Origin of the sequence: Pseudomonas sp. R19M, assembly GCF_050312585.1 — a bacterium.
GTDB lineage: Bacteria > Pseudomonadota > Gammaproteobacteria > Pseudomonadales > Pseudomonadaceae > Aquipseudomonas > Aquipseudomonas palleroniana.
Window position 1 is genome coordinate 55,874 of sequence record NZ_JBNPJV010000016.1, and the last position, 57,671, is coordinate 113,544.

At 60.6% G+C, this 57,671-nt stretch carries 53 protein-coding genes (2 of these 53 running past the window's edge); 30 read left to right on the plus strand and 23 right to left on the minus strand.

Annotated features, from left to right (window positions below; translation table 11 throughout):
- Nucleotides 1–178 carry the final stretch of a beta-glucosidase BglX gene (gene bglX / locus ACQRBT_RS02295; RefSeq protein ID WP_412046642.1) on the plus strand. It extends 2,114 nt beyond the left edge of the window, so only the last 178 of its 2,292 coding nucleotides appear in the window; its start codon lies beyond the left edge, outside the window; it ends in the stop codon at nt 176–178.
- Nucleotides 179–299: 121 nt separating this feature from the next.
- On the opposite strand, the gene ACQRBT_RS02300 is transcribed toward bglX, so the two are convergent.
- The 5 genes from ACQRBT_RS02300 to ACQRBT_RS02320 form a co-directional block, all read right to left on the minus strand.
- Nucleotides 300–1,457, minus strand: coding sequence for a phospholipase D-like domain-containing protein (locus ACQRBT_RS02300; RefSeq protein ID WP_412046643.1), 1,158 nt, complete (start codon nt 1,455–1,457; stop codon nt 300–302).
- A gap of 1 nt (nt 1,458) precedes the next feature.
- Nucleotides 1,459–2,037, minus strand: a complete 579-nt coding sequence (locus ACQRBT_RS02305) for a YceI family protein (RefSeq protein ID WP_161549730.1) — start codon at nt 2,035–2,037, stop codon at nt 1,459–1,461.
- Nucleotides 2,038–2,154: 117 nt separating this feature from the next.
- Nucleotides 2,155–3,591, minus strand: coding sequence for an amidase (locus ACQRBT_RS02310; RefSeq protein ID WP_412046644.1), 1,437 nt, complete (start codon nt 3,589–3,591; stop codon nt 2,155–2,157).
- A 125-nt stretch (nt 3,592–3,716) separates the two neighbouring features.
- Complete coding sequence (locus tag ACQRBT_RS02315; protein WP_104995753.1) at nt 3,717–4,031, minus strand: amidase; 315 nt, start codon at nt 4,029–4,031, stop codon at nt 3,717–3,719.
- Nucleotides 4,028–5,101, minus strand: a complete 1,074-nt coding sequence (locus tag ACQRBT_RS02320) for a serine hydrolase domain-containing protein (RefSeq protein WP_205344798.1) — start codon at nt 5,099–5,101, stop codon at nt 4,028–4,030. Before ACQRBT_RS02320 ends, ACQRBT_RS02315 begins: the two co-directional genes overlap by 4 nt.
- Nucleotides 5,102–5,289: 188 nt before the next feature.
- Here ACQRBT_RS02320 and olsB point away from each other — a divergent pair, with 188 nt between their 5' ends.
- On the plus strand, nt 5,290–6,045 hold the full coding sequence (gene olsB, locus ACQRBT_RS02325) for an L-ornithine N(alpha)-acyltransferase (protein WP_060753765.1): 756 nt from the start codon (nt 5,290–5,292) through the stop codon (nt 6,043–6,045).
- Complete coding sequence (locus ACQRBT_RS02330) at nt 6,045–6,836, plus strand: lysophospholipid acyltransferase family protein (RefSeq protein ID WP_060753766.1); 792 nt, start codon at nt 6,045–6,047, stop codon at nt 6,834–6,836. Before olsB ends, ACQRBT_RS02330 begins: the two co-directional genes overlap by 1 nt.
- 5 nt (nt 6,837–6,841) lie before the next feature.
- Here ACQRBT_RS02330 and ACQRBT_RS02335 read toward each other — a convergent pair whose 3' ends face one another.
- A complete protein-coding gene (locus ACQRBT_RS02335) occupies nt 6,842–7,459 on the minus strand; it encodes an ACP phosphodiesterase (RefSeq protein WP_412046645.1) in 618 nt (205 codons plus the stop codon).
- A gap of 153 nt (nt 7,460–7,612) precedes the next feature.
- On the opposite strand from ACQRBT_RS02335, the gene ACQRBT_RS02340 reads away from it, so the two are divergent.
- Genes ACQRBT_RS02340 through ACQRBT_RS02350 form a run of 3 tightly spaced genes read left to right on the plus strand, consistent with a single transcriptional unit; the run spans nt 7,613 to nt 10,202 of the window.
- Nucleotides 7,613–7,939: an ArsR/SmtB family transcription factor gene (locus tag ACQRBT_RS02340; RefSeq protein WP_060753768.1), complete on the plus strand. Its 327-nt coding sequence runs from the start codon at nt 7,613–7,615 to the stop codon at nt 7,937–7,939.
- A gap of 13 nt (nt 7,940–7,952) precedes the next feature.
- On the plus strand, nt 7,953–9,119 hold the full coding sequence (locus ACQRBT_RS02345) for an MFS transporter (protein ID WP_161549734.1): 1,167 nt from the start codon (nt 7,953–7,955) through the stop codon (nt 9,117–9,119).
- 27 nt (nt 9,120–9,146) lie between these two features.
- The gene (locus ACQRBT_RS02350) at nt 9,147–10,202 is read left to right on the plus strand and encodes an alkene reductase (RefSeq protein ID WP_104995748.1); all 1,056 of its coding nucleotides are present in this window, start codon (nt 9,147–9,149) and stop codon (nt 10,200–10,202) included.
- A gap of 317 nt (nt 10,203–10,519) precedes the next feature.
- Here ACQRBT_RS02350 and ACQRBT_RS02355 read toward each other — a convergent pair whose 3' ends face one another.
- Nucleotides 10,520–11,152 carry a TetR family transcriptional regulator gene (locus ACQRBT_RS02355; RefSeq protein ID WP_060753771.1) on the minus strand — a complete coding sequence of 211 codons (633 nt, stop codon included), beginning with the start codon at nt 11,150–11,152 and terminating at the stop codon, nt 10,520–10,522.
- Between the two features lie 265 nt (nt 11,153–11,417).
- Here ACQRBT_RS02355 and ACQRBT_RS02360 point away from each other — a divergent pair, with 265 nt between their 5' ends.
- The 7 genes from ACQRBT_RS02360 (at nt 11,418) to ACQRBT_RS02390 (ending at nt 22,806) form a co-directional block, all read left to right on the plus strand.
- A complete protein-coding gene (locus tag ACQRBT_RS02360) occupies nt 11,418–12,566 on the plus strand; it encodes an efflux RND transporter periplasmic adaptor subunit (RefSeq protein WP_244384085.1) in 1,149 nt (382 codons plus the stop codon).
- A gap of 3 nt (nt 12,567–12,569) precedes the next feature.
- Nucleotides 12,570–15,731, plus strand: coding sequence for an efflux RND transporter permease subunit (locus tag ACQRBT_RS02365; protein ID WP_198762032.1), 3,162 nt, complete (start codon nt 12,570–12,572; stop codon nt 15,729–15,731).
- Entirely contained in the window at nt 15,728–17,185 is a 1,458-nt protein-coding gene (gene adeC, locus ACQRBT_RS02370; protein ID WP_412046646.1) for an AdeC/AdeK/OprM family multidrug efflux complex outer membrane factor, read from the plus strand. Before ACQRBT_RS02365 ends, adeC begins: the two co-directional genes overlap by 4 nt.
- 173 nt (nt 17,186–17,358) lie before the next feature.
- A complete protein-coding gene (locus ACQRBT_RS02375; protein WP_104995745.1) occupies nt 17,359–18,609 on the plus strand; it encodes an OprD family porin in 1,251 nt (416 codons plus the stop codon).
- Between the two features lie 86 nt (nt 18,610–18,695).
- A complete protein-coding gene (locus ACQRBT_RS02380) occupies nt 18,696–20,198 on the plus strand; it encodes a M91 family zinc metallopeptidase (protein ID WP_412046647.1) in 1,503 nt (500 codons plus the stop codon).
- A 117-nt stretch (nt 20,199–20,315) separates the two neighbouring features.
- Entirely contained in the window at nt 20,316–21,215 is a 900-nt protein-coding gene (locus tag ACQRBT_RS02385) for a polysaccharide deacetylase family protein (protein WP_060753776.1), read from the plus strand.
- Between the two features lie 118 nt (nt 21,216–21,333).
- On the plus strand, nt 21,334–22,806 hold the full coding sequence (locus ACQRBT_RS02390) for a M91 family zinc metallopeptidase (RefSeq protein WP_412046648.1): 1,473 nt from the start codon (nt 21,334–21,336) through the stop codon (nt 22,804–22,806).
- 30 nt (nt 22,807–22,836) lie between these two features.
- Here the strand turns inward: ACQRBT_RS02390 and pcaC are convergent, their stop codons facing one another.
- The 11 genes from pcaC to pcaR form a co-directional block, all read right to left on the minus strand.
- Complete coding sequence (gene pcaC / locus ACQRBT_RS02395; RefSeq protein ID WP_149413070.1) at nt 22,837–23,232, minus strand: 4-carboxymuconolactone decarboxylase; 396 nt, start codon at nt 23,230–23,232, stop codon at nt 22,837–22,839.
- Nucleotides 23,233–23,451: 219 nt separating this feature from the next.
- Nucleotides 23,452–24,243, minus strand: a complete 792-nt coding sequence (pcaD, locus tag ACQRBT_RS02400; protein ID WP_161549738.1) for a 3-oxoadipate enol-lactonase — start codon at nt 24,241–24,243, stop codon at nt 23,452–23,454.
- 10 nt (nt 24,244–24,253) lie between these two features.
- Complete coding sequence (locus tag ACQRBT_RS02405) at nt 24,254–25,618, minus strand: 3-carboxy-cis,cis-muconate cycloisomerase (RefSeq protein WP_060753779.1); 1,365 nt, start codon at nt 25,616–25,618, stop codon at nt 24,254–24,256.
- Nucleotides 25,619–25,627: 9 nt separating this feature from the next.
- Nucleotides 25,628–26,923, minus strand: a complete 1,296-nt coding sequence (locus tag ACQRBT_RS02410; RefSeq protein WP_060753780.1) for an MFS family transporter — start codon at nt 26,921–26,923, stop codon at nt 25,628–25,630.
- Nucleotides 26,924–27,109: 186 nt separating this feature from the next.
- Entirely contained in the window at nt 27,110–27,676 is a 567-nt protein-coding gene (gene pcaG, locus ACQRBT_RS02415; RefSeq protein ID WP_060753781.1) for a protocatechuate 3,4-dioxygenase subunit alpha, read from the minus strand.
- A 1-nt stretch (nt 27,677) separates the two neighbouring features.
- Nucleotides 27,678–28,382 (minus strand): protocatechuate 3,4-dioxygenase subunit beta, encoded by a 705-nt coding sequence (pcaH, locus tag ACQRBT_RS02420; RefSeq protein ID WP_060753782.1) that lies wholly within the window; start codon nt 28,380–28,382, stop codon nt 27,678–27,680.
- A gap of 18 nt (nt 28,383–28,400) precedes the next feature.
- Entirely contained in the window at nt 28,401–29,606 is a 1,206-nt protein-coding gene (pcaF, locus tag ACQRBT_RS02425) for a 3-oxoadipyl-CoA thiolase (RefSeq protein WP_412046704.1), read from the minus strand.
- Entirely contained in the window at nt 29,603–30,382 is a 780-nt protein-coding gene (locus tag ACQRBT_RS02430) for a CoA-transferase subunit beta (RefSeq protein WP_090366317.1), read from the minus strand. The genes pcaF and ACQRBT_RS02430 overlap by 4 nt, the downstream gene beginning before the upstream one ends.
- Nucleotides 30,382–31,239, minus strand: a complete 858-nt coding sequence (locus tag ACQRBT_RS02435) for a CoA transferase subunit A (RefSeq protein ID WP_412046649.1) — start codon at nt 31,237–31,239, stop codon at nt 30,382–30,384. Before ACQRBT_RS02435 ends, ACQRBT_RS02430 begins: the two co-directional genes overlap by 1 nt.
- Nucleotides 31,240–31,411: 172 nt before the next feature.
- Nucleotides 31,412–32,752 (minus strand): MFS transporter, encoded by a 1,341-nt coding sequence (locus ACQRBT_RS02440; protein ID WP_060753786.1) that lies wholly within the window; start codon nt 32,750–32,752, stop codon nt 31,412–31,414.
- 144 nt (nt 32,753–32,896) lie between these two features.
- Entirely contained in the window at nt 32,897–33,739 is an 843-nt protein-coding gene (gene pcaR / locus ACQRBT_RS02445) for a pca regulon transcriptional regulator PcaR (protein ID WP_060753787.1), read from the minus strand.
- Nucleotides 33,740–34,297: 558 nt separating this feature from the next.
- Here pcaR and ACQRBT_RS02450 point away from each other — a divergent pair.
- Together ACQRBT_RS02450 and ACQRBT_RS02455 are read left to right on the plus strand one after the other, a co-directional pair.
- Nucleotides 34,298–34,498, plus strand: coding sequence for a hypothetical protein (locus ACQRBT_RS02450; RefSeq protein ID WP_003172389.1), 201 nt, complete (start codon nt 34,298–34,300; stop codon nt 34,496–34,498).
- Between the two features lie 329 nt (nt 34,499–34,827).
- On the plus strand, nt 34,828–36,303 hold the full coding sequence (locus ACQRBT_RS02455) for an inorganic phosphate transporter (RefSeq protein WP_060753788.1): 1,476 nt from the start codon (nt 34,828–34,830) through the stop codon (nt 36,301–36,303).
- Nucleotides 36,304–36,479: 176 nt separating this feature from the next.
- Here ACQRBT_RS02455 and ccoM read toward each other — a convergent pair whose 3' ends face one another.
- Both ccoM and ACQRBT_RS02465 read right to left on the minus strand, forming a co-directional pair.
- Entirely contained in the window at nt 36,480–36,596 is a 117-nt protein-coding gene (gene ccoM / locus ACQRBT_RS02460; RefSeq protein ID WP_017137226.1) for a cytochrome c oxidase subunit CcoM, read from the minus strand.
- A 143-nt stretch (nt 36,597–36,739) separates the two neighbouring features.
- On the minus strand, nt 36,740–36,946 hold the full coding sequence (locus ACQRBT_RS02465; RefSeq protein ID WP_143038184.1) for a hypothetical protein: 207 nt from the start codon (nt 36,944–36,946) through the stop codon (nt 36,740–36,742).
- Nucleotides 36,947–37,045: 99 nt separating this feature from the next.
- On the opposite strand from ACQRBT_RS02465, the gene ACQRBT_RS02470 reads away from it, so the two are divergent.
- The 3 genes from ACQRBT_RS02470 (at nt 37,046) to ACQRBT_RS02480 (ending at nt 39,657) form a co-directional block, all read left to right on the plus strand.
- Nucleotides 37,046–37,918: a LysR substrate-binding domain-containing protein gene (locus tag ACQRBT_RS02470; RefSeq protein WP_104995740.1), complete on the plus strand. Its 873-nt coding sequence runs from the start codon at nt 37,046–37,048 to the stop codon at nt 37,916–37,918.
- A 90-nt stretch (nt 37,919–38,008) separates the two neighbouring features.
- On the plus strand, nt 38,009–38,479 hold the full coding sequence (locus ACQRBT_RS02475; RefSeq protein ID WP_412046650.1) for a RidA family protein: 471 nt from the start codon (nt 38,009–38,011) through the stop codon (nt 38,477–38,479).
- Nucleotides 38,476–39,657, plus strand: coding sequence for an aminotransferase class V-fold PLP-dependent enzyme (locus ACQRBT_RS02480; protein WP_412046651.1), 1,182 nt, complete (start codon nt 38,476–38,478; stop codon nt 39,655–39,657). The genes ACQRBT_RS02475 and ACQRBT_RS02480 overlap by 4 nt, the downstream gene beginning before the upstream one ends.
- Here the strand turns inward: ACQRBT_RS02480 and ACQRBT_RS02485 are convergent.
- Nucleotides 39,654–39,995, minus strand: coding sequence for a hypothetical protein (locus ACQRBT_RS02485; protein WP_060753792.1), 342 nt, complete (start codon nt 39,993–39,995; stop codon nt 39,654–39,656). The two genes, ACQRBT_RS02480 and ACQRBT_RS02485, sit on opposite strands and share 4 nt — an antisense overlap.
- Nucleotides 39,996–40,214: 219 nt before the next feature.
- On the opposite strand from ACQRBT_RS02485, the gene rapA reads away from it, so the two are divergent.
- Nucleotides 40,215–43,061: an RNA polymerase-associated protein RapA gene (rapA, locus tag ACQRBT_RS02490; protein WP_060753793.1), complete on the plus strand. Its 2,847-nt coding sequence runs from the start codon at nt 40,215–40,217 to the stop codon at nt 43,059–43,061.
- A 107-nt stretch (nt 43,062–43,168) separates the two neighbouring features.
- On the opposite strand, the gene ACQRBT_RS02495 is transcribed toward rapA, so the two are convergent.
- Nucleotides 43,169–44,515, minus strand: a complete 1,347-nt coding sequence (locus ACQRBT_RS02495; protein ID WP_412046652.1) for a spinster family MFS transporter — start codon at nt 44,513–44,515, stop codon at nt 43,169–43,171.
- A gap of 253 nt (nt 44,516–44,768) precedes the next feature.
- Here ACQRBT_RS02495 and ACQRBT_RS02500 point away from each other — a divergent pair, with 253 nt between their 5' ends.
- The 3 genes from ACQRBT_RS02500 to ACQRBT_RS02510 all read left to right on the plus strand — a co-directional run bounded on the left by ACQRBT_RS02500 (nt 44,769) and on the right by ACQRBT_RS02510 (nt 49,936).
- Nucleotides 44,769–45,134, plus strand: coding sequence for a YkgJ family cysteine cluster protein (locus ACQRBT_RS02500; protein ID WP_060753795.1), 366 nt, complete (start codon nt 44,769–44,771; stop codon nt 45,132–45,134).
- 138 nt (nt 45,135–45,272) lie between these two features.
- Nucleotides 45,273–47,537 carry a putative bifunctional diguanylate cyclase/phosphodiesterase gene (locus ACQRBT_RS02505; protein ID WP_412046653.1) on the plus strand — a complete coding sequence of 755 codons (2,265 nt, stop codon included), beginning with the start codon at nt 45,273–45,275 and terminating at the stop codon, nt 47,535–47,537.
- Between the two features lie 203 nt (nt 47,538–47,740).
- Nucleotides 47,741–49,936, plus strand: coding sequence for a hypothetical protein (locus ACQRBT_RS02510; RefSeq protein ID WP_412046654.1), 2,196 nt, complete (start codon nt 47,741–47,743; stop codon nt 49,934–49,936).
- Nucleotides 49,937–50,157: 221 nt separating this feature from the next.
- On the opposite strand, the gene ACQRBT_RS02515 is transcribed toward ACQRBT_RS02510, so the two are convergent.
- On the minus strand, nt 50,158–50,460 hold the full coding sequence (locus tag ACQRBT_RS02515) for a DUF2288 domain-containing protein (RefSeq protein WP_060753798.1): 303 nt from the start codon (nt 50,458–50,460) through the stop codon (nt 50,158–50,160).
- A 354-nt stretch (nt 50,461–50,814) separates the two neighbouring features.
- On the opposite strand from ACQRBT_RS02515, the gene ACQRBT_RS02520 reads away from it, so the two are divergent.
- The 8 genes from ACQRBT_RS02520 to ACQRBT_RS02555 all read left to right on the plus strand — a co-directional run.
- A complete protein-coding gene (locus ACQRBT_RS02520) occupies nt 50,815–51,942 on the plus strand; it encodes a branched-chain amino acid ABC transporter substrate-binding protein (protein WP_412046655.1) in 1,128 nt (375 codons plus the stop codon).
- A gap of 228 nt (nt 51,943–52,170) precedes the next feature.
- Complete coding sequence (gene livH, locus ACQRBT_RS02525; protein WP_060753800.1) at nt 52,171–53,094, plus strand: high-affinity branched-chain amino acid ABC transporter permease LivH; 924 nt, start codon at nt 52,171–52,173, stop codon at nt 53,092–53,094.
- Nucleotides 53,091–54,344, plus strand: a complete 1,254-nt coding sequence (locus ACQRBT_RS02530; protein WP_198762047.1) for a high-affinity branched-chain amino acid ABC transporter permease LivM — start codon at nt 53,091–53,093, stop codon at nt 54,342–54,344. The genes livH and ACQRBT_RS02530 overlap by 4 nt, the downstream gene beginning before the upstream one ends.
- On the plus strand, nt 54,341–55,108 hold the full coding sequence (gene livG, locus ACQRBT_RS02535) for a high-affinity branched-chain amino acid ABC transporter ATP-binding protein LivG (protein ID WP_060753802.1): 768 nt from the start codon (nt 54,341–54,343) through the stop codon (nt 55,106–55,108). Before ACQRBT_RS02530 ends, livG begins: the two co-directional genes overlap by 4 nt.
- 1 nt (nt 55,109) lies before the next feature.
- Nucleotides 55,110–55,811 carry an ABC transporter ATP-binding protein gene (locus ACQRBT_RS02540; RefSeq protein ID WP_161549746.1) on the plus strand — a complete coding sequence of 234 codons (702 nt, stop codon included), beginning with the start codon at nt 55,110–55,112 and terminating at the stop codon, nt 55,809–55,811.
- Nucleotides 55,812–56,032: 221 nt separating this feature from the next.
- Nucleotides 56,033–56,338 carry a BufA1 family periplasmic bufferin-type metallophore gene (locus ACQRBT_RS02545; protein WP_060753804.1) on the plus strand — a complete coding sequence of 102 codons (306 nt, stop codon included), beginning with the start codon at nt 56,033–56,035 and terminating at the stop codon, nt 56,336–56,338.
- A 23-nt stretch (nt 56,339–56,361) separates the two neighbouring features.
- Entirely contained in the window at nt 56,362–57,240 is an 879-nt protein-coding gene (locus ACQRBT_RS02550; protein ID WP_244385660.1) for a DUF692 domain-containing protein, read from the plus strand.
- Nucleotides 57,237–57,671 carry the 5' portion of a DNA-binding domain-containing protein gene (locus ACQRBT_RS02555; protein WP_244384093.1) on the plus strand. 342 nt of this gene lie beyond the right edge of the window, so the window shows 435 of its 777 coding nt (coding positions 1–435); it begins with the start codon at nt 57,237–57,239; its stop codon lies off the right edge, out of view. Before ACQRBT_RS02550 ends, ACQRBT_RS02555 begins: the two co-directional genes overlap by 4 nt.

A 57,671-nucleotide genomic window follows, 5' to 3' on the forward strand; every position in this document is an offset into this window, starting at 1 on the left:
TTTCCAGAAAGTCATGCTCAAGGCGGGTGAGGAACGCACCTTGCACTTCACCATCACCGAGGACGACTTGAAGTTCTACAACACCCAGCTCAAATACGCTGCGGAACCGGGTGTATTCAACGTGCAGATCGGGCTCGACTCCCAGGATGTGCAACAGCAGACGTTCGAACTGCTCTAATCAGGATTTTGTAGGAGCGAGCTTGCTCGCGAAAAACTCAAAGGCGCCGCGTTCATTCAGACAACACGCGTTATCGTTGAGGTTTTTCGCGAGCAAGCTCGCTCCTACAGAGGGCGACTTACTAGCCGCGCCTATCCAGCAAGTTCACCACCAACCGATCAATCCACCCCCACACCCGCTGTTTCACCCGTCGCCACAACGGCCGAGCCTTCCAGGCCTCCAGGCTCACCGCCTGGCTCTGCGCAAAGTCACGCTCGAAACTGCCCGCCACCGCCTGCGTCAATGCCGGGTCCAGCGCTTCGAGGTTGGCTTCCAGGTTGAAGCGCAGATTCCAGTGATCGAAATTGCACGAGCCCACGCTCACCCAGTCATCTACCAGCACCATTTTCAGGTGCAGGAAGCACGGTTGGTATTCGAAGATCTGCACACCCGAGCGCAGCAGGCGCGGGTAATAGCGGTGCCCGGCGTAACGCACGGACGGGTGATCGGTGCGCGGGCCTGTGAGCAACAAGCGCACATCCACGCCCCGCGCCGCCGCTCGACGCAGGGCACGACGCACGCCCCAGGTCGGCAAAAAGTACGGAGTGGCCAGCCAGATGCGTTGCTGGCTACGGTTCAGTGAGCGCAGCAGTGATTGCAAGATATCGCGGTGCTGACGGGCATCGGCATATGCCACCCGGCCAAGGCCCGGGCCTGTCGCCGGCACCTTGGGCAGGCGCGGCAAACCGAAATGGCGGGAGGCTTTCCACTCCCGGCGCGCCGCATTGGCCTGCCATTGGCGGTCGAACAACGCCTGCCAGTCCTGCACCAGTGGACCACTGATTTGCACCATCACCTCGTGCCAATCGGCGGTGTCGTTGCCCGGCGTCCAGAACTCATCCGTGGCCCCGGTGCCGCCCACAAACGCGTTGTGCCGGTCGATCAACAGGAGCTTGCGATGATCGCGGTACAAGTTGCCCATCCACCGGCGCCAGTTAAGGCGATTGTAAAACCGCAGCTCGACACCGGCGTCGATCAAGCGCTTACGCAGCCCAAGGGTAAATGCCAGGCTGCCGTAATCATCGAACAGACAACGCACCTGCACGCCACGTTCGGCGGCCACGACCAGCGCCTGCACCATGGCTTCGGCACACGCCCCGGCTTCCACCAGATAGAGTTCAAGGTCCACCTGCCGCTCAGCTCGGGCAATGCCCACCAGCATCTGCGGGAAAAAACTCGGCCCGTCGATCAGCAACTCGAAACGGTTGGCGCTGCGCCAAGGAAACACTGCGCCGCCCATGTCAGCGCGCCGAAAAGATCAGTACCGCACCCACCGGCACCGACAAGCTGATAGACGTGAGCCCGGCCGCCTTACGCAAGGCCGCAACACCCGGCATCAGCTCGAAATCCTCGGCGTGCACCACCACAGGTTGCAGGGTCACGACCTGGAACCGGCGATCATCCAGGCGCGTGGCGAGCAGCTCGGCACTGTAAGTCTGGGTCTTGCCATGCAGCGTGACCGCCAACGGCAGACGCAACTCCAACTGTGCGCCCGGCGCCAGATCGTTGATCGGTTGCAGGTTGATCTGCGCGTTGATCCGGGCTTCGGGGAAAGTCTTGATTTCAAACAGGTCATTACGCATGCGCTCATCGCGCAGGGGGATGCCACTGTTGATCGACTCCAGCTCCACCTCCAACTGCGCCGCGCCGTTGCCATCCACCTTGCCATGCAACACCAGGAAGCGATGCACTTCGGCAATTTCAGTGTTTTTGGTGGTCACGAACGACAGGCGCGAGGACTCGTTATCCAGGTACCAATCGGCATGGGCAGGTAAGGCGGTGGCGGCCAGGAGGGCGAAGGCCAAGGGTTTGATTGACATTAACGACTCGCGGGGGAAAACCTGAGCGAACCTTAAGCGCAATGTCATGAACGGTGCAAATCCATTGTGGGGGGAGGCGCGCCAGGCCAACGCCAGGTCCTACGTCAACCAATCAACCTATCCCCCTAGACACGCAGGCGGTCGCCTCTGCACCCATTGCGTCAGTTGCTCATGGGCATACGCCAATTGCAGGACCGCGCGGTCGGCCTGGGCCGGGCCGATGATCTGCAGGCCCATGGGCAGGCCCTGGGGGTTGAAGCCCACCGGGATGCTCATGCTTGGCAGGCAGGCCAGGGTGGGGCCGATCACCACCTCCATCCAGCGATGGTAAGTGTCCATGTCACGCCCTGCCACCTGGCGCGGCCAGGGCTGTCGGGCATCGAAAGGGAATACTTGGGCCGTGGGCAACAACAGGAAATCGTAACGTTCGAACAGCTTGGCCAACGCGCGATACCACTCGCTGCGATCCACCGAGGCCTGATACACCTGCTGGGCACTCAAGCCCAGGCCACCCTCCACTTCCCATTGCGCCTCGGGCTTGAGCAAGGCGCGTTTTTTCGGGTTGGCGTAAGCCCCAGCCAGGTTGCCATGCACCAACCAGTGGCGATGTACCAGCCAACTACGCCACAGGCGCGCCATGGAAAAGTCCGGCAGGCAGCGTTCGACGTTGCAACCCAGCGTGGCGAAATCCCCGAGGGCCGATTCGCACAGGCTCATGATCCCGTCTTCCATCGGCAGGTAGCCGTTATAGTCGCCCAACCAGCCCAGGCGCGTGCCCTTGAAGTCACGCGCCAAGGGTTGGCCCAGGACGCGCGGATCGTCCTTGGATGACAACGGTACCCGAGGGTCATAACCCGCCTGGATGCTCAGCAGTTGCGCCACATCCGTCACGCTGCGGCCCATCGGGCCTTCGGTGCTCAATTGCTGCACGAACAGTTCCGGCACCGGCCCGTGGGGCACCCGGCCCTGGGACGGGCGCAAGCCGAACACATTGTTGAATGCCGCCGGGTTGCGCAACGAACCCATCATGTCGCTGCCATCGGCCACCGGCAGCATGCGCAGCGCCAGGGCCACGGCCGCCCCGCCGCTGCTGCCGCCTGCGACGCGGCTGGGGTCGTACGCGTTGCCGGTGGTGCCGAACAGCGTGTTGTAGGTCTGTGAGCCGAGGCCGAACTCCGGCACGTTGCTCTTGCCGATGATGATCGCGCCGCTGGCACGCACGCGTGCCACGCTGATCGCGTCTTCCATCGACACATGGTCGGCGAACAATGGCGAGCCGAGGGTCGTGCGTAACCCCTGGGTGGCCGCCAGGTCCTTGATCGCCTGGGGCATGCCATGCATCCAGCCACGGGACCGGCCCTGGGCCAATTCGCGATCACAGGCCCGCGCCTCGGCCAGCACCTCATCGGCTTCGCGCAGCGACACCAGCGCATTCACGCTCGGGTTGAAACGCTGGATCTGCGCCAGAAATGCCAGCATCACTTCTTCGCAGGAGACCTGCCGGGCGTGGATCGCCCGTGACAGTTGCGCGGCATCCCAATCAACAATACTCAAGGCCTCACCTCACTCGCAAACGATAGCGGCTACCTGGCAAACGCTACCTCATGCGTACAGTAAGCACACCGGCAACGTCAGCGTGCAAGCTGACAACAACGGCGTGTGCATACAGGTGTGAAACTTTAAGGCAACAGGCGGCAGCCCTGGCGGTCCCCCATCCACCGCGCAGTATGGGTGCGCCCCAACCCACTGGCGGTGACTTCACTGCGCTGCGGGTTATCGCTCAACGCATTGATCGGCACGTACTGCTTCACATACCCGCGGCAATAATCGGCCGGGTTGTTCTCCACATACCGGCACGAACAATATTCCTTGGCCGTGTACGCCGCGATGATGTCGGGGAAGGCTTGCAGGTTGACGCGCTCGTGCCAGATCCAACCCAGCAAGGCGAGCAACAACAGTAGAAACAGACTGGTAAACGGTCGACGGCGGATCATGGTTGCACCGCCGCAAGCACGCGTTTGAGCAATTCGTTATGGCGGTAGCTACCATCGCGGTCGTCGCCGTAACGCACGATCACCAAGTGTTCGTCGGGCATCACGAACAATGCCTGGCCCCAGTGACCGAGGGCGGCAAAGGTGTCGGCAGGGGCGTCGGGCCAGGGTTGCGGCACGCCTTTGTTAAGCCACCAATGCCCACCCGGCACCGCGTCGTCCTGGCCGGCTTTGTAGCGGTCGAACGGCTGGCGGTTGAAGGCGACCCAGTCTTTGCGCAGCAACTGCTGATCACCCCAGCGCCCGTCGCGCGCCATCAGCAGGCCGACCCGCGCCAGATCGCGGGCGGTGAGGTAGGCGTAGGACGAGGCGACAAAGGTTTCATTGGCATCGGTTTCCCACGTGGCGTTGTGAATGCCCAGCGGTTTGAACAGCGCGTCCCACGGGTAACTCATATAGGCCTTGTGACCGAGCATGCCTTTGAGGGCGGCGGAGAGGATATTGCTGTCGCCGCTGGAGTAACGGAACGCCTGGCCTGGCGGGTTGACGGACGCGGTGTCTGCGGCGAAGTCGGCCATATCGCCACGGCCGCGGGTGTAGAGCATTGCCACCACCGAGGAGTTCAGCGGGGCGTATTCATAGTCCTCCTGCCAGTCCAGGCCCGAGGCCCAGTGCAGCAAGTCGGCCATCGTCACCGTGGGGTGTTGTTTCATCGGCGGGTAAAAGCGCGCCACGGGGTCGCTCAGCTTGAAGCGGTTTTCGCCGTAGGCCACGCCGAGCACAGTGGCCATCAGGCTTTTACTGACGGACCACGTCAGGTGCGGCGTGCTGGCCGTGGTAGGCGCGCCGTAGCGCTCATAAATGATCTGGCCATCGCGGATCACCAGCAAGGCGTCGGTGCGGATGCCTTTGCGGGTGACGTCATCGCGGGCTGGGAATGCGTAGGCATCCAATGCATCGACAGCAGGGCCGGAAAGCGCTGTGCCCTTGGCCCATTCCTTGTCGGGCCAGGTTTCGGCGTGGGCGGTAACGGTGACGAACAGCAGGGCGACACACAGCAAGCCTCTGACCATAAACGCAGACTCAACAAGGGGGGCATTCGAGCCCGCGAGCCTAGCCGAGGCCGATGACAGATTTGCGACAAGCAGCCTGTCATCCAACCGTCACCGTAACTTCATGGAGATGACACCGAGGCTACATAGCCTGAGTTTGGACAAACAAGTCGACCGGCCGGTAAGTGGCCGGCACTCGGAGATTCGCCATGACTCAGATCGCCCGCATCAGCGACACCGGCAATGAACGCCGCCTGCAAGCCGAACGCCTGGTTGGCGCACAGGCGTTGCAGGAAGCCCAGGCCCTGCGGTTCAACGTGTTCAGCGGCGAGTTCAACGCCAAGCTGAAAGGTGCGGAACTGGGCCTGGACATGGATGATTATGATGTTCACTGCAGCCACATCGGCGTGCGTGATTTGAACAGCGGTCGACTGGTGGCGACCACCCGTTTGCTGGACCACCAGGCAGCCGGCACTCTGGGCCGCTTCTACAGTGAAGAAGAATTCAGCCTGCACGGCTTGTTGCATCTGCAAGGCCCGATCCTGGAGATCGGCCGCACGTGCGTCGACCCCGCTTACCGCAACGGCGGCACCATCGCGGTACTGTGGGGCGAGTTGGCCGAGGTGCTCAACGAGGGCGGCTACAGCTACCTGATGGGCTGCGCGAGCATCCCGATGCACGATGGCGGCATCCAGGCCCACGCGATCATGCAGCGCCTGCGCGAACGCTACCTGTGCAACGAACACTTGCGCGCCGAACCGAAAAAGCCGCTGCCGGCGCTGGACCTGCCGTCCAACGTCATCGCCGAGATGCCGCCCTTGCTCAAGGCGTATATGCGCCTGGGTGCGAAGATCTGCGGTGAGCCGTGCTGGGATGAAGACTTCCAGGTGGCCGACGTATTTATCCTGCTCAAGCGCGATGAGTTATGCCCGCGTTACGCCCGCCACTTCAAGGCGGCGATGTGATGAGCCGTCTGCGCGTCTATGGGCGCATTGCACGGGTGTTGCTGGTGGTGGCGCTGGGCTTGAGCATGGCCAGTGTCTTTGGGGTGTTCGAACGCCTGGGTGTCGCCAACTCGATGGTACGACGCCAGCGCTGGTCGCGATTCTTCATGGCGCGGTTGACAAACGCCCTGCCCTTTCGCGTGACGGTACACGGCGAGCTGCCGCAAACGCCGATGCTGTGGGTGAGTAATCACGTTTCCTGGACCGACATTCCGCTGCTGGGCATGGTCACGCCGATGTCGTTCCTGTCCAAGGCCGAAGTGCGCACCTGGCCGGTCGCCGGCTGGTTGGCGGCCAAGGCCGGCAGCCTGTTTATCCGCCGGGGCTCGGGCGACAGCCAGTTGATCCGCAAGCAGATGACCCGCCATCTGGAGCAGCAGCACCCACTGCTGATGTTCCCGGAGGGCACCACCACCGACGGGCGCAGCCTGCGTACCTTCCACGGACGTTTGCTGGCCAGTGCCATTGATGCCGAGGTGTCACTGCAACCGGTGGCCATTCGTTATCTGCGCGGCGGCCAGGTGGATCCGCTGGCACCGTTCATTGGCGATGATGATTTGCTCTCGCACCTGATGCGCCTGTTTGCCAATGACCAGGGCGATGTCGAGATTCATGTGCTCAAGCCGATTGCCTGTGCCGGCCAGGAACGCGCGGCATTGGCGTACCAGGCGCAACAAGCGGTGCAGAAAGCCTTGTTCGGGCCGCTGCCGGAGATCGAGCAGGTGGATGCACGGCCTGCATTCGCTGCCTGAATCGTTCAAATGTGGGAGGGGCCTGCTCCCTCCCACACTTGGCCTGATGCTGCCAGTTGGGTGCTGGCAAACGCCTGCAGTTGCGGATAGAACACCCGGAAGTCCTCACTCAACGGCTCATAGAGCATGCGCAACTCCTGCATCGCATTGCCCAGTTCTGCGGGCTGTGTCAGGCGCCGTGAGATCCCCCGCAACACCTGCTCCATCACCGCAAACTCGCGGTAGGAACCCAACCAGTCATCCGCCGCCATATAGGGGGCGATCTGCGCCAGGCGCCCTGGCAACTGCGGTTCGGCCGCCAGTACGCGATACACCTGCGAGGTGAAGCGCTCCAGCGGTTGGTCGGCATACACCAGCCAGTCCCGCGCCAGGCAGTGGTCGAAAAACACATCGAGGACGATCCCGGCATAACGCCGGCGGGTCAGGCTAAAGCGCGACAACGCCTGCCCCACCCGTGGGTGGCTGTCGGTGTAGCGGTCGATTGAGCGGTGCAGCGCAATGGCCGATTCGATTTGCGGACTGAACTGGCCCTGCAGGCGGCCTTTGACGAAGTCGCCATAGAGGCTGCCCAACAGTTGCGCAGGAAGTTGGCCGCCCAGGTGCAGATGTGCGAGATAATTCATGACGTGCAGTCTAACACTGCCGCCAACGTATCGTTATAACCCGATATACCGAATTGATCGGCATTAAGACCAAAATCATATTGGTATATCGGAATTCAACGATTTAAAGTTCGCCTCATCGCGATATAACGCTGCAAGCAACGAGCAACCGCCATGTCCATCGACCTCGACGAAATAATAAAAGCCCTGGCACACCCAGTACGACGAGACATCCTCACCTGGCTTAAAGACCCCAAGGTGCAGTTTCCCGAGCAACTGCATAACCACGAATACGGCATTTGCGCCGGGCAGATCGACCAGCGCTGCGGCTTGTCCCAGTCGACGGTGTCGGCCCACCTGGCCACCTTGCAACGGGCCGGTCTGATCAGCAGCCAGAAGGCTGGGCAGTGGCACTTTTTCAAACGCAACGAGGAAACCATCCAAGCCTTCCTCGCTGCGCTCATTACCGAACTCAGCGCTGACGATAAGGCAGCGCTGTAACAAGGACAGGATAATGCCTCTCTCGCTACTCATACTGGCCCTGAGCGCCTTTGCCATCGGCACCACCGAGTTCGTCATCATGGGCTTGTTGCCCGATGTGGCGGCAGACTTGGGTGTGTCGATTCCAGGTGCCGGCTGGCTGGTGACCGGCTACGCCCTGGGCGTGGCCATCGGCGCGCCCTTCATGGCATTGGCGACCGCCAAGCTGCCACGCAAGGCCGCCCTGGTAGTGCTGATGGGCATCTTCATTATCGGCAATCTGCTCTGCGCCCTGGCCAGCGACTACAACGTGCTGATGTTTGCCCGCGTGGTGACCGCGCTGTGCCACGGGGCCTTCTTCGGTATCGGTTCGGTGGTGGCCGCCAACCTGGTGCCCGCCAACAAGCGTGCCTCGGCCGTGGCGTTGATGTTCACCGGCTTGACCCTGGCCAACGTACTTGGCGTGCCATTGGGCACGGCGCTGGGGCAGGCAGCCGGCTGGCGCTCGACCTTCTGGGCCGTCACCGTGATTGGCGTGGTGGCGTTGATCGGTCTGATCCGCTTCCTGCCCGCCAAGCGTGATGAAGAAAAACTCGACATGCGCGCCGAACTCAAAGCGCTGCAGGGCGCCGGTATCTGGCTGTCGCTGAGCATGACCGCGCTGTTTTCAGCGTCCATGTTCACGCTCTTTACCTACGTCGCGCCGTTGCTGGGCGATGTCACCGGCGTGTCGCCCAAGGGCGTGACCTGGACGCTGTTGCTGATCGGCCTGGGCCTCACCCTGGGCAACATCATCGGCGGCAAGCTGGCGGACAAACGCCTGGGCGCCACCTTGATCGGCGTGTTCATCAGCATGGCGGTGGTTTCCACCGTACTGAGCTGGACCAGCACCGCACTGATCCCGACTGAAATCACCCTGTTCCTGTGGGCCACCGCTGCGTTCGCCGCCGTCCCTGCACTGCAAATCAACGTGGTGACCTTCGGCAAGGCTGCACCGAACCTGGTGTCCACCCTGAACATCGGCGCTTTCAATGTCGGCAACGCCCTCGGCGCCTGGGTGGGCGGCAGTGTGATTGCCCACGGCCTCGGCCTAACCAGCGTGCCCCTGGCCGCCGGTGCCCTGGCGGTGCTCGCGCTGCTGGTGACCTTGATGACTTTCCGTCAGGGCGGCGACGCCGACCTGGCCCCTGCGACCAACTGATCAACTTAATAGAGAGAGTGATTTCCCATGACGACTATTTTCGATCCGATCAAACTGGGCGACCTGGAACTGTCCAACCGTATCATCATGGCGCCGCTGACCCGTTGCCGCGCCGATGCCGGTCGCGTTCCCAATGCACTGATGGCCGAGTACTACGTGCAACGTGCTTCCGCCGGGCTGATCCTCAGCGAAGCCACTTCGGTCACGCCGATGGGCGTGGGCTACCCTGACACTCCGGGCATCTGGTCCAATGACCAAGTGCGTGGCTGGGCGAATGTCACCAAGGCCGTGCACGGCGCGGGCGGCAAGATTTTCCTGCAACTGTGGCACGTAGGGCGCATCTCGCATGAGTCCTACCTGAACGGCGAAACGCCGGTGGCCCCGAGCGCCATCCAGCCTAAAGGCCACGTCAGCCTGGTGCGCCCACTGGCCGACTACCCTACCCCGCGCGCCCTGGAAACCGCTGAAATCGCCGACATCGTCGACGCCTACCGCGTGGGTGCGGAAAACGCCAAGGCCGCAGGTTTTGACGGTGTGGAAATCCACGGCGCCAACGGCTACCTGCTCGACCAGTTCCTGCAAAGCAGCACCAACCAGCGTACCGACAACTATGGCGGCTCCCTGGAAAACCGTGCGCGCCTGCTGCTGGAAGTGACCGACGCTGCGATTGAAGTCTGGGGTGCCGGCCGTGTGGGCGTACACCTGGCTCCACGCGCCGACTCCCATGACATGGGCGACGAGAACCTGGCGGAAACCTTCACCTACGTCGCGAGCGAACTGGGCAAGCGTGGTATCGCCTTCATCTGCTCCCGCGAAAAAGAAGGCGCCGACAGCCTCGGCCCACAGCTGAAAAAAGCCTTCGGCGGCCCGTACATCGCCAACGAGCGCTTCACCAAGGACAGCGCCAACGCCTGGCTGGCCGCCGGCAAGGCGGATGCGGTGGCCTTCGGCGTACCGTTCATTGCCAACCCGGACCTGCCGGCCCGTCTGAAGGCCGATGCGCCGCTGAACGAAGCGCACCCGGAAACCTTCTACGGCAAAGGCCCGGTGGGTTACATCGACTACCCGACGCTGGCGCTTTGAGCGTCACTCTGAATAAGTAGTACAACAATAAAATGTGGGAGGGGGCTTGCCCCCGATAGCGGTGTGTCAGCCAACGAATCAGGCGACTGACACTGTGCTATCGGGAGCAAGCCCCCTCCCACATTTTGCTTTGTATAGCCTATGAGGAAACATTCCTTCACAGGCTTGCAACAAAATCGCTACAAAATACTTAGGCGGCTACCTATCAACCGCCGGTCAGCCCATATATAAAGTCATCCTACCCATCACGCGAAGGAGCGATTGACTGTTTCTGGAATTTGCCGTTGACACAACTGGAAGCAATTACGCATTTTGTCTTAATTGCGCAGGCTGGGGCTCAGGCGCAGCATGTCCAGCCCTGCATCCACCCAACGCTCGGCGTCCTGGTGCAGTTGGAAGCTGTCAGGCACCAATAGCCATTGGCCAATCAAGCCGTGGATGTAGGCGTGGATGCACACGGCGCCACGGGTAGTGTCCAGGTTTTCCGGCAGTTGTCCCCGATTGACCGCGTTACGCAACGTCAGGCCGATGCGCAGGTTGCATTCAAGACTGTGGGTCTGGCGTTGGCGCCGCATGTCACACATTTCATCGGTGAACTCGCACTTATGAAACAGGATTTCGTTGATGCGCCGGGTTTTCGGGTCCAGGGCCACTTGATGATAAAGATGGATCAACAGCTTGCGCATACAGCCCAGCGGGTCGACTTCATCCTCGCTTTCACTCGCCCTGGCCAATTCGTCCAGGGGTTCGTGCAGTGTGTCCAGCAGTGCCTGGAACAAGTCGGACTTGTTACTGAAATGCCAGTAAATGGCACCGCGTGTCACGCCGGCCAGCGTGGCGATGTCCGCCAGCGTGGTCCGCGCGACGCCGCGCTGATAAAAGGCGTGCTCGGCGGCCTCGAGAATCTGGCTGCGCGTTTCCTGAGCTTCCTCTTTAGTGCGACGAACCATGGCAGTAAAACCTCAATCAGAACACTTGGGATGATCGGTAACGAGCATCTGAATAATTGTGGGACGACGCCGTCAGGGGCGCCGAACGTACTAGAATCGAGGCTTTCAGCGGTGCTTTGTCAACATTGCGCGAAGCCTGTCAAGAGTTTACAAACAACCATGAACGTAAGTATATTGCGTAGCAAGCTACTTATCTACTCACAGCTTGTTTTTTACCCTTCCACACTGCTTGTGCGCACTCTGCGCGCCTGACCCGAGGATCTTCATGCAACTTAAGCCAGCTGTTACCGCTCTGGTCACTGCCGTCGCCCTGGCATCGCTGCTCAGCGGATGTAAAAAGGAAGAAGCGGCTCCGCCCGCTCAAACCCCTCAGGTCGGCGTGGTCACCATTCAACCGCAAGCCTTTACCCTGACCACTGAACTGCCGGGCCGCACCACGGCTTACCGCATTGCGGAAGTCCGCCCCCAGGTCAATGGCATCATTCTCAAGCGCCTGTTCAAGGAAGGCGGCGACGTGAAGGAAGGGCAGCAGCTCTACCAGATCGACCCGTCGGTGTATGAAGCCACCCTGAAAAGCGCCCAAGCCAGCCTGACCCAGACCAAGTCCATCAGCGACCGCTACAAGCAGTTGGTCAATGAACAGGCCGTCAGTCGCCAGGAATACGACACCGCCGTGGCCAACCGCATGACCGCCGAAGCCAATGTGCAAACCGCCCAGATCAACGTGCGCTACACCAAAGTGTTCGCGCCGATCTCCGGGCGTATCGGCCGTTCTTCGGTGACCGAAGGCGCGCTGGTCAGCAATGGCCAGACCGATGCACTGGCGGTGATCCAGCAGTTGGACCCGATCTACGTCGACGTCACGCAGTCCTCGGCTGAAATGCTGAAACTGCGCCGCGACCTGGAAAGCGGCCAGCTGCAAAAAGCTGGCGACAACGCCGCCAAGGTCAAGCTGACCCTGGAAGACGGCACCGCCTACGGCCTGGACGGCAAGCTGGAGTTCTCGGAAGTGTCGGTCGACCAGACCACCGGTTCCGTGACCCTGCGCGCCGTGTTCCCCAACCCTGACCACACCCTGCTGCCAGGCATGTTCGTCCACGCCCAACTGCAAGCCGGTGTGAACAGCGAGGCTATCCTGGCACCGCAGCAAGGCGTGACCCGTGACCTCAAGGGCATCCCGACGGCACTGGTCGTGAATCAGGACAACAAGGTCGAACAGCGCGTCCTGGTCGCGAACCGCACTGCCGGGGCCTACTGGCTGGTTGAAAAAGGCCTCAAGGCCGGTGACCGCGTGATCACCGAGGGGCTGCAGTTCATCAAGCCGGGCATCGAAGTCAAGGTCAAGGACGCTGATAACGCTAAACCCGCCGGTACGGCTGCAGCACCTGCTGCCGCTGCTGGTAAAGGGGAGTAATTCATGTCGAAATTTTTTATCGACCGTCCCATTTTTGCCTGGGTAATCGCCCTGGTGATCATGCTGGTCGGGGCACTGTCGATCCTGAAGTTGCCCATCAACCAATACCCGGCCATCGCGCCAACCGCCATCGACATCCAGGTGACCTACCCAGGCGCGTCCGCACAAACCGTGCAGGACACCGTGGTGCAGGTCATCGAGCAACAGCTCAACGGTATCGACAACCTGCGTTATGTCGCCTCGGACAGTAACTCCGACGGCAGCATGACCATCACCGCGACGTTCAACCAGGGTACCAACCCGGACATCGCCCAGGTTCAGGTGCAGAACAAGCTGAACCTGGCGACCCCATTGCTGCCGCAAGAAGTGCAGCAGCAGGGTATCCGCGTGACCAAGTCGGTGAAGAACTTCCTGATGGTGATCGGTCTGGTGTCGGAAGACGGCAGCATGACCAAGGACGACCTGTCCAACTACATCGTTTCCAACATCCAGGACCCGATTTCCCGGACCGCCGGTGTGGGTGACTTCCAGGTGTTCGGTTCGCAATACGCCATGCGTATCTGGCTCGACCCGGCCAAGCTGAACAACTACCAGCTCACGCCGGTAGACGTCAGCAACGCCATCTCGGCCCAGAACGTCCAGGTCGCGACCGGCCAGTTGGGCGGCCTGCCTGCCCTGCCCGGCACCCAGCTGAACGCCACCATCATCGGCAAGACCCGTCTGCAAAGCGCCGAAGAGTTCGCCAAGATCCTGATGAAGGTGAACGCCGACGGCTCGCAGGTTCGCCTGGGCGACGTGGCTCGTATCGAGCTGGGTGGCCAGAACTACAGCATCAGTGCACAGTTCAACGGCAAGCCGGCCTCCGGTATGGCCATCAAGCTGGCAGCCGGCGCCAACGCCCTGGACACCGGCAAGGCGATCCGTGCCACCGTGGCCTCCCTGGAACCGTTCTTCCCGCCAGGCATGAAGGCGGTGGTGCCGTATGACACCACCCCGGTGGTGACCGAGTCGATCTCCGGGGTAGTCGACACCCTGGTCGAAGCGATCGTGCTGGTGTTCCTGGTGATGTTCCTGTTCCTGCAGAACTTCCGCGCCACCATCATCACTACCATGACGGTACCGGTGGTATTGCTGGGTACCTTCGGCATCCTCGCGGCAGCCGGCTTCACCATCAACACCCTGACCATGTTCGGCATGATCCTGGCCATCGGCTTGCTGGTGGACGATGCCATCGTCGTGGTGGAAAACGTCGAGCGGGTCATGGCCGAGGAACACCTCTCGCCCAAGGAGGCGACGGTCAAGTCCATGGGCCAGATCCAGGGTGCCCTGGTGGGTATTGCCCTGGTATTGTCGGCGGTACTCTTGCCGATGGCCTTCTTCGGTGGTTCCACCGGTGTGATCTACCGACAGTTCTCCATCACCATTGTTTCGGCGATGGCGTTGTCGGTACTGGTTGCCCTGATCTTTACCCCGGCCTTGTGCGCCACCATGCTCAAGCCGATCGACCCGGAAAAACACGGGCAACCCAAGCGCGGCTTCTTCGGCTGGTTCAACCGCACCTTTGATCGCGGCGTTCAGAAGTACGAGCGCGGCGTGGGCGGCATGATCAAGCACAAGATTCCAGCGTTCCTGGTGTATGCGCTGATCCTGGCCGGCATGATCTGGATGTTCACCCGTATTCCAAGCGCGTTCCTGCCAGAGGAAGACCAGGGTGTGATCTTTGCCCAGGTGCAGACGCCGGTCGGTTCGTCAGCTGAACGTACGCAAAAAGTCATCGACGACATGCGTGCCTTCCTGCTCAACGACAAGGAAGGCGAGCCGGGCGAAGGCAAGGCCGTGAAGTCGGTGTTTACCGTGAACGGCTTCAACTTCGCCGGCCGTGGCCAGAGCTCGGGCCTTGCGTTCGTGATGCTCAAGCCATGGGGCGAGCGGGATGCTTCGCAATCGGTGTTCGAGGTCGCGAAACGGGCCCAGGGTTACTTCTTCGGGGCCTTCAAGGACGCCATGGTCTTTGCCATCGTGCCGCCTTCGGTTCTGGAACTGGGTAACGCCACCGGTTTCGACGTGTTCCTGCAAGACCAGGGCGGCGTCGGCCACCAGAAGTTGATGGATGCGCGTAACCAGTTCCTCGGTGCCGCGGCGCAAAGCAAGATCCTGGCGGGCGTGCGCCCCAACGGCGTGAACGATGAGCCGCAGTACGAGCTGACCGTTGACGACGAAAAGGCCAGTGCCCAGGGCATCAGCCTGTCGGAAATCCAGCAGACCCTGGCGATTGCCCTGGGTGGCAGCTACGTCAACGACTTCATCGACCGTGGTCGTGTGAAGAAGGTGTACGTGCAGGGTGACGCGGCCAGCCGCATGTCGCCGGAAGACCTGGACAAATGGTACGTACGCAGCACCTCCGGGAAGATGGTGCCCCTGTCGGCCATCTCGTCGGGCAAGTGGATCTACGGCTCGCCCAAGCTCTCGCGTTACAACGGTGTAGCGGCGATGGAAATCCTCGGTACTCCGGCACCTGGTTACAGTACCGGTGACGCGATGGCGGAAGTCGAGCGCATTGCCAAGAGTCTGCCGGCCGGTGTCGGCTACTCGTGGACCGGCCTGTCGTATGAAGAACGCCTCTCCGGCTCCCAGGCGCCTGCGCTGTACGCCCTGTCGCTGCTGGTGGTGTTCCTGTGCCTCGCGGCCCTGTACGAAAGCTGGTCTATCCCGATTGCGGTGATTCTGGTGGTGCCGCTGGGTGTGATCGGTGCCTTGATCGCCACCAGCCTGCGCGGCCTGTCCAACGACGTGTTCTTCCAGGTGGGCCTGCTGGTAACCGTCGGTCTGGCGGCGAAAAACGCCATCCTGATCGTGGAGTTCGCCAAAGAGCTCCACGAACAGGGCAAGGGCATCGTCGAGGCCGCCATCGAAGCGTCCCGCATGCGTCTGCGCCCGATCATCATGACGTCCATGGCGTTCATGCTCGGCGTACTGCCGCTGGCGATTTCCACCGGCGCAGGTTCAGGCAGCCAGCATGCAATCGGTACCGGCGTGATCGGCGGTATGATCACGGCAACTGTCCTGGCGATCTTCTGGGTGCCACTGTTCTACGCAACCGTGTCCTCCGCCGGCGAACGCAAGAAGCCGGTGACTACTCAAACCCCTAAAGAGGCTGGCCAATGAGCAAGTCGCTAATTTCCCTGGCCGTCACCGCATTCGTGCTCAGTGGCTGCTCCTTGATACCTGACTACCAGCGCCCCGAAGCGCCGGTAGCTGCCCAGTTCCCGCAGGGGCCGGCGTATTCGTCGGCCCAGGCGCCGGGTCAGGCCGCTGCAGAGCAAGGCTGGAAGCAGTTTTTCCATGACCCTGCCCTGCAACAGCTGATCCAGACCGCGCTGGTGAACAACCGTGACCTGCGCGTCGCAGCCCTGAACATCGATGCGTATGCGGCGCAGTACCAGATCCAGCGTGCCGACCTGTTCCCGGCCGTTTCGGCCACGGGCAGCGGCACCCGCTCGCGCACTCCGGCCCGCCTGTCGCAGACCGGCGAAGCGAGCATCAACAGCCAATACTCGGCCGGCCTCGGGATCAGTTCGTATGAGCTGGACCTGTTCGGTCGCGTACGCAGCCTGAGTGAAGAAGCCCTGCAAAAGTACTTCGCCACTGAAGAAGCACGGCGCAGTACCCAGATCAGCCTGGTGGCCAGCGTGGCCAACGCCTACCTGACCTGGCAGGCTGACAAGGAACTGCTCAAGCTGACCCAGGACACCTTGGGCGCCTTCGAGGAGAGCTACCGGTTGACCTCGCGCAGCAACGAAGTCGGCGTGGCCTCGGCCCTCGACCTCAGCCAGTCGCGTACCTCGGTGGAAAACGCGCGCGTGCAGCTTGCCCGCTATACGCGCCAGGTGGCCCAGGACGAAAACAGCCTGACCTTGCTGCTGGGTACCGGCCTGCCGGCCAATCTGGCCAGCAAGCCGCTGTCGGATGACCTGCTCAGCGAAGTGCCGGCCGGCTTGCCGTCGGACCTGCTGCAACGGCGTCCCGACATCGTGCAGGCCGAGTACAACCTCAAGGCCGCCAACGCCAATATCGGCGCAGCCCGGGCAGCGTTCTTCCCGAGCATCAGCCTCACCGCCAGCGCCGGTACCGCCAGCCCTAACCTGGGCGGCCTGTTCAAAGGCGGTTCGGGCACCTGGTCGTTTGCCCCGCAGATCAACATCCCGATCTTCAACGCCGGTAGCCTGCGCGCAAGCCTGGACTACTCGAAGATCCAGAAAGAGATCAACGTGGCCAACTACGAGAAAGCCATCCAGACCGGCTTCCAGGAAGTCTCCGACGGCCTCGCCGCACGTGCGACCTACAAGCAGCAACTGGACGCCCAACGTGGTTTCGTCGCGGCCAACCAGGATTACTACCGCCTGGCCGAGCGTCGCTACCGCATTGGTGTCGACAGCAACCTGACGTTCCTCGACGCACAGCGCCAACTGTTCAGTGCCCAGCAATCGCTGATCACCGACCGCCTGGCGCAGCTGACCAGCGAGGTCAACCTGTACAAGGCCCTTGGCGGTGGCTGGAACGAACAGACGGCGAAGAACGAGCCGTTGAAAGAAGAAGCGCCGAAGATGAAGCTGTTCTGATCTGCGCGACGTAAACGAAGCCCACCTTTTGGTGGGCTTTTTATTTTGCATGCCTTCAACAGCTTCCGTTCGATCATCGCACACAACCCGCTCTCCCCCACTTTCAACGCTCCCATAGCGCCAAGCACCATGGCCGCCACCTGCACAACCCCAATAACAACAGGTCCAACGCCATGAGCACTTTCCACCCGCGCCAGCTGTTGCTGGCCACCGCTGTCGCCAGCCTTGCCCTCCCCGTGGTCGCCGAAGAACACGGCTTTCTCGAAGACGCCAGCGCCAACCTCAACCTGCGCAATTTCTTCTTCAACCGCAATTACACCAACCCGACCAAAAGCCAGGGCGGCGCGCAGGAGTGGACGCAGAGTTTCATCCTCGACGCCAAGTCCGGCTTTACCCAGGGCACCGTGGGCTTCGGCCTGGACGTGCTGGGCTTGTACTCACAGAAGCTCGACGGTGGACGCGGCACCGGCGGCACCCAACTGTTGCCGCTGGATCACGATGGCCGCCCGGCCGATAACTTCGGACGCCTCGGCGTGGCGTTCAAGACGCGCATTTCGAAGACCGAAGTGAAGGTCGGCGAATGGATGCCGGTACTGCCGATCCTGCGGGCCGACGACGGCCGCTCGCTGCCGCAGACCCTGCGCGGCGGGCAGATCACCTCCAAGGAGATCGACGGCCTGACGCTGTATGGCGGCCAGTTCCGCGCCAACAGCCCGCGTGACGACAGCAGCATGAGCGACATGTCCATGACCGGCAAAGCGGCGTTCACCTCCGACCGTTTCAACTTCCAAGGCGCGGAATACGCGTTCAATGACAAACGCACCCAGGTCGGCCTGTGGAACGCCCAGCTCAAGGACATCTACCGCCAGCAATTCGTCAACCTGATCCACAGCCAACCCGTGGGCGACTGGACCCTGGGCGCCAACCTTGGCTTTTTCTATGGCAAGGACGATGGCAGCGCCCGCGCCGGCAGCCTGGACAACAAGACCTGGTCCGGCCTGTTTTCCGCGCGGTACGGCGGCAACACTTTCTACGTCGGCCTGCAAAAACTCACCGGCAACAATGCCTGGATGCGCGTCAACGGCACCAGCGGCGGCACCCTGGCCAACGACAGCTACAACTCCAGCTACGACAACGCCCAAGAGAAATCCTGGCAAGTGCGCCACGACTACAATTTCGCCGCCCTCGGCATTCCGGGCCTGACCTTGATGAACCGCTACATCAGCGGCAGCAACGTGCACACCGGCACGATTACCGACGGCAAGGAGTGGGGGCGTGAAAGCGAAGTGGGCTACACCGTGCAGAGTGGAAGCCTGAAAAACCTCAACGTGCGCTGGCGCAATTCCACGATGCGCAGGGACTACAGCAACAACGAGTTCGATGAAAACCGCTTGATCGTCAGTTACCCGATCAGCCTGCTGTAAACCCAAGATACATTGACCCAGGAACGATTTGACACGCCCTGCCAACTTCTGGAGACCTCCACCTGGCTACCCGATAGGCATTACCCATGGACGTTTCAAATCGTACTGCAGGCTCCACTCCACACCTCCCTGATGGGGCGAACAGTTCGACGACTGCGCGCCCCACGGTATTCAGCAATAGCCACTACCTCCCTGCCCGCCCTCCCGGCCTGGCCCTCACGCCCGATAATCCGGTTCAAGCCCATCGGCATCCGTTTCTGGACGACGGCAACTTGAAAGCCAGCGGGCAATCGGTGTGGGAGCATGACTCTCCCCTCAGCATGAACGACAGCCTGATCCTCGAAACCGGTGAGAAAGCAGACCTGGTTCATATCAGCCAGACACTTGCCGGCCAGTTGGATGTTCGGGTCAACGGGCAACTGTATCGCTTTGACAGTCACGATACAGATGGCAAGCCACTCACCTTCCACCTCTCGACCCACGGCGGTAACGATCACATCCGCATCGACGCCAACGTGACGCAGCCCATCACGGTGGATGCCGGAAACGGTAATGATCGGGTGCGTGCCGGCGGCGGTTACACCCGCCTGTTCGGCGGCAACGGCAATGACGTGTTGCATCTTGGCAATGGCCTGGGCTACGCCGAAGGTAACGACGGCGATGACGTGATAATCGGCGGCCATGGCGATAACGTCATCTACGGCAATAACGGCAATGACCGCCTCTACGGCGGTGCAGGGCCGAAAAACAAAACGAGCTACCTGGATGGCGGCAATGACAACGATCGCCTGTATGCCGGCAACGGCCATACCGTTGTTCATGGCGGTGCCGGTGATGATCGTTTGATCGGCCACGACCGCAGCACGCTCTACACCGGCATAGGCCGCGACGCGGTGATTGCCAACCGCCCAGGCGACCTGATCTACGCTCAATCAAGCGATGCGATCAAGCACCGCAACGGTTCGACCGTTACCACCGTATCGATCGACCCTACACCTCTGGAAGGCTTTGTCATAAAGGGCTCGACCGCCTTTATCCAAAGGGTCGAAGACGATCTGGCCTTGCTGCGCAGTTCCCCCCAAGGCAAACAGATGCTGGCCGAGATGAATGCAATAGCCCGGCGTAATGGTGCACCGGTGACCCTCGTGGAGGACTTGGCCGACACCGGCAGCGGCTACGTCTATGGCAGCCAGGCGCTCAAGACAGAGTTGCAATACGAACGTGCGCCGGTCGTCGGCGACGACCCCAGGTGGGGTTTCAGGGTTGACGGAATACCGGGGGCTCGGGCCGATCGAGCCGAAATCAGTTATAACCGCTCCGCCCTGGAGGTATTGGCGGGCGTGACTTACTCGCCGATCACGGGGCTCTATCACGAAATGGTCCACGCCTATAACGCCGGTCACGGCACCGCCTTGGCGGGCTCGACCGTCGAGGTGTTTGAAGGTCACTCTTACGCTGTTCCCAACAGCGAACGTCAAGCGCTGGGGTTGCCAACTCCACCAGGGACCCTCACCAACGCCAAACCTTTCACTGAAAACGCGTTGAATGAAGAAATGGGCAAGCCATTGCGCAGCCAATACCTCGGCTGATCCTGCCGCTGTTCATTGGTCAGCCCGCGCTCCCGCATCGTATATTCTTGCTGTATCGTGCGCGCCTGCCGCTGCTGAAGCACCCAGCAGCGGCCTTTATTCGAGCCCGCGTCCACCATGAAAGCCCTCGCCTTAGCGACTGCCCTGCTAGCCCTGGCCTTGAGCCTCAACGGCTGCATCAGTGCACCTATTGCCCTGACGCCGCAGACCGCGCAGCGTTTGCAGGCCCAGGCGCCGATCCGATTTCTGCTGACCTTCGATGACGGCCCCAGCGCCTCGGGCTATAACAACCCGAGCCGTTCGGTAATCGCGGACCTGGCGAAAAACCCGGTGTTGCCGGGCATCAAGGCGGTGTTCTTCCTGCAGACCGAAGCCTCGCGCTCGGGGGGCAACCCGCGTGGTCACAAGACCATGGAGCGTGAGTATGCCGCCGGGCATATCCTGGCATTCCACACGGCTACCGCGTTTCATACCAACCATCGCTGGCTCAATGATGCCGAATTGGAAAGCACCCTCACCCAGGGTTCGGCAGATATCGCCGCCATCACGGGAACCCCGCCCCGGCTGGTTCGCCCGCCCTTCTGGAACTACGACAAACGCACCTTCGCGGCCTACCAGCGCCACCACCTGCAGGTGTTGCTGACGGACTTGAGTGCCAACGACGGCAAGATCTGGGGGTTCAATGGCAGCCCGCGTCGCCGCGCCAACCTGTACCGGCAATTGTCAGTGGTGCGCGAACGTATTGCCTTGGGCGAACTGCCTACGGTGGACGGGGTGATCCCCGTAGTGGTGACCTTCCACGACATCAACCGCTACACCGCACGGCATATGCAGGAGTATCTGCAGATCCTGCTGGACAGTGCGCGGATCAACGGCATGAAAACCGCCGCCGAACCCTTCTACACCGACCATGCCACCCTGGAACGCGCCGCGCTGGCACGCACGGTCAAGGATGTGAATGAGCCGGTGCATCTGCCTGGGGTATGGAATTGGGTGTGGGATGCAGACTCTCACTGAAACACTTTCAGTTCATAAGTGATGAAAATAAAAGCGCTCTGCGCAGGATAAATTTCCCTCCTCACGCCACTCAGGACGAGCGACTTCATAAAACCTCGTCATTGAGAAGGCATCAATCATGATCACTGCTACTCACCCCGTTATATCTCCTCTCCTTGCGCCAGAACCCGTTACCCCAAAAGAAACTATCGACAGATCCCGCAACCGTACGCTGATCGATGATGGCAACGTCAAGATCGAGCGGATACTGGAACAGGAGGATCATTTCATCACTACCGACGAAGTCCGCATAACGACCACTGACCGCAATGATGTGGTCAGGATTCATGCCGGTGCCAACGGCCAAGTCAGTGCAACGGTGAACGGTCAGCCTTATAAACTGCCTTTGAGCCGTGGCGATTTGGATCAGATCCTGGTTATAAAAACCCAGGGTGGAGATGACAAGGTTGACATCGACCCGGATATCAAGCTTCCCGTGAACATCTCCACTGGTGACGGCAATGATCGAATCGTAGCAGGGGGTGGCGAGACCCGAGTTTTCGCGGGTAAAGGCAACGACTACATACGCCTGGGAAGCGGCAATGGCCTGGCCTTTGGCGAGGACGGCGACGATCTGATGGTCGCAGGAAAGGGTAACGCTGTGATGTCAGGCGGTAAGGGCCAAGACAAAATGTATGCGGGTTCAGGCCCTGAAAGCCGCGAGGTGTACCTGAGCGGCGATGCCGATGACGATAAGCTGTGCGGGGGCCAAGGGAAAGTCATCTTGAACGGAGGGTTGGGTAATGATCAATTGATCGGCTATCGAAACACGACCATCTATACCGGGAACGGCCAGGACAGTGTTCACTCCTTTGATGCCAGGGACCGTATCTACGCAAAAAAAACTGATCGTGTTCACAACCATAAAGGCGCCAAGGTCAATGAGGTCCGCCCAAGCGAAGCCGGAAAGCGCGGCTTTAAAGTAGTCGGTTCACCAGAGTTCATTCGTCGCGTGGAAGACAAGCTGGAAGAGTTGAGATCCTCGCCAGCGGGGCAACAGGTTCTTGAAGAAATGGACAAGCTCTCGGACAAAATCGGCAGCCCAGTGGTCATCCGATCGGCGGGTGAAAATGGAAACATCCACAGCTACCGGTTCCAGCCAATATCCAGTGATACGGCAGAAGATGAAGCAACGGACGAAAATGATGCGAAGTATGGTTTTATCAAAGAGGGTATGCCCGGTGCAGCGGCCACTCAGGCAGAAATCACCTTCGCAGCAGACTCCCTGGACTGGCGCCAGGGCCTGTCACCGCTGATCAGCATCTTTCATGAAATGATCCACGCCTACAACGGCGCGACAGGAACCTTCATACCCGGCAAACAACCTATCGTAGACAAGGACGGCAAACCCGCCGTTATCGACGATGAACCCGTACATGATGCATTTACTGAACTTCAAGCCATCGGCGTGCCGAACGCCGGCACGGCATTCGACTTCGACAAAGACCCAGGCACCCCGCCCTCGACGATAAATCCATACCCGTTCTACGAGAACGCCCTACGAGAGGAACTGGGGGTACCACTTCGTACAATGCATAGGGACACCGAATAACCCACGACGCAGCCCCGCAGGCCTCGCTTGCTAAAGTTGCCGAGACTCAACCCCCAGCTCATCCCACACCGACTCCGCCAAGTGGAACGTCGCGTTCGCCGCCGGAATGCCGCAATAGATCGCGCTCTGCATCAGCACCTCCTTGATCTCGGCACGGGTCACGCCGTTGCTGGCGGCGGCGCGCAGGTGCAGTTTCAGCTCTTCGCTGCGGTTCATGCCGATCAACATGGCGATGGTGATCAGGCTGCGGGTGTGCCGTGGCAACCCGGGCCGGGTCCAGATATCGCCCCAGGCATGACGGGTGATCATCTCCTGGAACTCGCTGTTGAACTCGGTCAGGGCATTGAGGCTGCGATCGACGTGGGCATCGCCCAGTACCTCGCGGCGTACCTGCAGGCCATCGGCGTAACGTTGTTTCTCGTCCACAAAAAATTCCTCACTTGTAGTGAGCGGGCTTGCCCTAATGCCAGTCAGTTAAGGTTTAACGCTGTCACTGTGGGAGGGGGCTTGCTCCCGATAGCGGTGGGTCAGTCGATAAACTGCTGACTGGCATACCCTCATCGGGAGCAAGCCCCCTCCCACAAGTTATTCATCGTCCGTTCTATCGCTTAACTGACTAGCATTAGGACAAGCCCGCTCACTACATTAATGGGCTAGTAGAAAGTCCAGGACGCGGTCGCTGAACGCCGTGCCGGCTTGAACGTTGGACAGGTGCGCCGCGTAAAACTCGGCGTACTCGGCGCCCTTCACATGGTTCTGAATAAAGTGCCCGCCGGCCGGTGGCGTCACGGCATCTTCAGTGCCGGCAATCACCAGGGTCGGGACATTGATCGAAGCCAGTTGCTCACGAAAATCGGCATCGCGCACCGCCGCGCAGTTCGCCGCATAACCCTCGGGCGAAGTCGCAGCGAGCATATCGGTGATCAGCTTGGCCTGATGCGGGTTGGCCGCGGCGAAATCCGCCGTGAACCAGCGCGCAATGGACGCATCGCGCAAGGCCACCATCGCCGCCGCGCCATCACGCAGGACCATTTCTATGCGTGGGTTCCAGACCTCGGGCGTGCCGATCTTGGCGGCGGTGTTGCACACCACCAGGCGGTGCAGGCGTTCACCGGCGTGAATGCCCAGCCATTGGCCAATCAACCCGCCCATGGACAGGCCACAGAAATGCGCACGCTGGATATCCAGCGCATCAAGCAACGCGATCACATCATGGCCGAGCTGCTCGATGCTGTAAGGCCCCGGCGTCACCAGGGATTGGCCGTGGCCGCGGGTGTCGAAACGCAACACGCGAAAATGCCGGGCAAAGGCCGGGATCTGCAGGTCCCACATATGCAAATCGGTGCCCAGGGAGTTGGACAGCACCAGCACCGGCGCGTCGGCCGGTCCGTCGAGTTGGTAATGCAGTTCGCCCTCGGCGAGTTGTACAAAAGCCACAGCGTTCTCCTCAGGCGGTCAATGCAAAATGGTCGGCCACTGCGCGGGTCACCCAGGTTTGCGCCTGGCCCAGGTAGTGGGCCGGGTCAAGCAGCCGGTCCAGTTCAGTTGCCGACAACTCGGCGGTGATGCGCGGCTCGTCCGCCAGCACGGCGCGCAGATGGCGCCCCTCGGCGACGGCCCGTTTGCAGCAGTGTTCCAGCAGATGATGCGCGGTCTCACGGCCCAGACGCTGGGCCAGCACGATGCTGACCGCTTCGGCCAACACCAGGCCTTGGGTCAGGTCGAGGTTGTGCGCCATGCGCTGCGCATCAACCTCAAGCCCCTCGCTCACCTGCAACGCCTGCTTCAAGGCGCCGGACACCAGGCGACAGATCTCGGGCAAGGTTTCCCATTCGGCGTGCCATAGACCCAGGCTGCGCTCATGCTCCTGGGGCATGGCACTGAACATCGTCGCGACCAGGCCGGGCACGCGCGTGGCGGCGCTGATCAATACGGCGGCGCCCACAGGGTTGCGCTTGTGGGGCATGGTCGACGAACCGCCCTTGCCTGGCGCCGAGGGCTCGAATACTTCCGCCGCTTCGGTCTGCATCAGCAGGCTGACATCGCGCCCCAGTTTGCCGAGGCTGCCGGCGATCAGGCCAAGGCTGGCGGCGAACTCCACCAAGCGATCACGCTGGGTATGCCAGGGTTGCTCGGGCAAGCTCAACTGCAACTCGTCCGCCAGCGCCTCGGCCACCGGCATGGCCTGTTCGCCCAGCGCCGCGAGCGTGCCGGAAGCACCGCCAAACTGCAGCACCAGCAGGCGCGGCTTGAGTTCGGCAAGACGCTGGCGGCAGCGTGTCACCACCCCCAGCCATCCGGCGATTTTCATGCCCAGCGTCACCGGCGTCGCATGTTGCAACCAGGTGCGCCCGGCCAGAGGGGTGCTCGCATAACGCTGCGCTTGAGCAGCCAGAACGCCACCCAACTGCGCCAAGTCCGTTTCGATCAACGCCACAGCGCGCCGCAGTTGCAGCACCAGGCCGGTGTCCATCACATCCTGGCTGGTGGCGCCCAGGTGCACATAGCGTTCGGCGCCGGCGTCTTCAGCGGCAATCAACTTGCCCAGCGCCTTGACCAATGGAATCGCCGAATTGCCCGCCGTGGCAATCGCCGCGCCGAGCGCATCGACGTCGTACAGCGACGCCAGGCACGCCTGAGCAATCGGCGCCACGGCGGCCTGCGGGATCAGCCCGACCCGGGCCTCGGCCCGGGCCAGCGCCGCTTCGAAATCCAGCATGCCCTGCAGGCGTCCCTGGTCGCAGAACACCTCGGCCATGCTGTCAGCAGTGAAGTAAGCGTCGAACAGTTGATTGCTCGTGCGCAGTGTCATAACTCATCCCTAGAGATCGTGGTGCAGATACGCCGCCTGTTTCGGCAGGCGCAAGCTGAACAGGAAAGCGATTGCCATCATCGCCGTGACGTACCAATAGAAGCTGTTTTCCAGGCCGATGGATTTGAGGCTCAGCGCGACGAACTCCGCAGAGCCGCCAAAGATCGCGTTGGCCACCGCGTAGGCCAGGCCCACGCCCAAGGCACGCACCTGGGGCGGGAACATCTCCGCTTTGACCAGGCCGCTGATGGAGGTGTAGAAACTCACGATCGCCAAGGCCAAGGTGATCAACACGAATGCCAGGAACGGGCTGCTGACGGTTTTCAAGGTGAGCAGGATCGGCACGGTAAACAGGGTGCCAAGGCCGGCGAACCAGAGCATCGAGTTACGTCGGCCGATCTTGTCCGCCAACATGCCGAATACCGGCTGCATGCACATATACAAAAACAGCGCACCGGTCATGATGTAGCTCGACGTCTTGGCATGCATGCCGACGGTGTTCACCAGGTACTTCTGCATGTAAGTGGTGAAGGTATAGAAAATCAGCGAGCCGCCGGCGGTGTAGCCCAGCACCGTGATAAACGCGGCTTTGTGGTCGCGGAACAACGCGGCAATGCTGCCGGCGTCTTTGTCTTCGCGCATTTCCTTGCTGGTGGTTTCTTTCAACGAGCGGCGCAGCAGCAGCGAAATCACCGCCGCGACGGCGCCGATCACGAATGGAATCCGCCAGCCCCAGGCCCGCAGTTCTTCTTCAGTGAGGATCTGTTGCAGGATCACCACCACCAGCACGGCCAGCAGTTGCCCGCCGATCAGCGTCACATACTGGAAGGAGGCAAAGAAACCCCGTTGGCCCTTGAGCGCCACTTCACTCATGTAAGTCGCGGTGGTGCCGTACTCGCCGCCCACCGACAGCCCCTGGAACAAGCGCGCCACCAGCAGCAGGATCGGCGCCCAGACGCCGATGGCGTTATAGGTCGGCAGAAAGGCGATGACCAAGGAGCCGGCGCACATCATCAACACCGAGATCATCATCGAGTTTTTACGGCCGTGCTTATCGGCTACCCGACCAAACAGCCAGCCACCAATGGGCCGCATCAGGAACCCGGCGGCGAACACACCGGCGGTGTTGACCAGTTGAACCGTGGGGTTGTCCGACGGAAAAAACGCCGGCGCAAAGTAAATGGCGCAGAAGGCATAGACATAGAAGTCGAACCATTCGACAAGGTTGCCGGAGGAAGCACCGACAATCGCAAAAATCCGTTTGCTGCGTTCTTCTCCGGTGTAGTGACTCGTTGTTGTTGTCATGTTTTTTTACTCAGTGGGAACGGTTATAGCCTAGACATACTTTGCAACAACCATGTTCCGCAAGCAGACTTTTGGAGAAGTAATGCCCGAACCGGCTTCATCCGGAGCAAGCCTCCTCCCACATTTGAAGGTATTCACACATCAAAATGTGGGAGCGGGCTTGCTCGCGAATGGCCTCAAGCCAACTCAATAATCGAAGAACACCGTTTCCTTGTCTGTGCCCTGCAAAATCACATTCCACTGATAGACACCACCGGCATCCTGCCGGGCAATCAAGGTGCTACGACGCTCAGCCGGCACACAGGCCAGCAACGGGTCGTCCCCGTTCAGCGCCTCGCCATCAAAATAAATCCGCGTGAGCAAGTGCTTCACCAACCCACGGGCAAACACCAGGACCACCAGGTGCGGCGCCTGGGTCGTGCCGTTCAGCCCCGGCACCGCACCCGGCTTGATGGTGGTAAAGCGGAAACGCCCTTCGGCATCCACCGGCACCCGGCCGAAACCTTCGAAGTTCGGGTCGACGGCCTTGTCCTGCTCATCTTCCGGGTGGTCATATTTACCGGCAGCATTGGCTTGCCACACTTCAAGCATGGCGTCGTTGACGACATTACCCTTGCCATCCACCACCTGCCCACTGATCGCCACACGTTCGCCGAGGGTGGCCGGCACGGTCAGGTCTTCACGGTTCAGCCAGGTCAGGCCAATGTGGTAATACGGCCCGACGGTGTGGGACGTAGTCGCGTTGAGTGTCATCTCATTTCTCCATCGGCGTGGCGTCGCGGCCGCGCAGGACGATGTCCCAGCGGTAGCCGAGGGCATAGGAAGGAATGGTTTTTTCCAGGTCGAAACGGGCGATCAGGCGCTGCTTGGCCGAGGTGTCCGGTACGCAGTTGTAGATCGGGTCGTATTCGAGCAACGGATCACCGGGGAAATACATCTGCGTGACCAGCCGCGTCAGCACGCTCGGGCCGAACAGCGAGAAGTGGATATGCGCAGGCCGCCACGCGTTGTGGTGGTTGCCCCACGGGTAGGCGCCGGGCTTGATGGTCTGGAACTGATACCAGCCGTCGGCGTCGGTGACGGTGCGGCCGGTTCCGGTGAAATTCGGGTCCAGCGGTGCGTCGTGCAGGTCGTTCTTGTGGTTGTAGCGCCCGGCGGCGTTGGCCTGCCAGATCTCCACAAGAATACCGGGCACCGGCGAGCCGTTTTCGTCCAGCACACGGCCATGAATGATGATGCGTTCGCCCTGGGGGTCGCCTTCATGCTGTGCGGTGAGGTCGTTGTCCTTCGGGTTGACCCGCTCGGCACCGATGGTCGGGCCGGTAATTTCCGACAACGAATGGGGCAGGAACACCAATGGCTTGGACGGCGAACGCAGGTTCGTCGACTGGTAGGCCGGGTGCAGGTAATCCGGTTGAGTACCCGCTTGCGGGCGCCGGTATCCGGGCTTGTCACTCATGGAGCAATCCTCTCTTATTTAGATGCGTTCAATCGCCAGGGCCAAGCCCTGGCCGACGCCCACACACATGGTCGCCAGGCCTTTGCGCCCACCGGTCTTTTCAAGCTGATGCAGTGCGGTCAGCACCAGTCGCGCACCGCTCATGCCCAGCGGGTGGCCCAGGGCAATGGCGCCACCGTTCGGGTTGACCTGCGGCGCGTCGTCGGCCAGACCCAACTCGCGCAGCACCGCCAAACCCTGGCTGGCGAAGGCTTCATTGAGCTCGATCACATCAAAATCGGTGACCGCCAGGCCCAGGCGCTCCACCAGCTTGCGCACCGCGGGCACCGGTCCGATCCCCATCACACGCGGTGCGACACCGGCGCTGGCCATGCCCAGTACCCGTGCACGGGCGGTCAGGCCGTGTTTCTTCACGGCTTCGGCGGAGGCGAGGATCAGCGCTGCCGCACCATCGTTCACACCCGAGGCATTGCCGGCGGTGACAGTCTTGTCGGGGCCGTTGACCGGCTTGAGTTTGCTCAGGGCTTCCAGGGTGGTGTCAGCCCGTGGATGTTCATCTTGCTCGACGACGGTCTCGCCTTTCTTATGGGCAACGCGTACCGGCACGATTTCCTCGGCGAAGAACCCGGCGGCTTGTGCGGCAGCAGTCCGTTGCTGGCTGCGCAGGGCGAAGGCATCCTGGTCGGCGCGGGACACCTGGTAGTCGTCGGCAACGTTATCGGCGGTCTGCGGCATGGCATCCACACCGTACTGCGCTTTCATCAACGGGTTGATAAAGCGCCAGCCGATGGTGGTGTCTTCCAGTTTCATGTTGCGCGAAAACGCCGCATCAGCCTTCCCCATCACGAACGGTGCACGGGACATCGACTCAACGCCACCGGCGATCGCCAACTCCATTTCGCCACTGGCGATGGCGCGGAAAGCGGTGCCGATTGCATCCATGCCCGAGGCGCACAGGCGATTGAGGGTCACACCAGGAACGCTTGCAGGCAGGCCCGCGAGCAACAGCGCCATACGGGCGACGTTGCGGTTGTCTTCACCGGCCTGGTTGGCGCAGCCGAGGAACACTTCATCCACAGCGTTCCAGTCCACCGATGGGTTGCGCTCGATCAAGGCCTTGATCGGCAGCGCCGCCAAGTCATCGGCGCGTACGGTAGACAGGCCGCCGCCAAAACGGCCAATGGGCGTACGAATAGCGTCACAGATAAACACATCGCGCATCAGGCTTCTCCGGGGGCTTGGCCATGGGCGGCGGCAGTGCGGGCTTCAAGGTCACGCAGAGCGGTCAGCTCCAGATCGGTCGGTTCGGCCGTGGTGTCGACCTGCTCGGCGAAACGAACAGGCCAACCGGTTGCGGCGATGACTTGCTCACGGGTGACCCCAGGGTGCAGCGCGGTGACCACGAACTCATGGGTGCCCTCTTCCGGCTCCATGATGCACAGGTCAGTAATAATGCCTACCGGCCCCGCGCCCGGCAGGCCCAGGCGTTTACGCGAGTCGCCGCCTTCGCCATGACCGACCGAAGTAATGAAGTCCAACTTGTCGACAAACGAACGCGCCGACTGCTTGAGGATGATCAACACGCTCTTGGCGGAACCGGCGATCTCCGGCGCACCGCCGGCACCTGGCAGGCGCACTTTAGGCTGGTGGTAGTCACCGACCACGGTCGTGTTGATGTTGCCGAAGCGGTCAACCTGGGCGGCGCCGAGAAAGCCGACGTCAATGCGCCCGCCTTGCAGCCAGTAACGGAAGATCTCACCGGTCGGGACCACGGTGTCAGCGGTTTCCGCCAGCTCGCCGTCACCGATGGACAGCGGCAATACCGATGGCTTGGCGCCAATCGGGCCGGATTCGTAGATCAGCACCACATCCGGCGACGAGGTTAGTCGCGCCAGGTTGGCGGCCTTGGACGGCAGGCCGATGCCAACAAAGCATACGGAGCCGTTCTTGAGGCGGCGCGCAGCGGCGACGGTCATCATTTCATTGGTCGAGTAAGCCATTACTTGGCCTCCTGCGCGGTGGCCAGCTTGGCCTGGAATTCAGTGAAGTCGGCGGTACCGCGGATGTATTCATCAATCCATGCGGTAAAGGTCCCACGGTCACGGGCGATTGGGTCCCACGCTTGGTAGAAGCGGTTATCACGCTCGTTGTAGCCGTGAGCGTAGGACGGGTGCGCACCACCGGGCACATGGCACACCGCAGTCAGGGCCCAGGTCGGCAGGACGCAGCTGTTCATCGGCGCATTCAGGTCATCGACGATTTCTTCGACGGTGACGATGCAACGCTTGGCGGCCAGTGCCGCTTCCTTCTGCACCCCCAAAATCCCCCACAGCAGCACGTTGCCCTTGCGGTCGGCCTTTTGCGCGTGGATCACGGCGACGTCCGGACGTACCGACGGCACCGCCGCCAGCACTTCACCGGTGAACGGGCAAGTCACGGACTTGATCAGCGGGTTGACCTTGGGCAGGTCGGAACCTGCGTAGGCGCGCAGCACCGCGAACGGCAGGCCGGATGCGCCGGCGACGTAGGCATTGGCCAGGTCGGCGTGACTGTGCTCTTCAATTTCCAACGGTTGCGGCCATTGCTTCTCGACCGCGTCGCGCAGCCGGTGCAGGGAGCCCACGCCTGGGTTGCCGCCCCAGGAGAAAATCAGCTTGCGGGCGCAACCGGCACCGATCAACTGGTCGTAGATCAGGTCAGGCGTCATACGCACCAGCGTCAGGTCTTTCTTGCCCTGACGAATGATTTCATGACCCGCTGCCGTAGGGATCAGATGGGTGAAGCCTTCCAGAGCGACGGTATCGCCGTCGTTCACAAATTGCTTCACCGCGTCACGCAGCGCGAGAATTTCAGCCATGGGGTTGGGGCTCCCGATATGGATCGAAAAAGGCGCTGAGGTGGCGCCGAAGTGCTTGAAGATTAAGCCGGGAAAATCGGCCAAACAATCCGATAATCGACTCAGCGTTCGATTATCGAACCGATTGTTGTCTAGCTAATCGTTTGCCAAACGTAGGCAAAGTGAGAGGGGCTCATGTCGCGTCGGCGTGGCTGACCATGCCTTTGATCACGACGGCCGTGGTGGCCAACGCCGCCGGAATCACCAGGGCGGTCAGTACCTGCTCGAAGTTCCAGCCCAGGCCGAGCAAGGTGGCGCCCATCCATGCGCCAAGGATGGCGCCGAAGCGGCCGATGCCGAGCATCCACGACACGCCGGTGGCGCGGCCCTGGGTCGGGTAGAAACGTGCGGCCAGTGACGGCATCGCCGATTGCGCGCCGTTGACGCACATCCCGGCGATCAGCACCAAGGTCGCCAGCAGGGTGATATTGCCCAGACTCTGCCCCACTGCGTAGGCAAACACCCCGGCCAACAGATAGAACGTACCGATGACCTTGTGCGGATTGAACCGGTCCATCGCCCAGCCCACACCGACCGCGCTCAGTACGCCGCCAAACTGGAACAACGCGCCGATAAACGCGGCTTGCTCCATGCTGGCGCCGCTGTCACGCATCAGGGTCGGCAGCCAACTGGTCAGCAGGTAAACAATCACCAGCCCCATGAAGTAAGTCAGCCACAGCAGCAACGTGCCGGCGCTGTAGGTGCCGGAGAAAATCACCGCGAACACGTTGCGCGCCTTGACGGTTTTCTGCTCGGGCACACTGAAGCTGGTGGCCTGGGCGACCAGGTCGGGCGCAATCGGTGACAAGGTTTTGCGCACCTTGTCGCTACCGCGATTGCGCACCACCAGATAGCGCGCCGATTCCGGCAGCCATACCCATAGCACCAGCGCCAGGATCAACGGCAGGATGCCACCAATCAGCAGCAGGCTATGCCAGCCGAAGGCCGGAATCAGCTTGGCCGAAATAAACCCGCCCCCGGCCATGCCCAGGTTGAAGCCACAGAACATACTGGTGACCAGCAACGATTTGTGACGCTCCGGGGTGTATTCGGACAGCAGCGTGGTGGCATTCGGCATGCCCGCCCCCAGGCCCAGCCCGGTGAGGAAGCGCAACACCAGCAACTGATCGACGCTGGTGCTGTAGGCCGAGGCCAGGCTGAACGCGCCAAACACCAGCACCGCGCCCACCAGCACCACTTTGCGCCCGAAGCGGTCGGCCAACGGACCGGAGCCCAGCGCGCCGAAGACCATGCCGATCAACGCGGCACTCATCACCGGGCCAAGGCTGGCGCGGTCGATGCCCCAGTCCTGGGACAGCGCAGGCGCGATAAAGCCCATGGCGGCGGTGTCGAGGCCGTCGAGGAAGACAATCAGAAAACACAGGATCACCACGCGCCACTGATAGCGAGACAATGGCTGGGCATTGATAAAGGACTGTACGTCCAGGTTGGTGCCGACAGAAGGCTGATTCATTATTGTTATTTCCACACCGATGGGCGGGCCGACGACCTGAGGCCGTGATTATTATTGGGGGCAGCGATAGCGCTGCCGCACATTAATAAGCCAGGGGAAACACCGTCAATTGATCAGGCCGGGATCTGTGCGGTCACCGAACACTTAGGCAAACAGTTGCGTGCTCAGCTCGCGGCTGGCGCTGAGCATGCTCGGCAAGAAGCGCTGCTCCAACTCGTTGCGGCTGACCCGCCCGGCGTGGGTGCTCACATTCAGCGCGGCCAGCACCTGACCCGAGGCGTCATACACCGGCACGGCAATCGAACGCAGCCCCTGTTCCAGCTCCTGATCGACGATGCACCAGCCCTGCTGACGCACTTGTTGCAGGCATTCGAGCAAGGCCTGCGGCGTGGTCAGGGTGCGGCTGGTCTTGGTTTGCAGGTCGGCGTGGTCGAGGTAGTCCTTGAGCGAGGAATCATCCAGCGCCGCCAGCAGAATGCGGCCCATGGAAGTGCAATACGCCGGCAGGCGCCCCCCCACCGACAGGTCCACGGAAATCAGGCGCTGGGTGGTGGCCGAACGGGCGATATAAAGAATGTCGTCGCCCTCCAGCGTCGCCATGTTGCACGCTTCGTGGAGCTGCTCGCTCATACGGTCCAGATAGGGCTGGGCCGACACCGCCAGAGGCGTGGAGGACAAATAGGCATGGCCCAGGGTCAAGACTTTGGGCAGCAGCGAATAGGTACGCCCATCCGTGGTGGCGTAGCCGAGTTTGATCAAGGTATGCAGGCAACGGCGCACGGCGGCGCGGGGGATTTCGGTACGGTGACTGATCTGGGCGATCGTCAGGTGGCGCTTGCGCTCCTGGAACGCCTGCACCACGGCCAAGCCTCGGGCCAGGGATGTCATGAAATCCGGATCCCCCGTAAACGCCTGGATACGCTTGGCCGGTGAAGCCACGATCGGCGGCGCGACGGATGCGAAGGAATTGCGCAATTGATCGTTCATTTCGGGGCCCTTTATCTTATTTTCAATCGCCGGGAGGGTTGGCAGCGATTAGCTATTACCAGTCGCACAGACCGATGCACAAGGTCGCCAAGGCAACATTGGGCGATTATCGGACAACCATCCGATTATCGCAATTTGCCGGGTACATCAAGTCTTAACACTGAGCGATGAACATGAAAGAAGCGTACTGCGCCGATATTGAGATGAGGGCAGACTTTATGACGCGGTATATCGAAAATTGAGACGCAAACTTGTAACAACCCCCTCACACGGCGTTGAGTTTTTTTAACTTCATGATGATAGTGTTATTCGTGTGCGCCGCTATAATGCAGCGTGTACAGAGGTCAGCCCGGTAACGCTGTCGGGATTGGAGCTCATCAGGCGCAGCGGGTTGTAGGCCGCGCCGGTAATAAAAACAAATAGTCGGTTTAGAGATAACGTTCCCTGGCCTTTGCTTCAAACTTGAACGGTTGCACTGTTCATACTTGGCATAGCCCCGGGACGACTCTCACGCACCGCGTTGCACAACACATACACTCAACTCAATTAGGTAACACTGTGACGAAAGACGAACTGCGCGCGGAACTTGAGCGCCAGGAACAACGTTACAAGGACGTTTACGGCGGGGAAGTCACCACCTACGCCGCCCAACCTGAGCCGGAACGCAAGCCATGGCGCAAACGAGCCAGCCTGCTGGACCAGGCATTCGCCCAGGAAATTCAAAAGATCGAACAGGAGCTCAAAGCCGAAGAGCCATAAGCACTTCGACATGAGCATTGCGGTTTTTGCTGTCTCCGCCGGTCCACCAACGGCGGAGAGCACCTCCCTGTTCCAAACGGTCAGCTTCCTGCTGCTGCCAACGAAATTTCATACAAATGTTTCAAACAGGATGTTTGCCGGTAAAAACCCGCCTCGATCGCCCCGAACTTTATAAATCAAAGACTTGCCAAGCCCCCGAAAACCCTGGGATGAGCGCCCTGCCCGCGTTTTTTTTCAGAGAAGATTGTTACCGATGAGCAGCTAATGCATCGATTACTGAGGTTTTCTGGCATAATCGCGCCCCCTTACGACCGGGTCAGAAAACCTTCATGATCGATTTATTCAGCGGACTGGATGCTTGGGTTCTAGTGAGCCTGTTGCTCGCCCTGGCCTTTGTCCTCGCCTTCGAGTTCATCAATGGCTTTCATGACACCGCTAACGCGGTGGCCACAGTCATCTATACCAAAGCCATGCCGCCACACCTGGCCGTGTTCTTCTCCGGGGTATTCAATTTCCTCGGCGTGTTGCTCGGCGGTGTCGGCGTCGCCTACGCCATCGTGCATTTGCTGCCGGTGGAATTGCTGATCAATGTGAATACCGGCCATGGTTTGGCAATGGTCTTCTCGCTATTGGCCGCGGCAATCACCTGGAACCTGGGCACCTGGTACTTCGGTATCCCCGCCTCCAGCTCCCACACCCTGATCGGCTCGATCCTCGGCGTCGGTCTGGCCAATGCCCTGATCAACGACATCCCCCTGGCTGACGGTGTGAACTGGCAGAAGGCAGTGGATATCGGTGCCTCGCTGGTGTTCTCGCCGATGGCCGGTTTCCTGGTCGCAGCCTTGGTGCTGATCGGCCTGAAATGGTGGCGCCCGCTGTCGAAGATGCACAAGACCCCGGACCAGCGCCGCAAACTCGATGACAAGAAGCATCCGCCGTTCTGGAACCGCCTGGTCCTGGTGATTTCGGCCATGGCCGTAAGCTTCGTGCACGGCTCCAACGACGGTCAGAAAGGTATCGGCCTGATCATGCTGGTGCTGATCGGTATCGTGCCGGCCCAGTTCGTACTCGACCTGGGCAGCACCACTTACCAGATCGAACGCACTCGCGACGCGACCGTGCATCTGAGCCAGTTCTACCAGCGCAACAACGCCACGCTCGGCGAGTTCCTCGCACTGGGCAAAGGCGTGAAGGATGATCTGCCGGGCAAGTTCCAATGCAATCCGCAACAGACCGAGCCGACCATCAACGCCCTGATGGAAACCCTCAAAGGCGTCTCCGACTACCACTCGCTGACCGCCGAGCACCGTATCGAAGTACGCCGTTACCTGCTGTGCCTGGACGATACCGCGAAAAAAGTCGGCAAGCTGCCGGGCCTGGATGCGCGTGAGAAGTCCGACTTGGACAAACTGCGCAAAGACCTGACCGCCACCACCGAATATGCCCCGTTCTGGGTGATCCTGGCCGTTGCACTGGCCTTGGGCCTGGGCACCATGGTCGGTTGGAAGCGCGTGGTGTTGACCATCGGCGAGAAGATCGGCAAACAGGGCATGACCTATGCCCAGGGCATGTCGGCGCAAATCACCACGGCGAGCATGATCGGCCTGGCCAACATCTTCAGCCTGCCGGTTTCGACGACCCACGTATTGTCGTCGGGCGTAGCCGGGACCATGGTGGCCAACAAGAGTGGGCTGCAAGGTGGCACGGTGAAAACGATTCTGATGGCATGGGTGTTGACCCTGCCGGCGACCGTGGCCTTGTCGGCCGGGTTGTTCTGGCTGGCGTCCAAGGCGCTGGGCAGCTGATAACCCAGCGGTGAAAAAGAAGGTGCGACCTCGCTGAGGATCGCGCCTTTTTTTATGCGCGTTCGATTGGCGACATATCTCTTTACCAAGTGAATATGTACACAAACCAACACGCAAAAAAAAGGGCGACCGAAGTCGCCCAAAATGCCTTGCGTGCCCATGTAATCCAGAAAGACTTACGGTTCTTTACGCTTGTTAGCGTCTTTCCAGATAAAAATCCCAAACCCTACAAAGAACAACACCATGAGGCTTACAGTCAGCACTCCGGCGAACACCACATTATCGAAAAACATGACCGGCCTCCTGCTCGTGCCCTGTTGCGATAGGGCTAAGTTAAAGGAGAAGGCGCAATGGAAAATTGACGGGGATCAATGTCCCACGCAACTGGGCGTAAAGAAGGGCAATAACTGACCTGCATCAATGGATGCCGGCAGTTTCAACGCTTTTTCGGATTATTCTTCGGTTTTTTCTTAACTTTCGGCTTTTTCCCAAGCAACGGCATTGCCTGTTCGAATGCCTGACGCACTTCATTGAGGCGCTTATCATTCAGGTCATGGATACGTTTGGCACGTTCGGCATTCAGGTCGATCAGCTTGGGGTCTTCACTCATGGCTTGGCTTACGTCGTGGCGGGAATCGCTCAATAATGCGGCCTCCCTCGCGCCACGGCAAATCAACGAGCGACAAATGGCAGGTCATCGCCCAAAATCGGCATTTCCCCCTGCCCCAGGAGACGTATTCAAGTGGCACTGCACAAGGATCTCCCGCCATTGCTGGCCCTGCGCGCGTTCGAGGCGGTGGCGCGGCACTTGAGCTTTATCAAGGCGGCCAACGAGTTGTCGGTGACCCAGAGTGCCCTGAGTCATCAGGTACAAAAACTTGAACAGCATCTGGGCAAACCTCTGTTTATCCGTCGTACCCGTGCGATCGACCTGACTACCGATGGCGAGCATTACTACAACGAAATACGCCCTGCCCTGGATGCCATCGCTGCGGCGACCCGCGTACAACGGGTCGCCCCGCGCCACACCGTGCTACGCATCGGCCTGCTGGCTTCTTTCGCCACCCTGTGGCTGGCCCCACGGCTGGCCGACTTTCTCAACCGCTACCCGCACATTCAGGTGGAATTGCTGCCGTCGATTCAACTGGCCAACGTCGCCGCCGCCGAGGTCGACCTGGCCATCCGCTATGGCAAGGGCGACTGGTCCGATGTGCAGGCCGTGCGCCTGATGGATGAGGCGATCTCACCCGTGTGCAGCCCCGCGTTCAAGGCCAGCCAACTGCATAAAGCACCGCTGTTGATGGCCACCTCCCATCGACCGTTCGAATGGACGGATTGGTCCGCGCACTATCAATTGGACCTGGCCGATCACCCGCGTGTCGTGCTGCATGACTACAACATCGTGGTCGAAGCCGCCGTGGCCGGCCAGGGCATCGCCATGGGCCGCCACCGCTTGATCGAGCGAAGGCTCCAGGACGGTAGCCTGGTCGAAGCCTTCGACTGGCCGCCCTATCGCAGCGAAATAGGCTACTGGCTGATCACCCCCCACGGCTCCACCCACGAAGCGGTCAAGTGCTTCAGCCAATGGTTGCAGGAAGCCTGCCGCCACGCATAAGCTTTTTCGATACGTCGAGTGAGATCTACGCGTTTGTCGCCCACTGCCACGCCCGACATGCTGAAGCCTCTTGAACCAGGAGGATTCACCATGAGCGACTCGATCCGCCAACACGTGCATGCCCTTGGCCTGACGCTACCGGCGGCCAGCCAACCAGCGGCCAACTACCTCAGCTACGTTATCAGCGGCAACCAACTGTGGATCTCCGGGCAGATTCCAATGCTCGAGGGCAACCCCGCCTACCTCGGCCGCCTCGGCGAATCCCTCAGCGCCGAAGAAGGCACCCAGGCGGCGCAGTTGGCGGCCTTGGGGCTGCTCGCACAACTGAGCCGTGCCCTCGACGATGATCTGTCGCGCCTGGCACGCACCCTGCGCGTCGGGGTCTTTATCGCCAGCAGCGGCGACTTCCAGCAGCAGAGCGCGGTCGCCAATGGCGCCTCGAACCTGTTGGTCAACGCCCTCGGCGACAAGGGCCGGCACGTGCGCACCGCCGTGGGCGTATCGAGCTTGCCGGCCGGCGTCGCCGTGGAGGTGGATGCGCTTTTCGAGTTGCAACCATGAGCCCGCTCGAAGTCCAACACCTGCGGGACGAAACACCGGGCTGCCGGTCGGGCATCGTGCATTTCAATCATGCCGGTGCCTCCTTGCCGAGCCAGGCGACCCTCGACGCGATCATCGACCAGTTGCAACGCGAAGCCCGCGACGGCCCCATGGAAGCCGGCGAGCATGGCACGCTGTTGGTGGAAAAAGCTCGCCAAGCGGCCGGGCAATTGCTGAATGCACCGGCCTCTTCAATAGCGTTTGCCAGCAGCGGCTCGACCGCATGGAGCATGGCGTTTCAAGCCTTGGGCGCTTGGCAGCCTGGCGATCGCATTCTGGTCGGCCGGCAGGAATGGGGGGGCAACCTCGCCAGCATGGACCTGGCCGTGCAAGCGGGTGCGCGGGTGGAGGTTATCCCCTGTGATGAAAGCGGCGCAGTCTGCCCAATCGCCCTGGAGTCGATGATCGATGCAAACGTGAAGTTGATCGACCTGACCTGGCTTCCCGCCAATGGCGGTCTTATCAACCCGGCCGAGGCGATAGGCGCTGTGGCCAGGCGCCATGGCATCCCATACTTCATCGACGCGGGCCAGGCAGTCGGCCAGCTACCGGTGGACGTACAGGCGCTGCACTGCGACGTGCTCAAATCGGCGGGCCGCAAACACCTGCGCGGGCCACGCGGCACGGCGCTGCTCTATATTCGACCCGACTTCCTTCAACGTTTGAACCCGGCTCAACGCGACGTGTTTTCAGCCCCCTGGACCACCAAAGGCTTCGACTTGCGCAACGACGCCCGACGCTTTGAAACCAGTGAGGCGTCCTATGCCTTGTTGGCAGGGTTGGGCAATGCGCTGCAAGAGGTCAACCGACTCGGCGTGGAGCGAACCTGGGAAAGAGTCTTACAGCTCAGCAAGCGAATTCGTGAAGAGTTGCGTGAGATCCCCGGCCTTTCCCTGCACGACTCAGGCACCACCCACTCAGGTCTGATCGCCTTCAACCTCGCCGGCTGGGACGCCTTCAAGCTCAAGCAATGCCTGGGACTCAAACGCATCAATATCGGCGCCAACGGCGTGGCCTATACGCCCTTGGACATGCAGGCTCGCGGCTTGAACAGCATTGCGCGAATCTCGGTCAGCCCGCTCAACAACAATCACGACATCGAGTTGCTGATAGCGGCACTGCGGGCCTTGAGCGATTAGACCTCGACGTCCACCCACAACCCCTGGCGCGGCGCATCTTCGATCAACGGGACGACCGGCACCGTGTTGTCGGCATTGAGCACATCACCTGGAATCGCCAAGTGTTGTTCAGGATCCTCGTCGGCTTCGCGCCGACGTTTTTGTTGCTCTTGCTGGCGGCGCTGTTCTTCGCGCAGCAGAAAGCCCGATTGCTCCGCATCACCCTTTTTCAGGTCGATCGTGCTCTCGTTGGAGCCTGCTTGTACGGGCACCACCGGCGGGATATCCGGCTTCTGGCGCGCCGGGTCGAGCTGCGACGTGACCGGCACAACGCTGACGGGCAGCATGGGTGGCAACATAGGCTTTATTCTCCTGATCAACAGGCTGTCGGCGGACCGCCGGGCGACTTGAACGGCCAGTCGCCAAGCTGTGACCCAGTCGACACTCGTGAGTGCCCGCCATCTGTCGATTCAACTGTTGAAGCGCCGCTCAAACAGAGTAGTTTTTGTCAGAATCCTTTGGCTGAGGGCCGTGTTCCGTTAAGATAGTCGGCTTTTTCACGGCGGGAGTCAGGCAGCATGGCGCAGCAGTATCAACCGGGGCAACGCTGGATTAGTGACAGCGAAGCAGAGCTGGGGTTAGGCACCGTTCTGGCACAGGACGGGCGCTTGTTGACCGTGCTCTATCCGGCCACTGGCGACACTCGTCAGTATGCGCTACGGAATGCGCCCCTCACTCGCGTGAGGTTCTCGCCGGGTGACACCATCACCCATTTCGAAGGCTGGAAAATGACCGTGCAGGAAGTCGACGATGCCGACGGCCTGTTGGTGTACCACGGCCTCAACGGGCAGAACGAGCAGGTCACCCTGCCGGAAACCCAACTCTCCAACTTTATCCAGTTCCGCCTGGCCAGCGACCGTCTGTTCGCCGGGCAGATCGACCCGTTGGCCTGGTTCTCGCTGCGTTACCACACCCTGGAACACACCAGCCGTCAATTGCAGTCATCGCTGTGGGGCCTGGGTGGCGTGCGTGCGCAACCTATTGCTCACCAACTGCATATCGCCCGTGAAGTCGCTGACCGTATCGCGCCACGGGTATTGCTCGCGGATGAAGTGGGCCTGGGCAAGACCATCGAAGCCGGCCTGGTGATCCATCGCCAGCTGTTGTCGGGCCGCGCCAACCGTGTGCTGATCCTGGTGCCGGAAAACCTGCAGCACCAGTGGCTGGTAGAGATGCGCCGCCGCTTCAACCTGCAAGTGGCGTTGTTCGACGAAGAACGCTTTATCGAAAGCGATGCCGCCAACCCGTTCGAAGACACCCAGCTTGCGCTGGTCGCACTGGAATGGCTGGTGGACGACGAAAAGGCCCAGGACGCGCTGTTCGCCGCCGGCTGGGACCTGCTGGTGGTCGACGAAGCCCACCACCTGGTGTGGCATGAAGACAAGGTCAGCCCGGAGTACGCGCTGGTCGAACAGTTGGCCGAGGTTATCCCCGGCGTGCTGCTGCTCACCGCCACCCCGGAACAACTGGGCCAGGACAGCCATTTCGCACGCCTGCGCCTGCTGGACCCGAACCGCTTCCACGACTTGCAAGCCTTCCGCGCAGAAAGCGACAACTATCGCCCGGTAGCCGAAGCCGTGCAGGAGCTGCTGGACAAGGGCCGCCTTTCCCCTGCCGCGCACAAGACCATCCAGGGTTTCCTCGGCAACGAAGGCGAAGCCCTGCTCACCGCCGTCAACGATGGCGACACCGAAGCCAGTGCGCGCCTGGTGCGTGAGCTGCTCGACCGCCACGGCACCGGCCGCGTGCTGTTTCGCAACACCCGCGCCGCCGTACAAGGCTTCCCCGAGCGCAAGTTGCACGCCTACCCGCTGCCGAACCCGGACGAGTACCTGGAGCTGCCGCTGGGCGAACACGCCGAGCTGTACCCGGAAGTCAGCTTCCAGTCGCAGCCGGACATCGAGGAAGACAATCGCTGGTGGCGCTTCGACCCACGGGTCGAGTGGCTGATCGACCAGCTGAAAATGCTCAAGCGCACCAAGGTCCTGGTGATCTGCGCCCACGCCGAAACCGCCATGGACCTGGAAGACGCCCTGCGCGTGCGTTCCGGTATACCGGCCACGGTATTCCACGAGGGCATGAACATCCTCGAACGTGACCGCGCCGCCGCTTACTTCGCCGATGAAGAGTTCGGCGCCCAGGTGCTGATCTGCTCGGAAATCGGCAGTGAAGGCCGCAACTTCCAGTTCTCCCACCACCTGGTGCTGTTCGACCTGCCGTCCCACCCCGACCTGCTGGAACAGCGGATCGGCCGTCTGGACCGGATCGGCCAGAAACACGTGATCGAACTGCACGTGCCGTACCTGGAAACCAGCCCGCAAGAGCGCCTGTTCCAGTGGTACCACGAAGCGCTGAACGCGTTCCTCAACACCTGCCCGACCGGCAACGCCTTGCAGCATCAGTTCGGCCCGCGCCTGCTGCCGCTGCTGGAAAACGCCGATGACGGCGAGTGGCAAGCGCTGATCGACGAGGCCCGCGCCGAGCGCGAGCGCCTGGAAGAAGAGTTGCACACCGGTCGCGACCGTCTGCTGGAGCTCAACTCCGGTGGCGCGGGTGAAGGCGAGGCGCTGGTGGAGGCTATCCTTGAGCAAGACGACCAGTTCGCCCTGCCGATCTACATGGAAACGCTGTTCGACGCGTTCGGCATCGACAGCGAAGACCATTCGGAAAACGCGCTGATCCTCAAGCCGAGCGAAAAAATGCTCGACGCCAGCTTCCCCCTGGGCGACGACGAAGGCGTGACCATCACCTACGACCGTAACCAGGCGCTGTCGCGCGAAGATATGCAGTTCATCACCTGGGAGCACCCGATGGTGCAAGGCGGCATGGACCTGGTGCTGTCCGGTTCCATGGGCAACACCGCCGTGGCGCTGATCAAGAACAAGGCGCTCAAGCCCGGCACCGTATTGCTGGAACTGCTCTATGTCAGCGAAGTGGTTGCGCCACGTGCGCTGCAACTGGGCCGTTACCTGCCGCCGGCCGCCCTGCGCTGCCTGCTGGACGCCAATGGCAACGACCTGTCGAGCCGGGTGTCCTTCGTGACCCTCAACGACCAGTTGGAAAGCGTGCCGCGGGCCAGCGCCAACAAGTTCATCCAGGCCCAGCGCGACCAGTTGACGCCACGCATCAACGCAGGTGAAGAGAAGATCACCCCGCAACACGCCGAACGCGTGGCCGAGGCCAAGCGTCGCCTGGCGGCGGATACCGAAGAAGAACTGGCACGCCTGACCGCGTTGCAAGCCGTCAACCCGACGGTGCGTGACAGCGAACTGGTTGCCCTGCGCAACCAACGCGAACAAGGCCTGGCCATGCTCGACAAGGCGGCACTGCGGCTGGAAGCGATCCGCGTCCTGGTTGCCGGCTAATCGCGGTTTGAAGCAAAAAACAAGGCCCGCGCAATGCGGGCCTTTTTTCATTCATCTTGTGCGCCTCATCGGGAGCCAGCGCCCTGTTTCAACGTGGCAGCGCAGTATTAGACAGTCGCCGCCGAAGCCGGCACCTCCACCGCACTCAAGCCTTCCTTCATCCGCTTGGCATCCCGCACAAAACTGCGTGACGCCTGGAACAGAAACAGCATGGTCAAGAACAGCGCCACCGGGATCAGGTACATGGCGTCATGCAACCCCACCGCTTTATAAGCTTCGGTCATTTGCTCAGCTCCCGCCGCGTACATGGCCGAATGGGCGAAATGGTCCGACAGGCCACCCACCACGATAGGCCCCATGCCCCCTCCCAGCAGGTACAAGCCGGCAAAGAACAGCGCCATCGCCGTCGCCCGCAGGCGCGGTTCGACCACATCCTGGATCGCGGTGTACACGCAGGTGTAGAAGTTATAGGCGAACAGCCAGCCGACACTGAACAGGGCTATAAACACACCGATCTCGATTCGCCCGGCATGCAAGGCCCAGGCGGTGGTCACCGTGGAAATGATCAGGCTGCACGCGGCAAACAACAGACGACCATTGGCGACCCGCTGATGGATCTTGTCGGCAATCCAGCCGCCCAAGGTCAAGCCCACCAGGCCGGTCAGGCCGACGATCACCCCGGTAGCCACGGCCGCCTCCTGCAATGGCATGAGGAAGTAGCGCTGCAGCATGGGCACCAGGAACGAGTTGCACGCATAGGTGGCGAAGTTGAAACACAGCCCGGCCAGCACCAGCCACAGGAAAGTCGGCACCGCCAGCACGCGACGGATCGGGCGGTCGACGCGCTCCTGGGAGACCTTTACGGTTTCCGCCGCGCCGCGTTCAGGTTCCTTGATATAGAACATGAATATCGCCAGGATCAGCCCCGGCACGGCGGCTATGAAGAACGGTGCGCGCCAGCTGTCAAAAGCCTTGACCATCGCGCCAATGGTGAAAAACGCGAGCACCAGGCCCAATGGCAGGCCCAGCATGAAAATGCCCATGGCCCGTGCCCGGCGGTGCGCTGGAAACAGATCGCCAATCAGCGAGTTGGCCGCCGGTGCGTAGCTGGCTTCGCCGATGCCGATCCCCATGCGTACCAGCAGGAAGGTCCAGAAACTGCCAACCATGCCATTGATGGCGGTGAGCCCGCTCCAGGCAAACAGGCCCCAGCCCATCAGTTTGCTGCGTGAACCGGTATCGGCCATGCGCCCCAACGGCAAGCCGGCAATCGCATAGACGATAGTGAAGGCCGTGCCGATGATACCGAGCTGGAAGTCGCTCAGATGCCACTCCATGCGGATCGGCTCGATGATGATCGCGGGAATGGTACGGTCGAAGAAATTGAACAGGTTGGCCAGGAACAGCAGGAACAGAATGCGCCAGGCATTCGCCGCTTGGGTCGAGTTCTGCATGGGTCCGTCTCTTTTATTGTTATAAGAGCTGCGATGTCCGGTGCATCCTGCTCAGGTACCTGCAACATAGTCAGGCTGGCGGTGGTTGTCTGTAATGATTCGTAAAGCTGATAGGGCATGATTTCGCCCGTCGCAATGGGACTTTGCCTACACAAAATATAAGTGCGCCCCCCTCTTCCCAACGGCTACGGCCCGGATAGAATGGCGAGCCTTCCGAAACACCCTACTTCTACTTTTCTTATCGATGACGCCCATGTCCGAAGCCAGTCCGTGTCTGAATTGCGGTGCCTGCTGTTCATACTTTCGTGTGTCTTTCTTCTGGGGTGAGTGCGCTTCCTCCGGCGGTACGGTACCCGATGACCTGGTGGTACAGATCAACCCCACCCGCGTGGCGATGATCGGTACAGACCAGAAACCCGCACGCTGCTGCAGCCTCGAGGGCGAAGTGGGCAAAGAGACCCGCTGCACGATTTACGAGCAGCGCTCGAGCCCGTGCCGTGAGTTCGACGCATCGTGGAGCCAGGGTGAACACAATGTCGACTGCGACGCCGCACGTGCAGCGTTCGGCCTGGCTCCACTGGAAGCACCTGTCGCGCGGGAATTGCCGATCAGCGCTTAGCATCAAACGCTATGGGCACCATGCGAAAAAAGTTCAAAGCAAAGTGCCATTATCCATGATGAATCCCGCGAAGCTTCTATACTCGCCTTCATAGGTCATCGCCTCAGGCTGTGACGTGACTCTATGACGGGGCATGCTATGGAATGGCTTGGGATGCACTTTTTCACCGAGCTTCCAGAAAAAGGGCATTTATTACTCAATTGCAGTCATAACCCCTTTCTGGTGCTGCTGGCTTACCTGGTCTCTTGCGCGGCCGGGTTCGGCACGCTGGATATGGCCGAGCGAGTCGGCCATGTGGAAGACCCCACCGCCCGTAAACACTGGCGCTGGCTGGGTGCCGGGTGCCTGGCGGGCGGCATCTGGTCGACTCACTTCATCAGCATGCTGGCTTTCCAGGCCCCAATCGCTATTCATTACGAATTGATCCTCACGTTCGTTTCGCTGGTGATCGCCCTGATCGCTTCGCTGTTCGCCATGCAAACCCTCAGTCATCCGCACCTGCGGTTCCATCAATACCTCCTGGCGTCGGCCTGGATGGGGCTCGGCATCGCGCTGATGCATTATGTCGGCATGTCGGCCATGCGTTCCCAAGCCGTGATGTACTTCGAATCGGGCTTGCTCATTACGTCGGTGGCGATCGCCATCGGCGCCAGCCTCGCTGCGCTGTTACTGTCCAGCTACCTGCGCACCGGCACCGGGGTATTTCATCAACTGCTCAAGTACGCCGCCAGCCTGGTGCTGGGCGCCGGCATTCTGAGCATGCACTTCACCGGCATGGCCGCCATGCAGATGGTCGTGCCCACGGGGGCCGACCTGTCGTTAGCGCTGGACCACAACCCGATTCAACTGGGCCTGTCGGTAGCGGTGATTACGCTACTGGTGATCGGCAGCAGCATCAGCGCGGCCTTGGCCGACAAGAAACTGCAGCAAAAGGAGCGCGACCTGCGCCGAGTCAACGCACTGCTCAGTGAACTGGACCAGGCACGTGCGTCGCTGCAACAAGTCGCACATTTCGACGCACTGACCAGCCTGCTCAACCGCCGTGGGTTCAACCAGATCTTTGCGGAGAAAGTCGCAGAAAAAACCGCCAACAAAGGCATGATGGCGATGATCTTTCTCGATATCGACCACTTCAAGCGAATCAACGACAGCCTGGGACATGACGCCGGCGACCAGTTGCTCAGAGTACTGGCCGGGCATATCAAGAGCTCCGTGCGCAGCCATGAAGATGTGGTCGCGCGCTTTGGTGGCGATGAGTTCTGCATCCTGATCAGCATCCACCACCGCGATGAAGCGCGCCACATGGCCCAACGCATCATGCAGAGGATGAAAGATCCGATCGAGCTGGCCGGTCGACGTATGGTGATGACCACCAGCATCGGCATCAGTGTGTTTCCCGATGACGGCCTGACCTGCGAAGAGCTGCTGAAAACCGCCGACCTGGCGCTGTACCAATCCAAGGACAACGGGCGCAATAACCTGAGCTTCTTCAGCTCCAACCTGAAAACCCGTGCTTTCCTCGAGCTGCAACTGGAAGAAGAGCTACGTACGGCGCTGCGTGCGCGCAACGAACTGGTACTGTTTTACCAGCCGATCTTCGACATGAAGCTCGGCAAGGTCACCCGCCTGGAAGCCCTGGTACGCTGGCAGCATCCGCAACATGGGCTGCTGGCGCCGGACCGTTTTATCGAAATCGCCGAAAGCAACGGGCTGATTGCCGAACTGGATCACTGGGTGCTGCGCCAAGCCTGTCACGACCTGAGCTTGTTGTCCGACCGCGGCTACTCCGGACTGACCATGGCCGTGAACTGCTCGGCCTTGAACCTGGCCCGAGATGAATTGGCCGATGAAATCGAAGCCGCCCTGCGCTTCGCCGGGGTTGCCGCCAACCGCCTGGAACTGGAGGTCACCGAGAACGCGCTGATGGGCAATATCAGCAGCACCCTAGCGCTGTTGCGGCAGATTCGGGCATTGGGTGTCTCCCTGGCCATCGATGACTTCGGCACCGGCTACTCATCCCTGGCCTACCTCAAGCGCCTGCCATTGAACACCTTGAAGATCGACCGCTCGTTTATCCAGGACATTCCCAAATCCAACGCCGATATCGAGATCGTCCAGGTGATTATCGGCATGGCTCATACCCTGCACCTGCAGGTGGTGACCGAAGGCGTGGAAACCCAGGCGCAATTCGAGCTACTGCTCAAGCATGGCTGTGATTTCATTCAAGGCTATTTGCTCAGCCCGGCAGTGCCCGCCAGTGACATCATCGGTGTGATGCAGGGCATCCAGATGCGCAACCCGCTCAACCTGATCAACGGGGAAGGCCATAAGGAGGCCCCGCTGCCCAAGGAACCCACCCCGGAGCGTAATGGCTCCCCCTCTGTCGTAAGGCCAATTCGCTGACGCCGATTCTTTGGCATTTCGCCATCATTTGGTTAAAGAACGCCGACGAACGGCCGATTCATCAGAGTCCGGCCGGAATTCCCCTGTAAACACTTGGGTTAAACCCAGCCGCCCCGGACTCAGACGCACTGTAAAGTCGCGAACTTTCATTCAGTGATGGCTCCCCGATTTTTTTGGCCATCCGTCCAGGTACATGGCGCCCAATGACTTCCAAAAACAGCTCCGCCACCGTGGTCCCCGACGAGTTGCCGACAACGCCTGCGCAAAAAGCCGCCGGTTACAAACCATTGAACACTGCCCGCCCGCTGGCCACCCAGCAATACTTGTACTTCACCGAGACCAATACCGACCGCATCCTCGACAACCTCGACGGCCTGCGCGACATGGTGTTCCCGCGCCCGCCCCAGCTGGAAGGTGACGGTGCCTCGGGCCATGAGCAGGAATTCCCGTCGGTGTGCCTGATCGGCCTGGGCCGCTGCGGCTCCAATATTGCCTTGGACGTGGCGGAGCTGGTGTACAACGCGCGCAAGTTCTACCTGAACGAGTTCAGTACCGAGGATAAGCATCAGTTCAAAAAGAGCCCTCTGGACAAGGGCTACAGCCCGACCCAATGGATTCGCAACAACCTGCGCCTGGGCGGCGGCAAAACCACCAAGCCGGTGTTCCTGGTGGAACCCCTGGTGATGCTGGGCGATCTGGACAAGGACATCGCCGGGCGCATCCGCTTCTCGCGCAAGGGTGAAAAAAGCGGCTTCCTGCGCGACTACAGCAAGATGAAAATCATGGACCTGTCGGAAGTCCATGCCGGTGGCGCCGGTAACGCGCCCATCCTGGGCCAGTACCTGGCCAAGATCATCCTCAACAAAGATACCCAGCGTTTCTCCAGCCCCGACTGGAAGATGATTCACTCGTACTTGATCGACTCCTGCGGCATCAAGGCCAACCAGTCGCGCCTGTATTTCTCGATCTTCAGCGCCGGCGGCGGTACCGGCTCAGGCATGGCTTCAGAGTTCGGCCTGGCCCAGCAGCACTCGTACATGAACAAGACGTTCGACACCAAGCCCGCCGACGAACACGACAGCAAGAGTGGCCATGCGTTTGTGTTCGAGCCGATCTTCACCAGTGGCATCTGCGTGCTGCCGAATATCTCCGACCACCGCAGCGAAATGTCCGAAGCCCTGCACATCAACGCCGGTCGGCTGTTGTGCAAGTATCTGTCAGAGGAATGGGATTTCTCGTACAACTTCGCCAATGAAGACAGCAGCGAAGCCAGTGTGAAAGGTCGCATCCGCCCCTGGAACGCGATGATGCTGATCTCCAACGACATCATGCGTTACGCCGAAGAGAGCGACGACGGCAATATCCAGAACATTGATGTCAATGCCATGGAAAAACACGCCAACCAGTACATTTCCCAACAGATCTTCAACATTCTCACCGCCCAGGCGGTGACCACGGACTATGACCAGAATTACTTCCGGCGCGCCGGCATCGACATCGGCGAAACCATTCGCCTGGATGCCAACGACCTGTTCATGAGCCTGGCCGGCCCGGTGGCGATTGCCTATGCCGAATCCGTGGTACCGGAAACCCCGGCGCCGTCGAACGACAAGTTCAAGGTGTTCGACAAAGAGCCCCAGCGCCTGAACATCGACGACCTGTTCTTCCGCTCCATTGACCTGCCGCACTTCAACAAGGTCACCCAGGCTATCGAAGGCATCAGCCTGCTGCCCATCGAGTCCAAGCGCTACAAGGCGTCGCTGGAACAATACAAGAACTCCGGTTATGACGCGGCGGCGCTGCATGACCTGCACTTTTTCAAGAACTGCTCGTCGGTGGTCTCCATCGTCTCGCTGCCCAAGGATTACAAGCTGTCCTACATGGACCTGAACCGGCTCAAGACCCACCTCAACAGCCTGTTTCCCAACACCACGCTCAAGCGCTATGCATTGGTGATCGGCGCGTCAGCCAACCTGTCGCTGACCACACTGATCGCCAAGAGCCCGTGCCTGTCGGATGATTTCCTGACGTTGATCGTCGCGTTTATCAAGCGCTGCTTCGCGCGCAATCCGTACCGCTTCGATGACACGCTGGACAACTCGATCCTGGACTTCATCATTCATGAAGACTTCGACGAAGACCGCATGGACGAACTGCTCAACGAGTTCGAGAACCCAGCGAAGATCCTCGATACCAACTGGTATGCGATCAAGCCGATGTATGAGAAGAAGTACCGCGAGTTGATCAACGACAAGGAGAAGTTCGTCTCGATCAACGACATTCGCCTGTCACGCGACTGCGTGAAGAAGGCGATCAAGTACCTGCGTGAGATTTACCGCCACCGGATTGGCAAGACCAGGGTTATTTCGCTGAACAACCATACCGGCAAGACGGGGTAGGCTTTTATGGGGAGGGCGCTTGCTCCCTCCCCACAACGATTTGCTCATCTTCTGAAACAATTCATCTGGCACTCAACCACCGACAAAACTGTTCCCGTGACGTTTACGTCACCCTCACCTGTGACCTTTCTCTACGGCAAGATGCCATCACCGTGTCAGCGGTTACCCGGATACACACTCCACCCGCGAAAAAACATGCACCTTTTTTGTGCGAGGCTTTCTTAAGCCGCCCTTTCCTGGATCAGAATCCATGGCGAAACCACGACCGCCCACAGGCTCGGATCACGTGTAACCAAGTCCAACGCCCGCGTCGCAGACACCTCGCCCAGACTCCCCGCAGCCAGCCACGCGGCGACTTTTTCGCGGTTATCCTCGGCCATCGCCTCGGCGGCCTCGATCAAATCCAGGCCGGCATCGACCCACAATAGGGCACCCTTGGCAAAGAACGGTTCAAGCTCCTTCCAGGAAATTTCGGCGGTTTCACCGAGCAGCTTGGCATAGAGGGTGCTAGGTTCTTGCGTCATGGGAATCCACCTGAAGAAAAATCGGCGCAATCATAACGTCGTCCCTTTCGCATCACAAAGCCAGGTGGAAAAACCCAGTTGCAAATGAAGCATCGATAGAAAGTGTCAGGAAAGCCAAGGATTGCCCGGAACTCTGGCATAACCACGCCGCAATTCTGTCTTTTTCTTTCATTTAAGCGACACGCTCGAGTTTTGCCCCCAGCAGCCAGCTTTTCAAGCGATCAACCGGCGCTCTACACTGTACCGGTACAGTTGCCAGGCCGCTGCCGGGGGATATTCGAGATATCCGATCCGGTTCTGCTGCCCACAAGGCCGCTAGAACTATAAAAAATACAACAGCAAGAGTGGAGCACTATGAATAAGGCTACTAAGCAGATTTCCAAACTGTTTGCCGCTATGGTCCTGGCTGGGGTTGCCGGCCATTCGTTCGCAGCCGATACCATCAAGATCGGTATCGCAGGTCCTAAAACCGGTCCTGTCACGCAATACGGCGACATGCAATTCATGGGTGCCAAACAGGCAATCGCCGACATCAACGCCAAGGGCGGCGTAGACGGCAAGATGCTTGAAGCCAAGGAATACGACGACGCTTGCGATCCTAAACAAGCGGTTGCCGTAGCCAACAAAGTGGTCAACGACGGCGTCAAGTTCGTGGTGGGTCACCTCTGCTCCAGCTCCACTCAGCCAGCCTCGGACATCTACGAAGATGAAGGCGTGATCATGATCACTCCGGCGGCCACCAGCCCGGAAATCACCGCCCGTGGCTATAAGCTGATCTTCCGCACCATCGGCCTGGACAGCGCCCAGGGCCCGGCGGCCGGCAACTACATCGCCGATCACGTCAAGCCGAAGGTCGTTGCCGTGCTGCACGACAAACAGCAATACGGTGAAGGCATCGCCACCGCCGTTAAACAGACCCTTGAGAAGAAAGGCGTAAAAGTCGCGGTCTTCGAGGGCCTGAACGCCGGTGACAAGGACTTCTCCTCGATCATCCAGAAACTCAAGCAAGCCAACGTCGACTTCGTTTACTACGGCGGCTACCACCCTGAGCTGGGCTTGATCCTGCGCCAGTCCAAGGAAAAAGGCCTGAACGCCAAGTTCATGGGGCCAGAAGGCGTCGGCAACGACTCCATCTCGCAAATCGCCCAGGATGCTTCCGAAGGCCTGCTGGTGACCCTGCCGAAATCCTTCGACACTGACCCGGCCAACAAAGCCATCGTTGAAGAGTTCACCAAGAACAAACAGGACCCAACCGGTCCGTTCGTGTTCCCGGCCTACTCGGCTGTTGAGGTGATCGCCGGCGGCATCACTGCGGCGAAAAGCGAAGACACCGCCAAAGTCGCTGCCGCCATCCACGCAGGCACCTTCAAGACCCCCACCGGCGACCTGAGCTTCGACGCCAAGGGCGACCTGAAGGACTTCAAGTTCGTGGTCTACGAATGGCACTTCGGTAAACCAAAAACCGAAGTTTCCCCTCAGTAAGCCAGGCGTTACTGGTCAACAAGCCCACTGTGCAAGCAGTGGGCTTTGTTTTACGAGGTTTATGGGCCTGACACCCGCGATCCGGGCGCTGGCTCACCTGAAAATCTTAAAACCGTCACCAGCGGTTCGCTGGCAAACGCTTTGTGCGAATGTGCTCACAGAACACAGCACGGGGCCGGAACATGACTCCACCAGTGAAATGCGTATCGGGTTTTTAGGAGCGCTGTAATGCCTGAGATCTATCATTTTTTCCAACAGCTGGTTAATGGCCTGACCATTGGCAGCACCTATGCCTTGATAGCCATTGGCTACACAATGGTTTACGGCATCATTGGAATGATTAACTTCGCCCATGGCGAGGTGTACATGATTGGTTCCTACGTGGCCTTTATCGCCCTTGCCGGGTTGGCCATGATGGGTATCCACTCCCTGCCGCTGTTGATGACCGCCGCGTTTATCGCGTCAATCGTTGTAACCAGTGCCTATGGCTACAGTATCGAGCGGGTTGCCTACCGTCCCTTGCGTGGCAGCAACCGTCTGATCCCGTTGATTTCCGCCATCGGTATGTCGATTTTCCTGCAGAACACCGTATTGCTGTCCCAGGATTCCAAGGACAAATCCATCCCCAACCTGATCCCGGGGAGCTTCTCCTTCGGCCCAGGCGGTGCAGAAGAAGTACTGATTTCCTACATGCAGATCCTGGTCTTCGTCGTCACCCTGGTGGCCATGCTGGGCCTGACCCTGTTCATCTCCCGCTCTCGTCTGGGACGCGCCTGCCGAGCCTGCGCCGAAGACATCAAGATGGCCAACCTGCTGGGCATCAACACCAACAACATCATCGCCCTGACCTTCGTGATCGGCGCCGCACTGGCGGCTGTCGCGGCGGTACTGCTGAGCATGCAGTACGGCGTGATCAACCCCAACGCCGGGTTCCTGGTGGGGCTCAAAGCCTTTACCGCGGCGGTATTGGGCGGCATCGGCAGTATCCCGGGCGCCATGCTCGGTGGGCTGGTGCTGGGTGTGGCTGAAGCCTTTGGCGCCGACATCTTCGGTGACCAGTACAAGGACGTCGTGGCGTTCGGCCTGTTGGTTCTGGTGCTGTTGTTCCGTCCGACCGGCATTTTGGGCCGTCCGGAGGTTGAGAAAGTATGAGCAGATATCTTAAATCGGCGTTTTTCAGCGCCTTGCTGGTGTGGGCCGTTGCCTTCCCGGTACTCGGCCTCAAACTGAGCATTGTCGGCATCAACCTGGAAGTGCATGGCACCGGTCCCGTGACACTGAGCATCATCGCCCTGTGCTCGGTGCTGATGTTCCTGCGCGTGCTGTTCACCCAGCAGGTCGGTGCGCTGTTCAAGGGTAACCGTGGCCCACTGGTATCGCCCAAGGTCAGCCAATTCCTGACCCTGCCGCGCACCCAGCGCTACATCATCATCGGTTTGATCATCGCCGCGTTGATCTGGCCGTTCTTCGGCTCGCGCGGCGCGGTCGACATCGCCACCCTGATCCTGATCTACGTGTTGCTGGGCCTGGGCCTGAACATCGTGGTGGGCCTGGCCGGCTTGCTCGACCTCGGTTATGTGGGCTTCTACGCCGTGGGTGCCTATACCTATGCGCTGCTCTCGCATTACCTGGGCTGGAGCTTCTGGATCTGCCTGCCATTGGCGGGTATGGCGGCGGCGACGTTCGGTTTCCTGCTGGGCTTCCCGGTGTTGCGTTTGCGCGGTGACTACCTGGCCATCGTGACCCTCGGCTTCGGTGAAATCATCCGGTTGTTCCTGCGGAACCTCACCGACATCACCGGCGGCCCGAACGGTATCAGCAACATTCCCAAGCCGACGTTCTTCGGCCTGTCGTTCGATCGCACCGCTGCCGAAGGCATGCAGACCTTCCACGAATACTTCGGGATCGACTACAACCCGGTGAGCAAAGTGGTGTTCCTGTACCTGGTCGCACTGTTGCTGGCGCTGGCGGCCCTGTTCGTGATCAACCGTCTGCTGCGCATGCCGATCGGCCGCGCCTGGGAAGCGCTGCGCGAAGATGAAATCGCCTGCCGGGCCCTGGGCCTGAACCCGACCATCATCAAGCTCTCCGCATTCACCCTGGGCGCCGCATTCGCCGGTTTTGCCGGCAGCTTCTTTGCCGCGCGCCAAGGGCTGGTGACGCCGGAATCGTTCACCTTCATCGAGTCGGCGATCATCCTCGCCATCGTGGTGCTGGGCGGCATGGGCTCGCAACTGGGCGTGATCCTAGCCGCGATCGTGATGATCCTGTTGCCGGAAATGATGCGTGAGTTCAGTGAATACCGCATGTTGATGTTCGGCGCCCTGATGGTGCTGATGATGATCTGGCGTCCTCAAGGCCTGCTGCCCATGCAACGTCCACATATGGAGCTGCGCAAATGAGCCGCGAGATCCTGAAAGTCGAAAATTTGAGCATGCGCTTTGGTGGCTTGCTCGCGGTCAACGGCGTGGCCCTGACCGTCAAAGAGAAACAAGTGGTCGCGCTGATCGGCCCGAACGGCGCCGGCAAGACAACGGTGTTCAACTGCCTCACCGGTTTCTACAAGCCCAGCGGCGGCAGCATCCTGTTGGATGGCCAGCCGATCCAGGGCCTGGCCGGCCACGAGATCGCCCGCAAGGGCGTGGTGCGCACCTTCCAGAACGTACGCTTGTTCAAGGACATGACGGCGGTCGAGAACCTGCTCATCGCCCAGCATCGCCACCTGAACACCAACTTCCTGGCGGGCCTGTTCAAGACCCCTGCGTTCCGCAAGAGCGAGCGCGAGGCCATGGAGTACGCCGCGTACTGGCTGGACAAGGTCAACCTCACCGAGTTCGCCAACCGCCCTGCCGGCACATTGGCCTATGGGCAGCAACGCCGCCTGGAGATCGCCCGCTGCATGATGACCCGCCCGCGGATCCTCATGCTCGACGAACCGGCCGCCGGCCTGAACCCCAAGGAGACCGAAGACCTCAAGGCGCTGATCAGCGTGTTGCGTGAGGAAAACAACGCCACGGTGTTGTTGATCGAACACGACATGAAACTGGTGATGAGCATTTCCGACCACATTGTGGTGATCAACCAGGGCACGCCGCTGGCCAACGGAACGCCGGAACAGATCCGTGACAATCCTGAAGTGATCAAAGCCTATTTGGGGGAAGCGTAAAATGCTGCAATTCGAAAACGTTTCCACTTTTTACGGCAAGATCCAGGCCCTGCACAGCGTCAACGTGGAAGTGCGCCAGGGTGAAATCGTCACGCTGATCGGGGCCAACGGTGCCGGCAAGTCGACCCTGCTGATGACCTTGTGCGGTTCACCCCAGGCCCACAGCGGCAGCATCCGCTATATGGGTGAAGAACTGGTGGGCCAGTCGTCGTCACACATCATGCGCAAGAGCATTGCGGTGGTGCCGGAAGGCCGTCGCGTGTTCTCCCGCCTGACCGTGGAGGAGAACCTGGCCATGGGCGGATTCTTCACCGACAAGGGCGACTACCAGGAGCAGATGGACAAGGTGTTGCACCTGTTTCCAAGGCTCAAGGAACGCTTCAACCAGCGCGGCGGCACCATGTCCGGCGGCGAGCAGCAGATGCTCGCCATCGGCCGGGCGCTGATGAGCAAACCCAAGCTGTTGCTGCTGGACGAACCGTCCCTGGGCCTGGCTCCGATCATCATCCAGCAGATTTTCGACATCATCGAACAACTGCGCAAGGACGGTGTGACGGTGTTCCTGGTGGAACAGAACGCCAACCAGGCGCTGAAAATCGCCGACCGTGCCTATGTGCTGGAAAACGGCCGGGTGGTGATGCAGGGTACGGGCGAGCAGTTGCTGACCGACCCGAAAGTGCGTGAGGCGTACCTGGGCGGTTAAGAAACGCCTCTGAATGTGGGAGGGGACTTGCTCCCGATTGCAGTGTGTCAGCCAAGAAGTACTTAGCTGAACCACCGCTATCGGGAGCAAGCCCCCTCCCACTTTTTTTGCCCTGCCTGAAATTATTTCCGGCTGGCGTGTAACGAAATTCATCGTGCTACCTCTAGTGGGGTAAGCGGGCAATCAAGCCCGCCACAACCATCCACTGCTGGAGATACACCATGACCACTAAAACCCGTTCGCTGTCCGCCGCTACCCTCGTCCTGGCCCTGGGTTCAGCCCTGAGTCTGTCCACCCTGGCCACCACCGCCCATGCCGCCGACGACATGCAGAAATGCTTCGGTGTTGCCGAAGCCGGCAAGAACGATTGCGCCGCCGGCGCCGGCACTACCTGCGCCGGGACCTCCAAAGTCAAGGATCAGGCCAATGCCTGGAAACTGGTGCCTGCCGGCAGCTGCGCTAAAACCCCAAGCTCCACCTCGCCGACGGGTTTCGGCCAGGAAGCTGCCTTCACCGCCAAGTCCTGAAACCCGGCACAACCTGAGTCAGGATCATGACGCTCTCACACCCACACACGGTCTTGTCCGCTCAGGTGCCCGGCCTCCCCCACAGGGCCGGGCTGGGGCTGAAGAACGAGCATTTCATCGAAGTGCTCGAGACCTCGCCCGACATCGGTTTTTTTGAAGTACATGCCGAAAACTATATGGTGGCCGGCGGCCCGTTTCATCACTACCTGGGCTTGATCCGCGAGCAGTACCCACTGTCATTGCATGGCGTGGGCCTGTCCATCGGTGGCGAAGGCCCGCTGAACCGTGAGCACCTGGCACGGTTGGCTGCGCTGATCGAACGCTATCAACCCCAGTCCTTTTCCGAACACCTGGCCTGGTCCAGCCATGGCCCGGTGTTTCTGAATGACTTGCTGCCCCTGGCCTACGACACCGCGACCCTGGACCGGGTGTGCGAACACGTCGATCAGGTCCAGAACGCCCTCAAGCGCCCCATGCTGTTGGAGAACCCGTCGACCTATCTACAGTTCCGGCGCTCGACCCTGGACGAGGCGGATTTCATCAGCGAAATCATCCGGCGCACGGGCTGCGGCCTGTTACTGGACGTCAACAACGTCTACGTATCGTGCATCAACCACCAACGCGACCCGCTGGCCTACCTCAACGCACTGCCGTTACATGCGGTGGGTGAGATCCACCTTGCCGGTTTTGCCGAAGACACCGACAGCCTGGGCGATCGCCTGCTGATAGACGATCACGGCGCGCCCATCGACAACGCGGTATGGCAGTTGTACGAGCAGGTGCTAACGCGGACCGGCCCGGTTGCCACGCTGATCGAGCGGGATAACCAGGTACCGGCCTTGCGCGTGCTGCAAGCCGAAGCGCAACAGGCCGACTGGCATCTTTCACAGGTCACCCCATGAGCCAGCACAATGCGTTTACCCAGGCCCTGCTCTCACCTGACCGGGCCTGCCCCGATGGCCTGTTCAGCAGCAACGGCGCCGACCCGGCGAGCCGCTTTGTGGTCTACCGCAACAACGTCCATAGCTCGTTGATCAATGCACTGGTAGCGGCTTACCCGGTGACCTTGCAATTGGTCGGCGAGGCGTTCTTCCGTGCCATGGCGGGCCTCTTCGTACAGGAGTGCCCGCCCACCAGCCCGCTGATCAGCGAATACGGCAGTGCATTTGCGGCGTTTATCGAGGACTTCGAGCCGGCAGCCAGCGTGCCTTATCTGGCCGATGTTGCGCGGCTGGAACGGCTGCGGGTTCGCGCCTATCACGCCGCCGATGCCACGCCGATGGATCGACAAGCCATTTTGCTCGCACTGCAAGCTGAAACCGAATTGGGCAGC

Bases quoted from the DNA above. Each gene is read 5' to 3' on its own strand.
- ACQRBT_RS02390 (WP_412046648.1), top strand. From the start codon at position 21,334: ATGATCACTGCTACTCACCCCGTTATATCTCCTCTCCTTGCGCCAGAA.
- livH (WP_060753800.1), top strand. From the start codon at position 52,171: ATGCCTGAGATCTATCATTTTTTCCAACAGCTGGTTAATGGCCTGACC.
- ACQRBT_RS02480 (WP_412046651.1), top strand. From the start codon at position 38,476: ATGAGCCCGCTCGAAGTCCAACACCTGCGGGACGAAACACCGGGCTGC.
- ACQRBT_RS02385 (WP_060753776.1), top strand. From the start codon at position 20,316: ATGAAAGCCCTCGCCTTAGCGACTGCCCTGCTAGCCCTGGCCTTGAGC.
- ACQRBT_RS02500 (WP_060753795.1), top strand. From the start codon at position 44,769: ATGTCCGAAGCCAGTCCGTGTCTGAATTGCGGTGCCTGCTGTTCATAC.
- ACQRBT_RS02530 (WP_198762047.1), top strand. From the start codon at position 53,091: ATGAGCAGATATCTTAAATCGGCGTTTTTCAGCGCCTTGCTGGTGTGG.
- livG (WP_060753802.1), top strand. From the start codon at position 54,341: ATGAGCCGCGAGATCCTGAAAGTCGAAAATTTGAGCATGCGCTTTGGT.
- ACQRBT_RS02360 (WP_244384085.1), top strand. From the start codon at position 11,418: ATGCAACTTAAGCCAGCTGTTACCGCTCTGGTCACTGCCGTCGCCCTG.
- pcaG (WP_060753781.1), bottom strand. From the start codon at position 27,676: ATGACACTCAACGCGACTACGTCCCACACCGTCGGGCCGTATTACCAC.
- ACQRBT_RS02315 (WP_104995753.1), bottom strand. From the start codon at position 4,031: ATGATCCGCCGTCGACCGTTTACCAGTCTGTTTCTACTGTTGTTGCTC.
- ACQRBT_RS02475 (WP_412046650.1), top strand. From the start codon at position 38,009: ATGAGCGACTCGATCCGCCAACACGTGCATGCCCTTGGCCTGACGCTA.
- ACQRBT_RS02455 (WP_060753788.1), top strand. From the start codon at position 34,828: ATGATCGATTTATTCAGCGGACTGGATGCTTGGGTTCTAGTGAGCCTG.
- ACQRBT_RS02345 (WP_161549734.1), top strand. From the start codon at position 7,953: ATGCCTCTCTCGCTACTCATACTGGCCCTGAGCGCCTTTGCCATCGGC.
- ACQRBT_RS02485 (WP_060753792.1), bottom strand. From the start codon at position 39,995: ATGTTGCCACCCATGCTGCCCGTCAGCGTTGTGCCGGTCACGTCGCAG.
- olsB (WP_060753765.1), top strand. From the start codon at position 5,290: ATGACTCAGATCGCCCGCATCAGCGACACCGGCAATGAACGCCGCCTG.
- ACQRBT_RS02330 (WP_060753766.1), top strand. From the start codon at position 6,045: ATGAGCCGTCTGCGCGTCTATGGGCGCATTGCACGGGTGTTGCTGGTG.
- ACQRBT_RS02320 (WP_205344798.1), bottom strand. From the start codon at position 5,101: ATGGTCAGAGGCTTGCTGTGTGTCGCCCTGCTGTTCGTCACCGTTACC.
- ACQRBT_RS02355 (WP_060753771.1), bottom strand. From the start codon at position 11,152: ATGGTTCGTCGCACTAAAGAGGAAGCTCAGGAAACGCGCAGCCAGATT.
- ACQRBT_RS02380 (WP_412046647.1), top strand. From the start codon at position 18,696: ATGGACGTTTCAAATCGTACTGCAGGCTCCACTCCACACCTCCCTGAT.
- ACQRBT_RS02350 (WP_104995748.1), top strand. From the start codon at position 9,147: ATGACGACTATTTTCGATCCGATCAAACTGGGCGACCTGGAACTGTCC.
- ACQRBT_RS02440 (WP_060753786.1), bottom strand. From the start codon at position 32,752: ATGAATCAGCCTTCTGTCGGCACCAACCTGGACGTACAGTCCTTTATC.
- ACQRBT_RS02540 (WP_161549746.1), top strand. From the start codon at position 55,110: ATGCTGCAATTCGAAAACGTTTCCACTTTTTACGGCAAGATCCAGGCC.
- ACQRBT_RS02495 (WP_412046652.1), bottom strand. From the start codon at position 44,515: ATGCAGAACTCGACCCAAGCGGCGAATGCCTGGCGCATTCTGTTCCTG.
- ACQRBT_RS02365 (WP_198762032.1), top strand. From the start codon at position 12,570: ATGTCGAAATTTTTTATCGACCGTCCCATTTTTGCCTGGGTAATCGCC.
- ACQRBT_RS02335 (WP_412046645.1), bottom strand. From the start codon at position 7,459: ATGAATTATCTCGCACATCTGCACCTGGGCGGCCAACTTCCTGCGCAA.
- ACQRBT_RS02410 (WP_060753780.1), bottom strand. From the start codon at position 26,923: ATGACAACAACAACGAGTCACTACACCGGAGAAGAACGCAGCAAACGG.
- ACQRBT_RS02375 (WP_104995745.1), top strand. From the start codon at position 17,359: ATGAGCACTTTCCACCCGCGCCAGCTGTTGCTGGCCACCGCTGTCGCC.
- adeC (WP_412046646.1), top strand. From the start codon at position 15,728: ATGAGCAAGTCGCTAATTTCCCTGGCCGTCACCGCATTCGTGCTCAGT.
- ACQRBT_RS02520 (WP_412046655.1), top strand. From the start codon at position 50,815: ATGAATAAGGCTACTAAGCAGATTTCCAAACTGTTTGCCGCTATGGTC.
- ACQRBT_RS02505 (WP_412046653.1), top strand. From the start codon at position 45,273: ATGGAATGGCTTGGGATGCACTTTTTCACCGAGCTTCCAGAAAAAGGG.
- ACQRBT_RS02515 (WP_060753798.1), bottom strand. From the start codon at position 50,460: ATGACGCAAGAACCTAGCACCCTCTATGCCAAGCTGCTCGGTGAAACC.
- ACQRBT_RS02340 (WP_060753768.1), top strand. From the start codon at position 7,613: ATGTCCATCGACCTCGACGAAATAATAAAAGCCCTGGCACACCCAGTA.
- ACQRBT_RS02300 (WP_412046643.1), bottom strand. From the start codon at position 1,457: ATGGGCGGCGCAGTGTTTCCTTGGCGCAGCGCCAACCGTTTCGAGTTG.
- rapA (WP_060753793.1), top strand. From the start codon at position 40,215: ATGGCGCAGCAGTATCAACCGGGGCAACGCTGGATTAGTGACAGCGAA.
- ACQRBT_RS02305 (WP_161549730.1), bottom strand. From the start codon at position 2,037: ATGTCAATCAAACCCTTGGCCTTCGCCCTCCTGGCCGCCACCGCCTTA.
- ACQRBT_RS02405 (WP_060753779.1), bottom strand. From the start codon at position 25,618: ATGACACTGCGCACGAGCAATCAACTGTTCGACGCTTACTTCACTGCT.
- ACQRBT_RS02435 (WP_412046649.1), bottom strand. From the start codon at position 31,239: ATGGCTGAAATTCTCGCGCTGCGTGACGCGGTGAAGCAATTTGTGAAC.
- ACQRBT_RS02545 (WP_060753804.1), top strand. From the start codon at position 56,033: ATGACCACTAAAACCCGTTCGCTGTCCGCCGCTACCCTCGTCCTGGCC.
- ccoM (WP_017137226.1), bottom strand. From the start codon at position 36,596: ATGTTTTTCGATAATGTGGTGTTCGCCGGAGTGCTGACTGTAAGCCTC.
- ACQRBT_RS02510 (WP_412046654.1), top strand. From the start codon at position 47,741: ATGACTTCCAAAAACAGCTCCGCCACCGTGGTCCCCGACGAGTTGCCG.
- ACQRBT_RS02430 (WP_090366317.1), bottom strand. From the start codon at position 30,382: ATGGCTTACTCGACCAATGAAATGATGACCGTCGCCGCTGCGCGCCGC.
- pcaH (WP_060753782.1), bottom strand. From the start codon at position 28,382: ATGAGTGACAAGCCCGGATACCGGCGCCCGCAAGCGGGTACTCAACCG.
- pcaR (WP_060753787.1), bottom strand. From the start codon at position 33,739: ATGAACGATCAATTGCGCAATTCCTTCGCATCCGTCGCGCCGCCGATC.